The organism is Streptomyces sp. NPDC051243, assembly GCF_044455405.1.
Taxonomy (GTDB): Bacteria; Actinomycetota; Actinomycetes; order Streptomycetales; family Streptomycetaceae; genus Streptomyces.
This window is the reverse complement of sequence record NZ_JBITES010000011.1, coordinates 55,936-105,228: the sequence shown is the minus strand read 5'-3', so window position 1 is coordinate 105,228 and position 49,293 is coordinate 55,936. Positions and strand designations below refer to the sequence as shown.

56 protein-coding genes and 2 pseudogenes (1 of these 58 only partly in view) are annotated in these 49,293 nt (G+C 70.4%); 12 read left to right on the top strand and 46 right to left on the bottom strand.

The annotated features are described in order from the left end of the window. Positions 1–34: 34 nt before the first annotated feature. Positions 35–322 (top strand): annotated as a pseudogene (locus ACIBAG_RS27665) (transporter); the annotation flags it as partial. Between the two features lie 38 nt (positions 323–360). Here the strand turns inward: ACIBAG_RS27665 and ACIBAG_RS27660 are convergent. Both ACIBAG_RS27660 and ACIBAG_RS27655 read right to left on the bottom strand, forming a co-directional pair. Further along, on the bottom strand, positions 361–2,844 hold the full coding sequence (locus tag ACIBAG_RS27660) for a tyrosine-type recombinase/integrase (RefSeq protein WP_399108510.1): 2,484 nt from the start codon (positions 2,842–2,844) through the stop codon (positions 361–363). Continuing rightward, positions 2,841–4,052, bottom strand: a complete 1,212-nt coding sequence (locus ACIBAG_RS27655) for a tyrosine-type recombinase/integrase (RefSeq protein ID WP_399108509.1) — start codon at positions 4,050–4,052, stop codon at positions 2,841–2,843. Before ACIBAG_RS27655 ends, ACIBAG_RS27660 begins: the two co-directional genes overlap by 4 nt. A 71-nt stretch (positions 4,053–4,123) precedes the next feature. Between ACIBAG_RS27655 and ACIBAG_RS27650 the strand changes: the two are divergent. Continuing rightward, positions 4,124–4,768, top strand: a pseudogene (locus ACIBAG_RS27650) (DUF5655 domain-containing protein); the annotation flags it as partial. 179 nt (positions 4,769–4,947) lie between these two features. Here ACIBAG_RS27650 and ACIBAG_RS27645 read toward each other — a convergent pair. From ACIBAG_RS27645 to ACIBAG_RS27630, 4 genes are all read right to left on the bottom strand, one after another. Beyond that, the gene (locus tag ACIBAG_RS27645) at positions 4,948–6,312 is read right to left on the bottom strand and encodes a DUF317 domain-containing protein (RefSeq protein ID WP_399108507.1); all 1,365 of its coding nucleotides are present in this window, start codon (positions 6,310–6,312) and stop codon (positions 4,948–4,950) included. A 64-nt stretch (positions 6,313–6,376) separates the two neighbouring features. Continuing rightward, positions 6,377–7,507: a DnaB-like helicase N-terminal domain-containing protein gene (locus ACIBAG_RS27640; RefSeq protein ID WP_399108505.1), complete on the bottom strand. Its 1,131-nt coding sequence runs from the start codon at positions 7,505–7,507 to the stop codon at positions 6,377–6,379. Next, positions 7,508–8,761 carry a DNA cytosine methyltransferase gene (locus tag ACIBAG_RS27635; protein WP_399108503.1) on the bottom strand — a complete coding sequence of 418 codons (1,254 nt, stop codon included), beginning with the start codon at positions 8,759–8,761 and terminating at the stop codon, positions 7,508–7,510. Next, positions 8,758–9,090 carry a hypothetical protein gene (locus ACIBAG_RS27630; RefSeq protein WP_399108502.1) on the bottom strand — a complete coding sequence of 111 codons (333 nt, stop codon included), beginning with the start codon at positions 9,088–9,090 and terminating at the stop codon, positions 8,758–8,760. Before ACIBAG_RS27630 ends, ACIBAG_RS27635 begins: the two co-directional genes overlap by 4 nt. Positions 9,091–9,495: 405 nt before the next feature. Here ACIBAG_RS27630 and ACIBAG_RS27625 point away from each other — a divergent pair, with 405 nt between their 5' ends. Then, complete coding sequence (locus tag ACIBAG_RS27625) at positions 9,496–9,705, top strand: hypothetical protein (protein WP_399108500.1); 210 nt, start codon at positions 9,496–9,498, stop codon at positions 9,703–9,705. Positions 9,706–9,837: 132 nt separating this feature from the next. Here ACIBAG_RS27625 and ACIBAG_RS27620 read toward each other — a convergent pair whose 3' ends face one another. From ACIBAG_RS27620 to ACIBAG_RS27575, 10 genes are all read right to left on the bottom strand, one after another. Beyond that, entirely contained in the window at positions 9,838–11,631 is a 1,794-nt protein-coding gene (locus ACIBAG_RS27620) for a type IV secretory system conjugative DNA transfer family protein (protein WP_399108498.1), read from the bottom strand. Positions 11,632–11,672: 41 nt separating this feature from the next. After that, positions 11,673–12,428: a DUF317 domain-containing protein gene (locus ACIBAG_RS27615; RefSeq protein ID WP_399108497.1), complete on the bottom strand. Its 756-nt coding sequence runs from the start codon at positions 12,426–12,428 to the stop codon at positions 11,673–11,675. Between the two features lie 5 nt (positions 12,429–12,433). Further along, positions 12,434–13,036 (bottom strand): hypothetical protein, encoded by a 603-nt coding sequence (locus ACIBAG_RS27610; protein ID WP_399108495.1) that lies wholly within the window; start codon positions 13,034–13,036, stop codon positions 12,434–12,436. Positions 13,037–13,111: 75 nt separating this feature from the next. After that, complete coding sequence (locus tag ACIBAG_RS27605) at positions 13,112–13,945, bottom strand: DUF317 domain-containing protein (RefSeq protein WP_399108493.1); 834 nt, start codon at positions 13,943–13,945, stop codon at positions 13,112–13,114. Next, positions 13,942–14,415 carry a hypothetical protein gene (locus ACIBAG_RS27600; RefSeq protein WP_399108491.1) on the bottom strand — a complete coding sequence of 158 codons (474 nt, stop codon included), beginning with the start codon at positions 14,413–14,415 and terminating at the stop codon, positions 13,942–13,944. The genes ACIBAG_RS27605 and ACIBAG_RS27600 overlap by 4 nt, the downstream gene beginning before the upstream one ends. 297 nt (positions 14,416–14,712) lie before the next feature. After that, positions 14,713–15,519, bottom strand: coding sequence for a DUF317 domain-containing protein (locus ACIBAG_RS27595; protein WP_399108490.1), 807 nt, complete (start codon positions 15,517–15,519; stop codon positions 14,713–14,715). Beyond that, a complete protein-coding gene (locus ACIBAG_RS27590) occupies positions 15,516–15,905 on the bottom strand; it encodes a hypothetical protein (RefSeq protein WP_399108488.1) in 390 nt (129 codons plus the stop codon). The genes ACIBAG_RS27595 and ACIBAG_RS27590 overlap by 4 nt, the downstream gene beginning before the upstream one ends. Positions 15,906–16,151: 246 nt before the next feature. After that, positions 16,152–16,916 carry a DUF317 domain-containing protein gene (locus tag ACIBAG_RS27585; RefSeq protein ID WP_399108487.1) on the bottom strand — a complete coding sequence of 255 codons (765 nt, stop codon included), beginning with the start codon at positions 16,914–16,916 and terminating at the stop codon, positions 16,152–16,154. Between the two features lie 37 nt (positions 16,917–16,953). Next, positions 16,954–17,367 carry a hypothetical protein gene (locus tag ACIBAG_RS27580; RefSeq protein WP_399108485.1) on the bottom strand — a complete coding sequence of 138 codons (414 nt, stop codon included), beginning with the start codon at positions 17,365–17,367 and terminating at the stop codon, positions 16,954–16,956. 675 nt (positions 17,368–18,042) lie between these two features. Continuing rightward, complete coding sequence (locus ACIBAG_RS27575; RefSeq protein ID WP_399108484.1) at positions 18,043–18,795, bottom strand: hypothetical protein; 753 nt, start codon at positions 18,793–18,795, stop codon at positions 18,043–18,045. A 172-nt stretch (positions 18,796–18,967) separates the two neighbouring features. On the opposite strand from ACIBAG_RS27575, the gene ACIBAG_RS27570 reads away from it, so the two are divergent. Further along, positions 18,968–19,585 carry a hypothetical protein gene (locus ACIBAG_RS27570; RefSeq protein WP_399108483.1) on the top strand — a complete coding sequence of 206 codons (618 nt, stop codon included), beginning with the start codon at positions 18,968–18,970 and terminating at the stop codon, positions 19,583–19,585. Here ACIBAG_RS27570 and ACIBAG_RS27565 read toward each other — a convergent pair. The 30 genes from ACIBAG_RS27565 to ACIBAG_RS27420 all read right to left on the bottom strand — a co-directional run bounded on the left by ACIBAG_RS27565 (position 19,545) and on the right by ACIBAG_RS27420 (position 43,739). Beyond that, complete coding sequence (locus ACIBAG_RS27565; RefSeq protein WP_399108481.1) at positions 19,545–20,459, bottom strand: hypothetical protein; 915 nt, start codon at positions 20,457–20,459, stop codon at positions 19,545–19,547. The genes ACIBAG_RS27570 and ACIBAG_RS27565 overlap by 41 nt on opposite strands. After that, on the bottom strand, positions 20,456–20,815 hold the full coding sequence (locus ACIBAG_RS27560; protein WP_399108929.1) for a hypothetical protein: 360 nt from the start codon (positions 20,813–20,815) through the stop codon (positions 20,456–20,458). The genes ACIBAG_RS27565 and ACIBAG_RS27560 overlap by 4 nt, the downstream gene beginning before the upstream one ends. A gap of 192 nt (positions 20,816–21,007) precedes the next feature. Continuing rightward, positions 21,008–21,547, bottom strand: coding sequence for a hypothetical protein (locus ACIBAG_RS27555; RefSeq protein WP_399108479.1), 540 nt, complete (start codon positions 21,545–21,547; stop codon positions 21,008–21,010). A gap of 117 nt (positions 21,548–21,664) precedes the next feature. Beyond that, a complete protein-coding gene (locus ACIBAG_RS27550; RefSeq protein WP_399108478.1) occupies positions 21,665–21,913 on the bottom strand; it encodes a hypothetical protein in 249 nt (82 codons plus the stop codon). A 138-nt stretch (positions 21,914–22,051) separates the two neighbouring features. Continuing rightward, the gene (locus ACIBAG_RS27545) at positions 22,052–23,140 is read right to left on the bottom strand and encodes a hypothetical protein (RefSeq protein ID WP_399108477.1); all 1,089 of its coding nucleotides are present in this window, start codon (positions 23,138–23,140) and stop codon (positions 22,052–22,054) included. A 119-nt stretch (positions 23,141–23,259) separates the two neighbouring features. Beyond that, positions 23,260–24,282: a hypothetical protein gene (locus ACIBAG_RS27540; protein ID WP_399108475.1), complete on the bottom strand. Its 1,023-nt coding sequence runs from the start codon at positions 24,280–24,282 to the stop codon at positions 23,260–23,262. Positions 24,283–24,302: 20 nt separating this feature from the next. Next, positions 24,303–24,653, bottom strand: coding sequence for a hypothetical protein (locus ACIBAG_RS27535; RefSeq protein ID WP_399108474.1), 351 nt, complete (start codon positions 24,651–24,653; stop codon positions 24,303–24,305). A gap of 2 nt (positions 24,654–24,655) precedes the next feature. Further along, entirely contained in the window at positions 24,656–25,036 is a 381-nt protein-coding gene (locus ACIBAG_RS27530; RefSeq protein ID WP_399108472.1) for a hypothetical protein, read from the bottom strand. A gap of 85 nt (positions 25,037–25,121) precedes the next feature. Further along, complete coding sequence (locus ACIBAG_RS27525) at positions 25,122–26,309, bottom strand: hypothetical protein (RefSeq protein ID WP_399108471.1); 1,188 nt, start codon at positions 26,307–26,309, stop codon at positions 25,122–25,124. Positions 26,310–26,327: 18 nt separating this feature from the next. Next, positions 26,328–26,864: a hypothetical protein gene (locus tag ACIBAG_RS27520; RefSeq protein ID WP_399108469.1), complete on the bottom strand. Its 537-nt coding sequence runs from the start codon at positions 26,862–26,864 to the stop codon at positions 26,328–26,330. Next, the gene (locus tag ACIBAG_RS27515) at positions 26,864–27,607 is read right to left on the bottom strand and encodes a glycosyltransferase family 2 protein (RefSeq protein WP_399108927.1); all 744 of its coding nucleotides are present in this window, start codon (positions 27,605–27,607) and stop codon (positions 26,864–26,866) included. The genes ACIBAG_RS27520 and ACIBAG_RS27515 overlap by 1 nt, the downstream gene beginning before the upstream one ends. A 66-nt stretch (positions 27,608–27,673) precedes the next feature. Next, complete coding sequence (locus tag ACIBAG_RS27510) at positions 27,674–28,180, bottom strand: hypothetical protein (RefSeq protein WP_399108467.1); 507 nt, start codon at positions 28,178–28,180, stop codon at positions 27,674–27,676. 166 nt (positions 28,181–28,346) lie between these two features. Then, complete coding sequence (locus ACIBAG_RS27505; protein ID WP_399108465.1) at positions 28,347–28,769, bottom strand: hypothetical protein; 423 nt, start codon at positions 28,767–28,769, stop codon at positions 28,347–28,349. Between the two features lie 125 nt (positions 28,770–28,894). Further along, complete coding sequence (locus ACIBAG_RS27500; protein WP_399108464.1) at positions 28,895–29,905, bottom strand: hypothetical protein; 1,011 nt, start codon at positions 29,903–29,905, stop codon at positions 28,895–28,897. 216 nt (positions 29,906–30,121) lie between these two features. Further along, positions 30,122–30,730, bottom strand: a complete 609-nt coding sequence (locus ACIBAG_RS27495) for a hypothetical protein (RefSeq protein ID WP_399108462.1) — start codon at positions 30,728–30,730, stop codon at positions 30,122–30,124. 517 nt (positions 30,731–31,247) lie between these two features. Continuing rightward, positions 31,248–32,036, bottom strand: a complete 789-nt coding sequence (locus ACIBAG_RS27490) for a hypothetical protein (RefSeq protein ID WP_399108460.1) — start codon at positions 32,034–32,036, stop codon at positions 31,248–31,250. Positions 32,037–32,053: 17 nt separating this feature from the next. Continuing rightward, on the bottom strand, positions 32,054–32,497 hold the full coding sequence (locus tag ACIBAG_RS27485) for a hypothetical protein (RefSeq protein ID WP_399108458.1): 444 nt from the start codon (positions 32,495–32,497) through the stop codon (positions 32,054–32,056). Positions 32,498–32,607: 110 nt separating this feature from the next. Continuing rightward, on the bottom strand, positions 32,608–33,108 hold the full coding sequence (locus tag ACIBAG_RS27480) for a hypothetical protein (RefSeq protein WP_399108456.1): 501 nt from the start codon (positions 33,106–33,108) through the stop codon (positions 32,608–32,610). 156 nt (positions 33,109–33,264) lie between these two features. After that, positions 33,265–34,041: a hypothetical protein gene (locus ACIBAG_RS27475; protein WP_399108454.1), complete on the bottom strand. Its 777-nt coding sequence runs from the start codon at positions 34,039–34,041 to the stop codon at positions 33,265–33,267. Between the two features lie 144 nt (positions 34,042–34,185). Then, a complete protein-coding gene (locus ACIBAG_RS27470; RefSeq protein WP_399108452.1) occupies positions 34,186–34,326 on the bottom strand; it encodes a hypothetical protein in 141 nt (46 codons plus the stop codon). 343 nt (positions 34,327–34,669) lie between these two features. Further along, positions 34,670–34,843, bottom strand: coding sequence for a hypothetical protein (locus ACIBAG_RS27465; protein WP_399108450.1), 174 nt, complete (start codon positions 34,841–34,843; stop codon positions 34,670–34,672). A gap of 423 nt (positions 34,844–35,266) precedes the next feature. Continuing rightward, on the bottom strand, positions 35,267–35,773 hold the full coding sequence (locus ACIBAG_RS27460) for a hypothetical protein (RefSeq protein WP_399108448.1): 507 nt from the start codon (positions 35,771–35,773) through the stop codon (positions 35,267–35,269). Between the two features lie 63 nt (positions 35,774–35,836). Beyond that, positions 35,837–37,351, bottom strand: coding sequence for an ATP-binding protein (locus tag ACIBAG_RS27455; RefSeq protein ID WP_399108447.1), 1,515 nt, complete (start codon positions 37,349–37,351; stop codon positions 35,837–35,839). 46 nt (positions 37,352–37,397) lie between these two features. After that, positions 37,398–37,937 (bottom strand): hypothetical protein, encoded by a 540-nt coding sequence (locus ACIBAG_RS27450; protein WP_399108446.1) that lies wholly within the window; start codon positions 37,935–37,937, stop codon positions 37,398–37,400. A gap of 24 nt (positions 37,938–37,961) precedes the next feature. Continuing rightward, a complete protein-coding gene (locus tag ACIBAG_RS27445; RefSeq protein ID WP_399108445.1) occupies positions 37,962–38,432 on the bottom strand; it encodes a DUF6238 family protein in 471 nt (156 codons plus the stop codon). 57 nt (positions 38,433–38,489) lie between these two features. Further along, the gene (locus tag ACIBAG_RS27440) at positions 38,490–39,965 is read right to left on the bottom strand and encodes an SCO6880 family protein (protein ID WP_399108443.1); all 1,476 of its coding nucleotides are present in this window, start codon (positions 39,963–39,965) and stop codon (positions 38,490–38,492) included. 87 nt (positions 39,966–40,052) lie between these two features. Further along, the gene (locus ACIBAG_RS27435) at positions 40,053–41,435 is read right to left on the bottom strand and encodes an ATP-binding protein (protein WP_399108441.1); all 1,383 of its coding nucleotides are present in this window, start codon (positions 41,433–41,435) and stop codon (positions 40,053–40,055) included. Positions 41,436–41,470: 35 nt separating this feature from the next. Continuing rightward, positions 41,471–42,163: a hypothetical protein gene (locus tag ACIBAG_RS27430; RefSeq protein WP_399108925.1), complete on the bottom strand. Its 693-nt coding sequence runs from the start codon at positions 42,161–42,163 to the stop codon at positions 41,471–41,473. After that, the gene (locus tag ACIBAG_RS27425) at positions 42,160–42,474 is read right to left on the bottom strand and encodes a DUF6112 family protein (protein WP_399108439.1); all 315 of its coding nucleotides are present in this window, start codon (positions 42,472–42,474) and stop codon (positions 42,160–42,162) included. The genes ACIBAG_RS27430 and ACIBAG_RS27425 overlap by 4 nt, the downstream gene beginning before the upstream one ends. A 134-nt stretch (positions 42,475–42,608) precedes the next feature. After that, positions 42,609–43,739 (bottom strand): C40 family peptidase, encoded by a 1,131-nt coding sequence (locus ACIBAG_RS27420; protein WP_399108437.1) that lies wholly within the window; start codon positions 43,737–43,739, stop codon positions 42,609–42,611. 515 nt (positions 43,740–44,254) lie between these two features. Here ACIBAG_RS27420 and ACIBAG_RS27415 point away from each other — a divergent pair. From ACIBAG_RS27415 to ACIBAG_RS27380, 8 genes are all read left to right on the top strand, one after another. Continuing rightward, a complete protein-coding gene (locus tag ACIBAG_RS27415) occupies positions 44,255–45,010 on the top strand; it encodes a DNA-methyltransferase (protein ID WP_399108436.1) in 756 nt (251 codons plus the stop codon). A 204-nt stretch (positions 45,011–45,214) separates the two neighbouring features. After that, positions 45,215–45,838, top strand: coding sequence for a DUF4913 domain-containing protein (locus tag ACIBAG_RS27410; protein ID WP_399108923.1), 624 nt, complete (start codon positions 45,215–45,217; stop codon positions 45,836–45,838). Continuing rightward, the gene (locus ACIBAG_RS27405) at positions 45,838–46,326 is read left to right on the top strand and encodes a hypothetical protein (protein WP_399108434.1); all 489 of its coding nucleotides are present in this window, start codon (positions 45,838–45,840) and stop codon (positions 46,324–46,326) included. The genes ACIBAG_RS27410 and ACIBAG_RS27405 overlap by 1 nt, the downstream gene beginning before the upstream one ends. Continuing rightward, positions 46,323–46,943, top strand: coding sequence for a DUF3631 domain-containing protein (locus tag ACIBAG_RS27400; protein WP_399108432.1), 621 nt, complete (start codon positions 46,323–46,325; stop codon positions 46,941–46,943). Before ACIBAG_RS27405 ends, ACIBAG_RS27400 begins: the two co-directional genes overlap by 4 nt. After that, complete coding sequence (locus tag ACIBAG_RS27395; protein WP_399108430.1) at positions 46,940–47,428, top strand: GNAT family N-acetyltransferase; 489 nt, start codon at positions 46,940–46,942, stop codon at positions 47,426–47,428. The genes ACIBAG_RS27400 and ACIBAG_RS27395 overlap by 4 nt, the downstream gene beginning before the upstream one ends. Positions 47,429–47,447: 19 nt before the next feature. After that, the gene (locus ACIBAG_RS27390; RefSeq protein ID WP_399108429.1) at positions 47,448–48,137 is read left to right on the top strand and encodes a hypothetical protein; all 690 of its coding nucleotides are present in this window, start codon (positions 47,448–47,450) and stop codon (positions 48,135–48,137) included. A gap of 42 nt (positions 48,138–48,179) precedes the next feature. Continuing rightward, on the top strand, positions 48,180–48,893 hold the full coding sequence (locus ACIBAG_RS27385) for a hypothetical protein (protein ID WP_399108427.1): 714 nt from the start codon (positions 48,180–48,182) through the stop codon (positions 48,891–48,893). 204 nt (positions 48,894–49,097) lie between these two features. Then, positions 49,098–49,293 carry the 5' portion of an SH3 domain-containing protein gene (locus ACIBAG_RS27380; RefSeq protein ID WP_399108426.1) on the top strand. The gene runs 164 nt beyond the window's last position, so 196 of the gene's 360 nt are visible here — the first part of the coding sequence; its start codon is at positions 49,098–49,100; its stop codon lies off the right edge, out of view.

Sequence of the window (49,293 nt, the reverse complement as noted above, 5' to 3'; positions counted from 1 at the left end):
TTTGTCAAAACAAACCGCCGCCCGCTGTGGGTTTTTGCGCGGGGGTGGGAGCGGGGGGGGGGGGGGCTTTACGGGGTCCCGTACGCAAACAACCCCCCGGGGCGCCCCCCCCCCCCCCCCGCGTCTTGCTGAGGTCGAGGCGGATGTGCAGGGCCTCGTCGAGGCGCATATGGAGACGCTGCTGGGTGTTCGGTTCCTGGCCAGCGAATACGGCACCGGGCCGGTCCACGGGGGCCGGATCGATTCGCTCGGGCTGGACGAGAACGGATCACCCGTCATTGTCGAGTACAAGCGCGGTGTCGATGCCGGCGTCTTCTCTGAACTTGCGGTCGGTGTCCGGGTATTGGCGTGAAGCCGTGACTACCTTCGTCCCTCTGGCTTGTGTTGGTGTGGGACGGCGGGGGCGGTGATCGTGGGAATGCCGAGGTCGACGATGCTCCGGTTGGCGGGGCGCTGGTCGAGTTGGGCGAGTTTTCCCTCCGCTCCGGTAAGGCTCACCTGGAGCCCTTCCACCTCGCCGAGCCATCCTTCGCGTTCGGCCTCGGCGATGCGGGCGAGGAGGTTGTCTCGGATTTCGACGAGCCGGTCACGTTGGGCGGGGTCGGGCCAGAGCATCGGGCAGCGGACGCAGGCGTGTTCGTGGATGCAGGGGGTGCCAAACGCGCGACCGCAGGCGCCGATGGAGACTTTGCGCCGCTCGAAGTGGCCGAGGAATTCTTGCCATTCATCATCGGTGGGGACGCGGTATTCCTCGCTGGGACGGAGAGATCGGCGGCGGGCGAGGAAGGCCATGTGCGCCTGAATGGCCTCTTCGGGATAGACGGCCTTGTAGCCGAGGGTGACGTTGATGTCCTGGTGGCCTGCAATGACCTGGGCGATGTGTGGCGGCAGTCCGTTGAGGATGGCGTCGGTGATGAACAGCCGGCGGAAGTCGTGCGGTGTGTAGCGCAGTGGCTCGCCGGTGGCATCGGTCAGACCCGTCGCGATGAGGGCCTGGTCCAGCATCGTGCGGACGGTTTCGTCGGTGAATGCGCGGTCCTCGCCGGAGATGCGTCGTTGGAACAGCAACGGGGCTGGTGCCTGCCACTCGCATTCGCGGCGGTCCCAAGAACGGACCAGGGGAACGGCGCCGGTGGTGTCCCGGGCTCGGCAGATAATCGCGCTCAGGACGTCGGCGAGCTCGGGGCTGACCAGCAGCAGCCGCTCGGTATCGGTCTTGGACGGGACGATCTGCAGGAGGGGGACGAGTTCACCGGTGGTGGGCAGCCGGTATTGGACCAGGCTGTGATGGCTCAGTTCCAGTAGTTCTTCGATGCGGATGCCGGTGGCTCGCAGGACTTCGACGGCGGCCCAGGTCCAGAAGGCCCGCTCGTCCTCAAGCCCCAGATCGCGGCGTTTGCCGGTCTCCGGATCCTCGGCCCAGATCCGGCCGGCCGTTCCGTGCGGAACCACCGCGCGTACGAGTTGTTGACCGGCTGCGGTGAACACCTCGCCAGGGCGGGTGTGTCGGGCGGCTTCCAGTACCGCGGCCGCGTCCCTGCGACGCTGGTCGACCGAGCGGACGAGGATGGGCAGGACCGGAAGACGCTCGCGGGTGCGGGCGTCCATCCTCGCCTTGCGTCGTCGTTGGTGCTTGCGGTTCTCCAGCTCGTCAGCCCGCACGGGGCTCGGTGCCACCCACGGGCCCCACCGACCGGGGTCTTCCAGTGCCCTCTGGGCGATATCGAGGTAGAAGGCCCGCACCTGGGTGAGCGTGTCGCGGTGATTGAGCCTCTCGACCTTGGTGCTCGTGCGCCGGCCGTCCGGGGTGGTGACGGTCTTGTCCTTGGTGCGATTCCTCTGCTTCCACTGCGCGATGACGTCCGGGGCGAGGCGGAGGCTGTCAGCGCCGGGATGGTGGTCCTCGATGTCCTGCCAGAAACACTTGCCGAGGTGGTAGGAGAGGGACTTCAGGCTGCTGTAGTCCAGCGCGGGCTGGCGTTCCCGCAGGTAGTCCACCAGCAGATCCCTGACGGGGCGGCAGATCAGTCCGTAGCGGTCGATCAGCTCCTCCGGGGTGCGCTGTCCCAGGTTGCGGACGGCGCGCAGATTCGGCGGGGCGTCTTCTCCGAAGGCTCCGAACTGGTGCAGTAGGCGGTAGAACACCTCGGTCCCCGCCATCGCCCGCTTGAGCACCACGGCTTGGGTATCGAGGAGTTCCAGCACGTCGCCGATGGTGATGTCGGCCAGCGTGCCGCCCTTCGCCGCGAGGATGAGGGCGCTGCGGCAGAGCGTCGTGCTGACGGCGCCCGGCCGCACTCCCTGAGCTTGAGAGCCCAGCTCCCGCAGGCGCTCGAATCCGCGGGGATCACGGCTGTGTGCCATGGAGCGGACCAGCACTCCTTGACGGCTGGCCCCGGCCGCCAGCCAGTCCACCGACGGCCGCAGCAGCTCAGCACTGATCACCGTGGTCAGGGCCCGGCCCACCACCGGCATGCGCCAGGCCGCCTTCAAGCCGCGCTCGTGAAGCCACTGCTTGATCACCGGCCGCCAGGCGGCGCCGGCCTGTTCGATGCCGCTGGCCTGCCACCGTTCCTGCCAGGTCTGTCCGGGCTGGTCCTCCAGCCAGTCCAGCACCATGACGAGGCCGTGCTTGTGGTGCAGTTCGCTGCCGGCGTTCTTCAGCGTGTAGGGCGGACGGGCCAGCAATCGGGCCGCCTCGACGCGCGAGCGCTCGGTGCCCGGCCAGCTCTCGGGAACGATCCGGGCGGGGAAGCTCTGCTGGGCGGCCAGTGCGCGGTTGCGCCCAGGGGTGACTCCGGGTGCCGGTGCGTGGTCGGCGCGTGCCGACAAAGTGGTGGTCATCGGGCACCGGCTCCGAACAGCACCTCGAGGCTCTCCGGCCGGTAGTCGGCTGCGGGAGGCGGTGCGACGCGGGCGGCTGCCTGCCGCGTCTGTTCGGCGTGGTGGGCCAGCAATCGCCGGATCACCACCTCCTTGCGGGGCGTGAGATAGAGCTGTGTCGTGGTCAACAGGGCGTGACCGAGGACGAATTGGACATCGATGAGGGGCAGGCTGGGATCCTCGGCCATGCGGTAGGCGGCGGTGTGCCGGAGCGCATGCAACGTCGCAGAGGTCCCCGCCTTGGCGTTCGCCCGCTCGAACATGCGGTGAACCGCGTGATAGGTCAGCGGTCTCGACGGTGAGCGCAGGGTCCACCACAGTGGGAGGCGCCGCCCGCGCGGGATCGCATCGTCCATCTCCACCTGGTAGAGCCGCAGCCAGACGAACGCGTCGGTCGAGGCCGGGAGTTCCTGGACTTCCCGGGTGCCCTTGCGGACCACCGAGATCAGCTGACGCCCCGGATCCACGCCGGCCTGCCAGGTGCTGAGCAGCTCGCTGGCCCGGGCGCCAGTGGAGATGTAGAAGGCGACCAGGGCCCGGTCCCGGTGCGACGGGAGCCGGGCGAAGATCTCGTTGAACTCCTCATCAGGGACACTGCGGGGCACTCGCGTGGGCACTCTCGGACGGTAGAGCCCACTACGTTCGTTGCGGGGCGGGTCCATCGGATTGCGATGGGCGTGCGCTCGTCGGCCATGACGTGATCGGTCCAGTGGGAACGGGTTGAGGACCGGACCGGTGCCGTTGTCGCGGTGGAAGTCGTAAAAGGTGCGCAGCACTGTCTCGCTGTGCGCTCGCACCGACGGTGCGTACGGCTTCCCGCCCGCAGCCCATCGGCCAGCCTCGCTCGGGCGCCGCCAGTGCGGACGCCTCGGCTGGCCGGCGATCTGAAGCCAGCGGGAGAAGTCCCTCGCCTCGATCCGACTTGCCCGGTCCCACGACACCTCGACAGCCCACAAGAAGCGGAACCAGCGCAGCAGATCCATCCCGTAGGAACGGGCCGTCGCCGCCGAACGACCAGCTCCCTGCAGATCCCGCAAGAAGGCGCCAGCTCCCTCGACCGGTTCCCCGGCTGGGTTGATCAGCAGGTAGGGATCCCACGGATCATCCATGGCCACCAGCTCCCCGACCAGGGGTACGGACAGGGCTGACAGGTCTCTCGATGCCTCCATGGCCGACTCAACGAAGCCCCCACCACAAGGTCACTGACCTGCGGAAACACCGCCAGTAGTTCAGTCAACAGGTCATCAACCAGGGCTTGTTCTACCTGGCGTGGCTGATGGACCATCGCGCCGAGTTCGAGCACCTGGTCCGCGACCGGCTCGGGGTGACGGCCGCGTCCCAGGTCCTGTGGAGCGGCCCTCGACTGATCTGTATCGCCGGCGACTTCACACGCTACGACGTGCATGCCGTGCGTGAGCACCGGCGGTCGATCGACCTGGTCCGCTACCGACTCTTCGGCAGCGACCTGCTCGGGCTTGAGACCGTGGCGTCCGTGAGCGGCGGCATGCAGGTGGCACACCGGGCGCGCCGCCAGGCAGTTGCTCGGACGGCAGCCGACGCCGAGGGTGCGTCGATGGTGGAGCTGGCGGGCGCGGTCGATGAGGCGCTGCTCGGGCTCGGGGACGGTGTGAACCGTGTCGAGCGCAAACAGTACCGGGCGTATCAGCGGTTGCGGAACTTCGCCTGCCTCTGCCCGCCGCAGCGCAGCAAGCTGCTGGTCTACCTGAAGGTCGATCCGAAGGAGGTCGACCTCGTTCCGGGCTTCACCCGGGACGTGTCCGGGCTCGGTCACCACGGGACAGGTGACCTGGAGGTGCAGCTCCGTACGCCGAGGGACGTGGAGCGGGCGCAGGATCTGTTTCGGGCGAGCTACGCGGCGGCGTGATCGGGTGCCGCTGCCTGTCACCCTGGCGGGCTGCGCTTCGTGCTGTGTCTGCGGTCGTGGGCGGGGGCCTTTCGACGTCCGGGCAGGGGGTGGCGGTGGACTATCTATGGTCCGCGGGATCGCCGGTTTGGCCAACCGGCGATCCCGCGCTATGTCGCCCCGCTCGCGTGGGCCGATGATCAGCGCGAACGGCTGGCGGGTCGGCTGGCCGTGACCGCCCGAGCCGCCGGCGCACTGGCGGCGAGTCGGGTCCTGTGCTCGCGGCCCGGCTGCGCCTGGCGCGTGCCGGTCTTGTGGGCGAGGGTCTCGGCGAGGCCCGTCAGCAGTGAACTCGGGGTGTGCGGGGACGCGGTGATGGCCCAGGTGGGCCGGTCCGGACCGGGACCGGCCCAGATGGTCCAGGTGGCCAGGTTCTGAATCGGGTGCTGTGCGGCGAAGGCATCGAACTGGACGCCCGCGTCCCCGTCGGGGGACGTCCAGCGGATCCGCCCGTCCACGGTGTGCTTCCATCCGGCGTCGGAGAGCGGCTGGGTGGCTGCAGTGACCGTCTTCTCGTCCACCGGGGCACCGATGGCCGTGTCCCAGCCGTCGCCGTCGGCGAGGTGGATGAGCAGATCCTGCAGCACCGGCCCTGGGGTGGCGCCGGTCGCGTTGAGGACCCACATGCGGTCGGAGACGGGTGTCTCGTAGGCGGCTACGGTCCATGCGGTCTCGTGAGCGGGGGTTTCGTGGACGCGCTCGATACGTAGGGTCTGCGACTCGTGGATGGCGTGCGTCGTCTCATCCGACCAGGTCCGCCACTTCTCGAACTCGCCGTGCGCGTCGAGGAAGGTGTCGAGAAGCGCGTCGTGGTCGCCGGCGTCGGCCAGGTAGACGGGGACGGTCTCCCGCTCCGGGCGGGAGGGTTCGGACTTGGTCGTGGTGACGTCGAAGACTGAGCGCGCTTCGACGGCGGCGCGTTCGGTGTCGGTCAGGGGGGCCGGGCCGGGGCGCATCTCGGCCGAGTGGACCTTCTCGAAGGCGAGCAGGGCCTGCGCGGGTGAGTCGAAGGTGTCGGCGACCTGGCGAAGGTGGTCCTCGCCGTGCAGGTAGACGGACTTGCCGCCCCGGTGGAGGTATGTGCCGACGGCGACGGTGGTGTGGCCGTCGTGGGCGTGGGCGTGGATGAGGAGCTGGCCGTGGCGAATGTCGTCGTGGATCTTCTGCGCTTGGTTGGAGACCTCGCGGATTTCGCTGCGCGTGCACCACGGCATCGGATAGTTCGCCCAGGTCCATTCCTCGTCTATCGCCTCTTGGAGCCGAGGGGTGATCTCGACGGTGATGCCTTGGGCGATCAGGTGCTTGGCTGCGACGTCGGCCCAGTAGGGCTCCTCGTGATCGATGCGGGCCAGGACCAGGACGTTGGTGGCGGCGACGCTCCAGTTGGCAGCCTCCAAAGCCATGAGGGCGACGCGGGCCTGCGTGCCGGTCAGGACGGCCTGCACGGCGCTCGGGTGAGTGGGGTGGGTGTCGAGGCGGACGTGGGCGTCGATGGTGGGAGTCACGTGGGGTCTCGTCTGTTCTGCCGGTGGCCGGGCCTTCGGGTCCGGCCACCGGCGTACGTGGGGGCTATCGGGTTGCTCGTGTGGACCGGGCGGCGTGCGCGACCGTGGTGGTCGGCGGTCCGGCGCGGGTGGTGGGCGCGGGCAGCCGCTGCTGTGGCGGAGTGGCTCCGGTGGCGTGCTGCCAGCGGGTGCGGACGGCGGCGATGTCGGCGAGGGAGCGGCGGGCGCCGACGACGAGTTGGAACGGGGTGTTCGCCGGGTCGCCGGCGTACGCCTCGATGAGCCGCCCGGTGTATTCGGCGGTAGCCAGGAGGGAACGCCGCAGGGCGCGCTCGCCCCAGTGCTCCACGGAACCAGCCGGTTCCGCCAGCATGCGGAGCACCTCGCCCGGTTCACTGCCGTCGTCCAGCAGGCCGCGCTGTTGGGCTTCCCACAGGACGGTGACCGGGTCGACGGGATCGCGGCGGCGGGCCAGGGCGGTCAGGCACTGCCACAAGCCGGCGTGCAAGGGCAGGGTGAAGTCGGCGGGGAGCAGCCACGGGACGGACTCGATGTCCGCGGGGTGGGCGGTGGCGGTCGCGAGCAGCAGTTGCTCCTCCTGGACCGCCTCGGTGTAGTCGGGCGCGATCACTGGCGGCGTTGCCGCGGTGCGGGGCAGTATTCCGGCGCGTGGCGGGAAGCGGCTCGCGATGTCGTCCACCACCGCGGCGAGGGCGTCGGCTGCGGCGAGCACCGTCTGGACGGGGTGAGGGAGGGACGTGTCGTGGACGGTCAGGCCGAGGCGTTCGGCGGCACTCTGCAGACGGCGGCGGGCGTGTTCGGCCTCGACCATCCGTGCGTAGGCCGGTGCGTGGCGGGGCCAGGGGCAGACCTGGATGAGCGTGTGCAGGTAGGAGGCGGTCAGCCCGCGCGCCTGCTCGCGTCCCGTGGCCAGCACCTGGTTGAGCCAGTCGGTGTTCTTCGCGTGCTCCGCAGGGTCGGGCGGCGGCAGGGTGCTGATCGAGGCGAACAGGGCGGCATGTGCGGCGGTGGAGAACGAGTCGGCGGCGATGCCGCTCACGTCGCCGAGGCGGTGCGGATCGAGGAGGAGGGCACCGAGGAGGGCTTGCTCGGCGTAGCGCACGGGTTGCGGCGGATGGGTGTCGGGCAGGTCGTCGAGGTCGTCATCCTCGTACGGGTCGGTGGGGTGGGGCATTTAGGCGGCCAGGGTGAAGTCGTCGGGGGTGAGGGTCTTGCCCAGGTGCGGGGCCAGCAGGTGGGCGGCGAGCCGGGGCGGGACGGCATTGCCGATCTGGCTGAAGATCTGGCCTTTGTTGCCTTGCCACGGGTAGTCGGCGGGAAAGGACTGCAGGAGGCTGGCTTCCTGGGCGGTGATCCGGATCGGGTCCGGTGCCGGTGCGTTGCCGTCCGGGTCGCGTGTGGGTTCGGCGACCCAGGTGCACTCGTTCGCGCGGTGTCCGAAGAACAAGGTGCCGGCGGGCTCGTTCACGCTGCGGATGGTGGCGTTGGACTGGTTGTTGCTGCGCAGCGACCAGGACCAGCGGTGCTCCGCGGAGGTGGGCGCCCGTGCCGGGCGGTTCGCCCGGGGAGCATGCTGGTGTGCTCGGCCAGTACCGTCTCGATGGCGTTGCGGGACGTTCTCCGGGCCGGGCTGTGGTGTCCAGGTGCCGCGATTGCGGGCGTCGATGAGGGTTTTGCGTGAGCCGGATGGGAACGGCTCGGGCCCTCCTCCCGGGCCGCCGCCGGCGCACACCGTCGGCACCGGTCGGTCGGTGGCGCCCCAGCCGAGGGCCTCGGCCATGGACACCCACCGGGCGCGGCCGGGCCCGAACAGGCTCTCCGGCTCCGCGGTCTTGGCGTGCGTCGGCGGGGGAGGTTCGGCGGTACGGGTGCGTGACGCGAGCAGGATCGCCCGCCTTCTCGTCTGTGGGACGCCGTAGTCGGCGGCGTTGAGGATCCCAGCCCATACCGAGTAGCCCCAGGTGCGCAGGATCGCGGCGTACTGCTTCCAAAGGGGCAGGACGTCCGGCACTTCCTCCATCGCGACCCAGTCGGGCTCGCCGACCGTGCTGAGGGCGTGGAGGTAGCGCATCGGCTCTGCTGCGAGCAGGGAGCGCTCGTCACGGCACGCGGCGAGGAGGCGCTCGCGGGTGTCGCGTCCGGCGGCCAGGTCCTCGACCGCGGTGTGCACCAGCGGCTGGTCCACCAGGCCGAGGCGTTTGCCGGCCATGCTCCACGCCTGGCACGGCGGGGAAGCGATCAGCCCGCGCGTGCGGCCGATGAAGGGCCATGTCGGATACATCGCCACGTCGGTCCGGACGGTCAACTGCCCGGCAGCGGCACGGGTTTTGCAGGCCCACGTGTCCCATTCCAGACCGACGTCGCGCACGCCGAGGACGCCCAGTGCTCTGCTCCAGCCGCCCGGCCCCGCGAAGAGGTCGAGTATCACGTGGCAAGCCCGAAGTCGTCCTGCGTCAGTGCATCCGCATCTCCGCGGCATGCCCAGGGCGAGCAGCCGTCCTCGACGCTGTTCTCCTGCGCGTCGGCCTCGTCCGCGTCGATACGCAGAGCGGCTCGTTCCACGGCGGTGACGTGGTCGATCGGCGCCTGGCTCAGCGGGACGTGAGAGCGGTGCAGGAAAGCCTCGCCGAGCAGTCGGCTGCCCGCCGCGTTGGCGCGGGCATTGCCTTGTCGGATGGCCGCGTCGAAATCAACGACGTCTGCCCACTCGGACGGCGATGTGTCCCTGACATGCCTCCACTGCGGATTGCCGTGCAACGGACAGGCTATTGAGAATCGAGACAGGGTGGAGTCCTCTGAGTGTCGTCTGTGAGGGATGCAGGCGCGTGGGTGATCGCTTGATCTGGGACGCGGCTTCGTGGGGGTGTGCTGTCTGGTGACGGAAGCGGCGGGAGAGCAGACAGCGGGTGGAAACTGCGGCTAGAGTCCGGAGGGCACGGCCAGCTGGACTGGCTGCGACGGGAATGGGTCCGACGTCCCTTTCGGGCGTGGTTGCCACGGAACTTGGCGCTGCGTCAATCGCGACAACTTCACACGCGGCCTGTACGTCGGCAGGGCCTCAGTTGATCACCGTCTTGAGGGTGGTCGACCTGAGACACCTGCCACTCTGCATGCGGTTTGCACTCAGCTCGACCATCCTCCGTCCGCGGGAGGGACCCGAGCGTGGAGCAGCAGATTGTCCTGGCAGTTCTAGGAGCTGCTGGTGTTGTATCGGCCTTTTTGTTCGCCTTGAAGGGCTTGCTCGACCAGATTCCCGATGTGATCCGTTCATGGCGCCGCGTCGTTGATGAAGCCCGCCGCTCCCACTCTGATCACGGTCTGGCGCCGGAGGATCACCGCCCGTCGTCCTCAAGCAGCGATGGATCGCGGTGACCGATTCGTTGTCCGGGGAAGAGCTCAGGGCGGCTCCTGCACGCGTTTGTCGCAGTCCAGTTCGAGGCGGAGCCATAGTGCTCCGGATGATCAGGGGTCGGTGAGCGCGGTCGGGGGTGTGGAGCAGCCCGATCAGGCGGCGGTGCCGTAATCGATCTGCTGGGGTGCGGGCTTGGCGACGGCGCGGGCGGTGATGGCCTTCGACGCACGTGCAGAGGCGGCGGACAGCTCGTCGGCGCCCGGCTCCAGGTACCAGGGGCGCAAGTCGAGCATGGCCGCGCGCATGCCGGTGGCGAAGCACAACGCGGTGCCCTTGGGCAGAGCGCGGATCGCGTCGGCGGGCAGGATCCGCTCCTGCCGCATCGACACCGAGGTCGACGTGCCGGACTCAGACATTGAGGTGGAAGTGGTCTCGACGTCATGGTCGCCGATAAGCCGGGAGAGCTTGTCGGCGAAGTCCGGGTCGTCGATGCCGCTGCCGATCACCTTAACGGTGGAGGCGGACCACATCGCGTCCATGCCCGCGTCGCCCCAGACTTTCTGGCCCTGGCGGTAGGACTGCAGGATCGTGATCGGGATGATCCCGCGCGAGCCGAGGTGGGAGTACAAGTCCGGCAAGTCGCTGATCTTGCACACGTTCGCGGCCTCGTCGAGGATCGCCAGCATCGGCGGGTCGAGCCGTCCGCCAGCACGTTCGGCCTGCGCGGTGGCGGCCCGCATCACGGAGTCCGCGCACGCGGCGATCAACGCCGATGCTCCGCCTCCGCCGTCCTTCGACAGCAGGTAGAGGGTGTCGGCGGAGCGGACGAACTCACTCGGCCGGAACTCAGGTACGTCTTCCTGTGGGGTGACCCATGCAGCGATCTCCGAGTTGAGCAGCGCGGCGGCGTACTGGCGGGCGGTCTCATAGATGCCGTCCCTCGTTTCCGGCGGGCCTTCCACCGTGCCCTTGAGCTGAGCGGCGACGGCGGTGAAACCGTGGTCGCGGAGGATGTCGAGCGGGGTCCGGTCGGCGGGGAAGGCCAGCCACTGCATGACGTCCGTGATCGGGCGGTCGTCGAGCGCGGCGGCGAGGAAGAGCTGGGACAGGATGTTCGATCCGGCCTTGGACCAGAAGTCGCCCTGCTGGCTCGCGTCTACGGAGGCGGCGAGGAAGTGGCCGGCCAGGCGGCCGGCGCCGTCCAGGGTCTTGGCGTCGGCGAGGGGGTTCCACCACATGGCGCGGTCGGCGTGGGCGATCTGCTGCGGGTCCATCGACCACACCCGCCCCACCGCTGCTCGTGCGTCGATGGTCGCTGTGTAGGCGTCGCCGGCCGCCTTGTTCGAGGTCAGCAGGACCGGTCCGGGCGCGTTGAGGATGGAGGGGATGGCCAGCGACGTGGTCTTGCCGGAGCGGGGTGCCATGATCGCGACGGCGACGTCCTCGTACCCCATGCGGACCTCGTGACGGGTGCCCTGCAAGTTGCCGAGAAGGATGCCGGTGTCGCGGGCGTCGATGTGCTTGGCGTCCTTCAGGCTCGGGCGAAGGGATCTCGCCTTGGCGGTGATGGCCTTGGCCATCAGGGGCTCGATGTCCTTCTGTTTGGCCATGCCGTCGAAGCGCTTCTTGCGTGTGCTGCTGCCGCCTTTGTGCCGCGTGTAGAGCACGGCGGCGGTGATACCGAGAGCGAGCAGCGCGGTGCCGGGCAGGATGCGCGTGCCGATGAGGAGGGAGGTTTCTCCCAGGTCGGGCCAGAGCTGGTCGGGGTGCAGGAGGGCTTGAACGGGCTGGTAGGGGGCGCCGGGCCCGGAGTCGGTGGCCCAGGTGGTGAGGTTGCCGCCGAGCCAGGCAAGGTTGGACAGGGGGACGGCGACGGCGAGGACCCCGAGCAGGATCTTGAAGGCTATGTCGTAGCCGTCGGTGGAGTTGGAGGAGGACTGGGGCAAGGGGGCAGTTCCAAAGGGGGGAGTCGGGCGGCGCGGGCCGGTCAGCGGGCTCGGCGCGGCTTTGGCACCGGTGGCCGGGCCGGTGGCGTCGCTGTTGACGGGGCGCGACGCTGGGCGAGGGCGGTCGTGCGGTGCTCCAGCGCGAAGGCGACCGTGTCGACGGGCAGTTGCTCGGTGCGAAGGAGTGGGTGCCGGCGGACGCGGGGCGGGAGGCGGAGGGGGTCGCGGTTCACCGGGGATGGGTCGGCGAGGGCCCGGGTGAAGGCGGTGATCAGGTAGGTGGGGGTGGTGCCGTCGAAGCGTGCCTGCCAGAGCTGGTTCTCCGGGTCATTGCTGAGGGCGGCTGTGATGAACCAGCTGCTGCTGTGATCGGTGAAGTGCTCGATCTCGGCGATGCCGTCGGGCGAGATACAGGCGCCCGGTGACCAGGCCCATCCGGCTTGCCGGGCAGGCTCCCAGGGGTCGGAGGAGTCCGGCTTCGGCGTGACGGGGTCGGTGAGCGCATCAAGGACGGCGGCGATGAGTTCCACCGGGGTGCGCGCCCCGAAACTCGCATACCAGGCCGGATGGTCGGCGGTGTCAGCGTGATGCAGGCGCCACCACGGGAGATCCGGAGCGGGGTCGAGGCGCAGTTCGGCCTGCCGGTCGGGGCTGGTCAGCAGGACGCGGGGCATCAGCGGCTCCTGGGCGGTGGTCCAGCCGCAGGCGCGGCGGAGCGGGACGGTGATCCAGGCCGGGTCGCCGGGGCCGGCGAGGTAGCGGGGTGCGACCAGCGCCACGTCGATGTCGTTCGCCATGCCCGTCACCTCCGGGCCGCAGGCGCCGCGCCGGGTGCCGCTGGGCGTGGATGGGCCTGGACGGCGGTGGCCAGGGCCGCTGCGCGCGGCGGAAGGTCGTGGGCGGTGGCCTGGATTTCGAGGATTGCCTTGCCGTGGCTGACCCAGGCGTCGAGGTAGGACCAGGCTTCGGCGTTGCGTTCGGCGAGGGCGTCGTCGTACGCGGGGGTGCCCGGGCGGGCGGTGGGCGGCAGCGCGTCGCGCGTGTCGAGCCACTCCTGCTGTAGCGCATCGAGTTGCTTCAGGGCGGAGTCGAGGGTGGCGAGCTGCCAGGGCCAGCGGGACTGGAGGTGCGCGGCGTTGAGCTGCTGTACCTGGACTTCGGCGGTGGCGAGCAGGTCCTTGGCGAAGGACCGGACGCGGTTGAAGGAGCGCCAGGTGTCGGCGTCACGCTGTGCAGCCCGCCGGCCGTAGGCGACGTCGTCGAGGGGCCAGCCGTCGAGGTCGGTGTGCTCCTCGGAGTAGGCGTCCCAGTCGGCGAGGATCTGCTCGCTCTCGCGCAGGAAGACGGCGAGCTGGTGGAGGCGTTGGCGATGGATCTCATCGGGGGTAGGGGCAGTTGGGGACAAGAGCGCTCTCAGCGGAAGTGCGGAGGAAGGGGTGGGGCGCGGTGAGCCGGGCGGGTGAGGTCCGCCCGACTCCGTTCAGCGGGTCCGGCCGATGGCGGGTACGGCGGGGGCGGTAACGGGCGCGGGTGGGTGCGTGGTGAGCGCGGCCTTGCGGCGGGTCTTGCGGGTGGCGGCGCGGATAGCCTTGAGCCGGGCCTCTTGCGCGGCGGCGAGCTGCTCTGCCTGCGGGCCGCGCTGTTCCTGGGTGACCAGGTAGGTGTGCGGCACGTCGCAGTGTGCGCGTTGGACGGGCTTGTCGCTGGCCAGGGCGCCTGTGAACGCGGCGATCAGGTGGGGCGGCATCTGCTCGTCGAGGTAGGCGTGCCAGATGCGCTCAAAGCCACCGAGACCGGTGGGCAGGGCGGCCAGGGCCCGCCAGTGGAAGTCCTCGCCCGGTTCGACGGCCCACCGTTCCAGGCTGAGGATGCCGTCGGGGTGGTGGGCGATCTCGTTGTCGTGTTCGTCGCGCTGGTACGACCAGCCCGCAGCGGTGAGCGGCGACCAGATCGGTGGCGTCTGCTTGGGGGCGGGCTCGAGCAGGGCGTCGGTGAGGGCGGCGATGATCTCGACGGGGGTGTGCGCGCCGAACTCGGTGTACCAGCGCCGCCCGTCCTGGTCCTGGCCGCGGATGCGCCACCATGCCCCGTAGGACCCCGGGTCGGGCTCCAGCACCACGCTGTGCTGCTGGTCGGGGCTGACCAGCAGGACGTGGGGGAAGTCCGGGTGGGAGCGGTTCTTCCAGCCTGCTGCGCGCAGGGCCTGGGTGATGTGCCGGGGGTCGCCGCGTCCGGCCAGGTGGCGGGGCTGGGTCTGGAACCAGAGGGTGTCGTGCGGAGCGTTGGCGCGGGTGGGGATGTAGGGGCTGGTCATCGCCCCGAGGCATCGGCGCCGTGGGCGTCGGCCTGCGTGACCAGCCGCTGTACGTCCCAGTGCAGGACGTGCCAGTCGGTGGCCTCCTGGGCCGCGGCCCGGAATGCTTCGACTGCCTGGCGCACGGCGTCGATTCGGGGGTGGTCGAAGTGCTGGTTCACGATGTGTGTGCTGGCGCGCAGGATGTCGCCGAGCAGGATCGGGATGCCCTCGTCCTCGTCGAGCAGACAGCTGAGCAAGGGCAGGGCCTGGTCGAGCGAGGGATGCGTGCGGAAGTAGTTCTTGAGTTCCGCGAGGGTGTCGATGGCCTGCCGGATCCGCAAGGGGCTGGGGGCACCGGGCGCGTCGGGGGACACCGAGTCCTGGGCGCCGGGGGACGGGCGGCGGCCCGAGGGGGTGTGGGTGACGTCCGGGGAGAAGGTGCGGAACTTCTCGTCGAGACCGTTGACCTGGTTCAGCAGGTTCCTCAAGGAATCGAAGGCTTCGTCGGCCTCAGCCTGCAGGTCGTCGGCGTAGCGGTCCTGGAGGACGAAGTCGTTGCAGATGTCGCCGATCGCTTCGAAGATCTGCGTGAGCCGGCGAAGGGCTCCGTCGTGGCGGTCGACGATCGGGGTCAGGACCGCGGCGATGTCCGCAGGGCATTCGGCCCGGTCGATGCTGGCTCAGGCGGAGCAGTCCGGTGGTGATGGCCTTGATGTCGGCGGGGAGGAGGTCGTCGTGCTGGGGCAAGGGGTGGGGCTTTCGGTCGGGTACGGGTGAGGGAGTGGTCAGCGGCGGGCCCTGCGGCCTGCGGTGGCGTACGGGCCGGTGGAGCTGGGGCGGCGGGGCCGGTTGGTGGCCCAGGAGTTGCGGGCCCAGGTGGCGGCGCGGGCGGCGGTGACGCGGGCCTGCTGCCAGGCGGCCAGTTGGTCGGGGAGCACCGAGACGGAGGTGGTGCGGATGCGGGTGGACGGCGGCACGTGTCCGCGCGGGCGCATGACCTGCTGCGGGTCGGCCAGCGCGGCGCCGAACGCCTGGATGAGGTGCATCGGCGTGGAGGCGGTGAAGCTGGCGTCCCAGATCCGCCCGTGCTCGTTGCGGGCCCCGGCCCACCACAGCGCATCGCCGGGCTGGGACTGATGAAACTGCAGCCAGGCGCCGCCGTCAGGGCTCATGGCGGTGAAGTGCTGGCCTTGCTCGGTCTGCCAGTGCTGTTCCTGCAGCGGCGCCCACACGTTGGGCGCGTGCGCGGAGCGGGGCCGGGTGAGCGCGTCGGTGAACCCGGCGACGATCTCCACGGGCACCTGGCGGGTGAACGTCGCGTGCCACGCTTCCTGGCCGGTGGTTGCTTTCCCGGAGATGGTCCAGCCGCCGGGCTGGACGTGTGGGTCGTAGCCGACGCGGACGGATTTGTCCGGGCTGTCGAAGACCAGCGGTCCGCCGGTGGTGGATTTGTCGCTCCAGCCGGAGGCGCGCAGGAACTCGCTGACGTAGCGGATGTCGCCGCCGCCGGCGAGGTAGCGGGGCTCCACCAGGTAGTGCTGCTCGGCTTGTGGGGTGCCGGGGCCCCAGCCGGTCCACTGCTGCTTCTTCACCGGCTTCTCCTGACGACCATGGCGGAGGCGACAGGCTTGGGCGGTGCAGTGGTGGTCGTGGCGGGCGGTGTCCCGAGCTGCTTGAGCGTGTCGGCGTGCTCGTCAAGGTCCACGCCGACGCGGTGCAGTTCGTTGGCGGCCCGGCCCATGGCGAGCCACACCTCGGGCGGGAGTGCGCCGCGGTGGGCCTGGCTCTGGGCGATGCGGGACCCGGTGCCGACCAGGTCGGTCACCCGGGTCAGGATGCCGACGTCGGCGTCGAGGACCTTGCCGAGGATCTCAGCCGCTTGACGCGTGCTGGCCCGGGCGAGGTGGTCGTGCAGGGTCTTGATCAGGCTGGCGATGTCCTCGGCGAGGCGTACGGGGTGGGTGGGCGGCTCGGTCACGGGCCTCCTGGATGGGAACGCTGCGGGGAGAGGGGGAGTTAGCTGTGGTGGCCGAGGTGGCGGGATTCGTCCAGGGCGGTTTCGGGGCGGCCGGTGGTCGGCGGGTGGGCCCTGCCGCGGGGGCTTGGGATGAAGGCGCGCAGGTAGCGGCGGAAGCGGAACACGGCCAGGCGGGGCGGACGTTCAGCCGTGATCGGCGGGGGTGTGCGTGGGGCGAGAGGTACGGAAAGCTCCTGAAGAGTGCGGTCAGCGGGTGCGGGTGAGACGTGTTCGGCTGGCGGCAGGCGTCGGTGCGGCGGCCGGTGACCCGGGGAGGTGGTGGCCACGGGCGTCGGCGATCCGTGCTTCGAGCAGCGCCTGTTCGTCGTCGTAGCCGAAGGAGGTCTGGCTGAGACGGGTGTAGCGCTCACATCCGTAAAGCGGTGTGCCGATGGCCATGCGCGGCAGCGGGTCGTCGGAGGCGAGGCTTTGGGTGAACGCCGCGACGAGGCCGGGCGGGGTGTGGGTGCTGAAGACGGCTGTCCACCAGCGGTACCTGTCGACCATGCAGGCGGCGTGCCACGGCCCGCGCGTGGGGCTGAGTGCGGTCTCCTCCGTGAAGCGGACCAGGCCGTCCGGTGACACGGCCGTGGGCGCGGGGGCCGCGGCGTCCGCGTTCCAGCCTGCCGTGTGCAGCGGGCCGAGGACATCGGGGCGGTGGCGGGAGGCGGGCCGCAGCATGGTGTCCACGAGCGTGGTGACGTACTCGACGGGAAGGTGAGCGCCGAGCAGCGCTGCCCATTCCCGCCCAGCGGGGGTGGTGGCGCGCAGGGTCCAGGTCCAGGCCGCCCGGCGGTCGAGGGCGACTTGGAGTCGGCCGTCGGGGCTGGCCAGGGCGGTGTGCTGGTCGATCGTGGACACGTCCTGCCAGCCGTGGCCGCGCAGCAGCCACTCGGTCAGGTGTTCCCAGTCGCCGCCGCCGGCGAGGTAGCCGGGCGCCGCCAGGACGTAGGGGACGGTGGGGTGGGGCATGGGGTTCCTGCAGATCGGACGGAGGGCCTGGACGAAGTCAGCCGGCGCGACGGGAGCCTCGGGCCCGGGAGGGCGTCCCGGTGGCGGGCGCGGGTGCGGCGGGTGCGGCACGCTGTGCGCTGATCTGGGCGGCGGCGCTGCGATAGGCGACCGGGTCGAAGAGGTAGTCAGGGATATGGACGACGTATCCGGCCATCAGCAGCGCGGGAACGGCGCGGGAGGCGAGCTGCTTCTTCTCCTCCTCGCCGAGGTGGGCGGGCGCCTCGTGCCAGACGTAGGTCGGGCCCGAAGAGCCCGCGGGCCGGACGGTGTTGCGTTCGAAGCCGAGCTGGTCGAGCAGCGCGAGGAGCTGCTCGGGGGCACCGGTGGGGGTGTCGGCGTGGACCGTGTCGGTCAGGGGTTTGCGGTAGATCTCGACGTCGGTGCCTTCGTCGTCGGCTCTGCTTCCCACGGGCGGGGCTTCTCCCTTCTCGCGGAGGACTATCGCCGCACGGCAGACGGTTTGACAGGGGTGTGGCTGTGGCCAGTGCGGGCGCGGTGGCGGTGCGGGCGGCCTGGTCACGGATCAGCTCGATCTGCCGGGCATGGTCGGACAGGCGGCCGGTGGTCGTCATCAGCCGCTGTGCCGGCTCGGATTCGTGCCCGGCGTTCCTCAGACGCTGGGTCCAGGGGGCCCAGGTGGAGACCAAGGTCTGCACCAGGCGCGGCAGGAGCCCGTCGTAGGGCGCGGCGATCTCGGTGAGAACCTTGGCGACCTCCTGGTCGTCGGCGGCGCTTTCGGCCCGGTCGGCGAGCTGCTTCAGGTAGCGGTGGGTGGCCTGCCGGTCGTCGTCGGCGGTGGCCAGGATGTTGAGCGTGGGATCCAGGTGGACGCTGAATCCGGCCAGCAGCAGCGCGTGGGCGGCTGCGGTGGCGCCGTGACGCTGCTGCTCGACGGGCATGGTGGGCGGCTGGTACTGGTAGGGACCGCGAGGCCCGGGGGCGGAGACGAAGCCCCCGGCGGTCTGCAGAATCCCCTCAGCGCGTTCGTCCCCGCCGATCGCCACGACCAGTTGCGTCTTCGCATCGCGTGTGATGGTGACGTAGTCGCCGGCGACGAACGTCGGCTCGCTGTCCTTCGGACCGTTCACCGGGACCGGGCCGTGGACGGTGCGGCGGGGGCGGGGGCGGCGACCGCGGCGGTGTCCAGGGCGGGCTTGGCCTGCGGGAGCCGCACGCTGACACCGATACCGAGCCGGTCCAGCTGCGCGGCTGCATTTTGGATGGCCTGTGCCTGTGCGGCGGTGTCCTCGCCGGACAGCACGAAGACGTCCTTGTCCTTGTCGTAGACGCAGCCGTTGTCGGTGAGGATCTGGACGGCATCGGCCCGCTCGGGTTTGGTGACACGGCAGTCCCGGCCGCTCAATGTGATCACCACGAGTTCCGGTGCAGGTGTCGGGGAGAGGCGGGCGGCGTTGTCGCGGACCTGGGCGAGGGCCTTGTCGTAGCGGGGCAGCAGGTCGGTGGCGATGTCCTCGGCGGCCTGGACCGGGTCATCGGGAACGGCGATGCCGTCGGGCTCGCGCACATTTCGGAAGGCTTCGGGGTCGATGCCCTCCGGGGCGATGGCGCCGACGAGGAACTCCTCGCCGCTGCGAGGCCGTGCGATGACGTACAGGCGGGTGCCGTCGTCGCGGGTGAGGACGGCGTCCTGGCCTAGGACGTGCTGGGCGATGGCGTGGGCGATCAGGTCCAAGTCCCACACGTGCTCGGCGCGGGCGAACTGGTCGAGGTACTGCTCGTGCGTGTGGTGCTCGCTGGTCCAGTGGCCGGGGAGTTCCTCGGCGAGGGCGATGGCGAACGACGCGAGATCGGGAGTGTCGGGGGTGGGGTGGTGCATGGGTTCCTCGGGGGTGGGGGTCAGCGCCGCCGTCCGGCGGGGGCCGGGAGCGTGGGCGGCGGGCTGGGCGTGGTGTGGTCCGTGGCGGGGGTGGGCAGCCGCAGACGGCGGAGGCTTCCCGCTCGCCCGGGCCGACTTCGGCGGTGCACCGGCTGCGCTGCGGGTGGGCCTCGTGCCGGTCGGCGAGTTCGGCGCGCACATGGGCCAGGTCGGAGCGGATGACGTCCAGGCGGCTTTCGGCGAGGTAGCGCAGCCGGCCGGCGGTGGCCGCGTCGGCTGCTTTGCCGAGGCCCTGGTAGAACTCGGCGGTTGCCGTGAGGACGTCGTCGAGGGCGGCCAGGATGCCGTCGTGGGAGGCGGTGAACTCGGTCAGAGCGTCCGCCACTTCCTCGGTGGTGGTCGCCTGGCGGATGCGTTCGGCTTGGTGAGCGACCGAGGCGCCGAGCGGGAGATGGTGCGCTTCGCGCTGGCCGGTGTCGAACGCCTCGTCGCAGTCGACGCCGTACTTGACGGCGCGCAGTCGTGCCACGGCCCGGACAGCCAGACGTTCCTCCTCGGCCTCATCGAGGCCGGTGGGCAGCCGGTGGTAGTGCTCGTGCACGCGGACGACGGGGACGAAGCCGGTGCGCTGAAGGATGCTGTATGCTTCCGGGTCGCCTCCGCGGGCGAGGACTTCGCCAGAGTGCACGTCGCGTTGCAGGATCAGGTAGCGGTCGGCAAGGGCCAAGGGCAGTGCCTTCTCGGGGAGTTCAGCGGAATCGGCGTGCGGGAGCTGGAAGCGGCGCGGTAGGTGCAGGGGTGGCCCCGGCGGCTCGTTGGCCGGCTCCGGGCAGGTCGGCGGCGACCGGTTCGAGGTCCTGCTGGATGCCGTACAGGCGCCGGGCGATCCATCCCAGGCGCTGTGCCGCCTCGGGCCCGTAGGAGTGGGGCAACTCCTCCAGCCGGTGGGCGGCCTGCTCGATCAGGGATCGCACGCCGGCGACGGGCCCGGTGGTCTCGTCGGCGAGCTGGCACATCAGGGTGGCGAGTTGCGCTGCCACGCTCGGCGGCGACTGCGGCGCAGTGGGGCCCGGCAGCTGAGGGAGCTGGAAGGGCTGTTCGGCGCCGTTCGCGCGCGGGACCCTGGTGCGAGTCGGCACCCGGGTCAGGCGTAGGTCGGACTCGATGCGCCGGCATTCCGCCTCCAGGGCCCGGCGCAGGGCGGCGGGGTGGTGCCGTGTCCTGGAGCCGTCGGAGCGGATGAGGTTGGCGATCACGTCGAGACGGCCGGGGCGGGCCTGCAACGCGACCCAGTGGCAGGCCGGTTCACCGTCGGCGGCCGGGTTGATGCCGGCGGCGTGGCCGAGCCGGTGCGCGATCTGTGACCACTCTGGTAGTGACCGATCGCGGTCGTTGGGGTGCAGCCGGACCGCGAGGTGGAAGAGCGAGCTCGCGGCATCGGTGTGGTCCTCGGCGTACGGGTGCAGGTCACCCGGTTCGAGGAGGTAGTCCTCCCAGTCGGCGAACATCCACTCGCGGGTCGCGCCCTCGAAGGCGGCCTCGCTGAGTGGGGAGTGGGCGACGACGAGGTCACCCAGTACGTCCTGTTCGGCGATGGGGCGGCCGAGTGCGCCTGCGAGGGCCTCGCCGGGGAAAAGTGGCGCGCGGTGGATGTGGCAGATCACCGGCCGCCCCGGGCGTCGGCGATGTGCACGAGCTGGTTCAGCGCGGTGACCGAATACCAGCCGCAGTCGACTTCGGCGCCTGCACCCGCGAGCTTCGGGATCAGGTAGTCCTCCAGCGCGCGCAGGTGGATGAGGCAGTCGGGGCACCGCCTGGAGAGGTGGACCAGGTAGCGGGGGTGGGCGGTGATGAAGGTCTGCTGCCCGCCGTTGGGGTCGCGCAGCCGCCACCCGTCCTCGTCGGTGGGCGTGTGCCAGGACGGGGTCACCACCGTCATGGCGTCGCCCCACAGCTCCCCGTCGGCCACGCCCTTGAGGATGACGACCTGGTCGCCGGGCCGGAAGTGGCCATGGGGCATGTCCCTTTCGGGCGTGAGGATGTCGGCGGGAACGTACGGCGGGCGGGAGGCTGGGGCCACGGCGGGGTCCTTCCACGAACGGCACGGGGTGGCGGTGGAAGGACAATGGTCCGGACGATCCCCGGTTTCGCTAACCGGGGATCGTCGGGTATAAGGCATCCCCGTGCCCACCCCGCCGTGGGCCTCGGGGCACTAGCGGAACGGGTTCTCCGTGCCGCGATCGGCTTCGGTGGCGGCGTCGAGAAGCTCGGGAAGATCGGTGCCTTCGGCGTCCCTCTGATCGATCCACCACCCGGCCCGGGTGATCGTGCGGATCTTCTCCTCCAGGACGGCCCAGTCCGCCTCGTCCCAGGTGCCTTCGGTGACCAGCGCGGTGTAGGCGGCGGTGACCAGCTGATGGCGGGAGCGCTCGCCCCAGTCCAGGGCCTTCTGCGGGCCTTCGAGCGCAGGCATCTCGAACTGCGTGGCCCAGGCGGCGGCGGCCTGCTGTTCGGCGGCGCGGCGGGCGGCGAGCCACTCCTCCTTGCTGGCGCTGTCCCCGTCGCGGGCGGCCTTCCAGCAGTCGGTGCAGTCCTTGGAGGCGAGCCAGCGGGCGAAGGAGGCCCGCTTGTCGGCGGGCCGGTCGGACAGGTTGTGCGTCGCGGTGTGTCCACAGGAGTGGACAACTTCCCACGAAGTGCGGACGGCGATAGTGAAACTCCTTGCAGATAGCGGGTGTTCAGTGGGCGGCATGAGCCGGTGTGCGGCGCTGACGGCCCCGGCGGCGGGCAGGACCGGGCCAGAGGGCGTGCTCGGCGAGGGCGCCGGACACAGGGGTCCCGGCGGACGGGCAGGTGCCGGTGGCGGCGATTAGCTGGGAGTACGCCTCGGTGGTGGTGCCGGGCGGGCGAGAGCGCCCACGGTGAGGAACGCCGGGGTCATCACGGCGGCCAGCAGCAGACACGGCACCGCGGTCAGCGCGATCGCCGAGGCGGCGTCCGGGATCGCCATTGGCGGGCAGCCACCCGGCCCGGCGGGCGCGACGAGCCCTGTGGCCATGCCGGGCCGGGCGGCGGCGACCACGGACAGCACCAGCAGACAGGCCGTGGTGACCATCACCGCCGTGCGGTAACCAGGGTCTGTCCGCGCCCGTCGACCATCCGGCCCGGGACCGGCTGCCTGACAGAGGAAGCCAGCCACGCTGGTGGTGGAGGTCAACATGTGCGTGCCGTGGGTGGGGCACCCAGTGCGGGGGCGCTAACGGTGGCGTGCGGAACCGGTGATGGAGGGCGCGGGCGGTCCGGCAGGCAGTGCCGTTGTCAGTGCCGGGGTTGCGGGAACGGTGTGGAACATGGGGCGCGGAGTGCGGTGCGGTGGCAGAACGCCGACCCCGAGGTCCTGGGCGGCGGACTCGATTTCCTCTCTCAGCACGCCCAGCTGTCGGGAGAGGACGGAGAGCCGGGCGGCGGCACGCTGGCCCTGCTTTGTCTCCAACGCGTCGGCGAACTTCGCCGCTTGGTCGATGAGTTCGGTCAGACGGGGCAGCGGGCCGCGGGAGACGCCGGGGCCGTCCACGGCATCGAGCAAGGCCATGGAGACGTCGGCGGTGTGCCGTGCCTCCTCGACCTTCCGGATCAGCGCCGCGACCGTGGTCTCCGGTGCCGTCGGCTGATGCTTGAAGGGGGCGTAGTCCGGGCGCAGGACGCCCGCGGGTACGGGAGGAGGTGACGCCCGTTCGGCCTCGTACTCGCTGTCGTAGTGGCCGAGTACCTGCATCTGCTCGCTGCCGAGTTCGCCGACGAGGACGACGACCGTCTCCTCGTCGTGTTCGACGAGATGGGCCAGGGTGATCAGCTCGTTGTCGGCGCTGTACCAGGCGTCGGAGGCATCCAAGTTCCCGCGCTGCCAGGCGGCTTGCGCACGCTCGGTCCAGAGCCGCTGTTCCTCGCGCGGCAGCGGCGGACCTTGGGGGCGGTGTTGTCCGGCGAGGTCGCTGACGATGAAGGAGCGCTCGGCCCAGACCAGGATGTAGGGCCACAGCTGGAGGTGGCGGGCAATGGCAGCCTTGGGTTCGGGCTGGCTGGCCGGCGTGGACAGGATGCGGTGGATCTGGCCCGCGGCATGGGCCAGGTCGTCGAGCAGCAGCCGCCAGGCGTCGTGGTGCCGGGCCGGCGGCATGGCGTCCACCGCGCTGCGCGCGGCGGCCAGCAGCCTGTCGGTATGCGGCAGTACGTGGCGTTGGAACGCCTCGGCGCCCTCCCGGCGCCGCCCGCGCGCGATGTTTGCAGGCGAGCCGCCGATGCCGGGAGGACTCGGCAGGGCACGCTCGTAGCGCGTATGGATCAAGGCGAACTGTCCGCGGAAGGTGCGCAGTGCGTCGAGGGCGGTGCCGAGGTCGTCGGTGAGGCTGTCGGTGATGAGGTGCTCCGGAACAGGGATGCGGCAGGGGGTGACTGTTGTGGGGTTCAGCGGTGCGGACCGGTGGCGCTTGCGACCACCGCACTCGGGGGCAGCACGGCTGTCGCCGGCGCCCGGTCCTTAGCCGCGGTGACGGGCGGGGGTGTGGCGGCGCGAGCCATCTCGATCAGCTCTTCGCCGTGGATGAGCCATACCGCCTGCGCATCGGCGAGCGCCTCGGAATCCAGCTCGTGCGGTTCGTCGAGCGTGAGGCCCAGTCCGTCTTCCACGCGATCGAGGAAGACGGACTGTTCGGCCGTGAGAGGCTCACCGTCACGCAGGGTGGCGATGAACGCGGCGGCCTGGGTGCGGAACCGGTCGAGCGCCGCATCCAGGGCCGCGGCGTAGTACGCGCCGGGTTCGTGCGCCTCCTGCGCCCAGCGCAGGTCCTGTTCCGCTTCACCCAGCCGCGAGAGATGGACGGCCCGCTCGTAGTCGGGCAGCAGGCGGGTGCGGATGAGCGCGGCAGCGGTGTGAGCGTGGGACGCGATGACGCTGCGCGGAGGCGGGGCTGTCGCATTGAGGTGATCAGCACTCGGGGTCAGGGCGCCGACCACGTACGAGCCGTCCGAGGGGCGCTCGACCAGCAGCAACTCGGTGCCGCCACCGTCACGGAGGAACGCTGCGAAGCCCAGGCGCTCCTTCTCCAGCAGCTCGTAGAGGGCGCTGGTCTCCCACAGGTAGTCCCGCAGGTGGTGCTGGTCCTGCTGCTCTCGCAGGCCCAAGACGGTGGCTGCCCAGGAGCCGGGCAGCGCCGCCACGATCGCCTCGGCGATGTCGCCGAGGTAGGGGCGCGGGTGGGTGGCGACCCTCACCTGGCAGTCGCGGGCGGCCTGGTGGAGATGGGTGAGCGCTTGGCGTGCCCTGGCCGGGTAGTCCAGGGGCAGGGTGTGGAGCAGATCGTCGTCCTCGGTGAAGCCGGCCAGCGCCAGGGCGGTCTCGGCCCACCTGCGTCCGGTCCCGCTCGCCAGGGCGACGATCTTGTTTCGGGCGCTGAGGTACAGCGTGATGGTGGCGGATGGGGTGTGCATAGTGCCTTGTGTCGTGGGGTTCAGCGTCGGGGCCGCTGCGTGGAGTTGGGGGCGGGCTGCGAGGTCATCGCGGCTTCGGTGCGCGGCGGCCACCCGTTCACGGGGGAGCGGTTGCCGGCGGCCGGGAGCAGGTTCGGGTCGAGGTCGACCGCGTAACCTGCGGCGCTGAGCATCTGGGCGGCGTAGGTGGCCTTCTGGTTTTCGCGTTCCTGGCCGGTGTCGAAGTGCAACCGGATCCACACACCGCGCAGGGTCGGCTCGAAGATGAACCCGGCGCGGTCGAGGATCCGTGCGGCGAACTCGTCGATGGGGCCCTCGACTTCGACCTCACCGCCCAGTTTGCGGGCGATGCGGATGGGTTCGGTGCTCATGCTCATCGCCTCAGTCCCGGACCTGGGCGGCTCTGTGCGTGTCCGGCGGGGATCGCAGCCTTGTGTGCCGGGGGCTGTGTCGGGGTGGTGGTCAGGGCGGGGGCGTGCTGGGGCGAGGTTGCCGCGGCGGCCTGGGCGATGCGCCGGCGGCGCTCTGGCAGCCCGTCGCGCCCATACGGGCGGTCGGGCTCGGGGGTGAGCGCGTGGTCGAGGGAGTAGTCGGCCTGTACCTGGAAGCCGAGTCGGCGCAGATCCCCTACGGCCTGCCGGGCGCGGCGCTGGCCGTCCTGTTCCGGCTGGGCGAGCCGGTACAGGCCGGGATTGCCGGGGACGGGCTCGAACTGTTCGCGGGTGAGGAACCATTCGGCCAGGTGCGCGGTCACCGCGGCGGTGGGGGCGGCGACGAAGCCGTGCTCGGGGTGGACGGCGAAGTGGAAGTGGTCGGACAGAGGCGGATTGTCTCGTGGGTCAGCGGTGCGCCGCGGTGGTCCGGGGCGTGGCGGGCTGGGCCGGGCGGGCGGTGAGCAGGCGCGGGGTTGGTGCGGACAGCGCCACCGGTCCTCCGGGGACGGCCGCGCGGGCCTGGCGTTCGAAGGCTTCGCTGTCGGCGAGCCATGTTTCGATCGCGGGCAGGACGGCGGCGCCGAGCCGGGATCTGATCTGGCTCCACTCGTGGGCCGGCAGAGTCCGGGGGATGGAGTACAGGTTGGTGCGGAAGTCGTTGTACTCCTGCCAGGTCTCCTGGCTGTCGGCGAGCGCGTCGCGCAGGCGGGCCAGGGCCGCGGAGTCCTGCGGCCACGGGGTTGCGGCGGGGCGGCACCGCGGCAGCAGGATCGGCGCGTGGTCGAGGACCTCGCGGAAGGAGAGCCAGGCGTGGTCGGCGAAGGCCCGCTCGATTTCCGACACGAGCCGCGATGTGGCCAGGGGCACATCGTCGCTGAAGCGGCCGGAGGCCCTGATGGTCTTGAGGGTCTGGTGCTCTGCGCGGATTCGGTCCAGGGCCCTGAGGACAGTGTCGAGATGCCGGTTGTGCAGGGCGCGGCGGTACTCGGGCAGGAATGTGGTGGTGACGGCGCGTGCGGCGAGGTCCGGTTCGGCGGGCAGGACGATGCTGCGCGGCGCGTTCGGTTCTTCCCAGTTGTCGTCGTACTCCTCGGTGGAGAAGGCGCCCAGGAGGTAACCGCTGCTGTGTCCGGGGCGTTCGATCAGCAGTAGCTCGGTGCCCGCCCCGTTCTTGAGGACAACCGCGCTCGGAACGTGGGCGTGGATCATGGCCTGGATGAGGTCTCCGCTGTCCCACAGCGGATTGATGAAGTCCTCCTGCACTCGCGGGTGGTAGAGGAGTTCCGTCTTTGCACTCCAGGTGCCGGGCAGCCGGGCGGCGAGGTCCTCGCCGAAGTCCGCGAGATAGGGGCGGGGGCTGGTGGTGATGGTCGCGCCGTGCTCGTGGGCGCGGTGCACCAGAGCACTGGCCGTCTGCCGGGCGGTCGCTGTGTCGGACAGTGGGGCGGCGAAGGCGCCGCCGGGGATGCGGTGGAATCCGGCCTCTTCCAGGGCGCGGGAGGCTCGGAGGTGCTCCTCACCGTAGGGGACGGCAGTGAGCCCATGGGCGCGACTGGCGCTGAGGATGATCTGCGTGGGTGGTTCGGGCGACATGGGGTCCTGGTGGTCAACTCAGGTTTCGCACCACGGGGGCGGCGAGTGGAGCGTGCTGGGCGGACGGCTGGGCCGCCGGGGGCAGGGTCGGCCGCGGGCGAGGTGCTGTTGGAGTGGTCTCGGCATGAAGCGTTGCGGCGGTGGCGGTGAGCCGAGTGCGGGCTTCGCTGCACTTCTCGGCCGCGATGATCCGCAGCGTCTTGGGGTCGTTGTGCAGGTGGGAGGTCTCCACCCCGGGGGTGGCCTGCCGGTGAAGCCGGTGGACACACAGTGCAGAGCCTCGGTGAGGTGGCCCATGGCGCCGGTGACCGCGCTCATCGCCTCGGCGAGCCGTATGAGGGTGTGGCGCTCGGGGAGGTAGACCGTCTCGGGGGCGGCGAAGCGTTCCTGCGCGCGTTCGCTGGTGTACGTGAGGTGGTGGGCGAGCAGGGCGATGTCGTCGGTGAGCGCCGCCGGGTCTACTTCTGCGTGGGTGGTGGGCAGCTGTGCGGCGACCTCGTTGAGTCGCCGGGCGAGGTAGTCCAAGGTCGCCTGGGTGGTGATGCCGGACGCCATCAGACCGACAACTCCAGCCCGTCAGTGCGTGAACGGTTCAGCGCGGTGCGCAGTGCCCGGCCGTGCCGGAACGCGAACTTGCGGGAGGGGCCCTCCAGTTCACGGAACGCGTTGCCGCCGGCGGTCATCTGGGCGGGGTGCTGCCGGTAGTAGTAGACGACGTGCGGCAGCAGCTCGCCCGGCGCGAGGTTGGTGACGCCGTTGACCATGACGAAGTCCTCGCCCTGGGGCAGTCCCCCGTGCCCACCGGCGGCAACGACGAGTTCGGTACGGGCCACGAGCATGGTCTGGCCGAGCGGGATCTGTGCCTCGGGACTGGCCCAGTACCCCGTCACGTCACCGGGCTGGTGCACGCCGGGCGGCGTGGGGCAGCGCCAGATCGTGGTGGTGCCGTCCGGGTGCAGGTCCGCGCTCCAGCCCGCGACCCAGCCCAGTCCGGTTTCGGTGATCCGCTGGTGGCGCACAGCGAGGCTGTCGGCAGGCAGGAGATCGTCGTCATCGCTGTAACAGACGAAGGGGGTGCGGACGGTGCGCAGCCCGAGGTTGCGGGCGGCAGCGGCGCCCACCGGGCGCGGGAGTTCGATCACGCGGATGCGGTGGTCGGCGGCGAGTGGTGCGGGCAGGAGCGTGCGGTCGGCGCCGTCGAGGACGAGGACGGCCTCCCACGGCACGGTCTGCCGGGTGAGGCTGGCGTGCAGTTCGGCGAGGTAGCCCAGGCGTTCGGGCCGCAGCTGGGTGGCGATGACGACCGTGATGTCGGGGCGGGCGTGCGGGGACAGGGCGGTCTCCAGAGGCGAAAGGGGGAAAGATCAGCGGCGGGCGGGAGGACGGGCTGCCGCCGTGGCGGGCGTGGCAGGGTGTGGCAGGGCGCGGGGCGGACGTGTGACGGGCACCGGCCGGTTGGAAGCCCACAGGAACTGGTGGTCGCTGAAGCGGCTTCGTGGATTGGTGTCCCAGGGCACGACGGGTCCGATGTCTTCCTCGCGTAGCGGGATGACTTCGATGCCCCGGTCGGGGTGGAGGACGTAGCCCCGGTCCAGGCCGTCGGTGGCTGCATCGGTGACCCGTAGGAGCGGAGCACCTGGGGCGCGGTTGTCGTCGTACTGCCGTCCCGGCAACGTGCGAGCGGTGGGGAGTTCGTCGAGCAGGGTTGCCGGGACACCGTCGAGAAGGTCGGCCCCTAGCGACGACCAGCCGATGGGCACCCGGTCGATCAGGTACTCGGTCAGGGCCTCGACGTCCCCTGCGAAGCGATGCTGGTAGGCGGCCAGGAGCAGCGGGAGACGGCCGCTGGGATAAACCGTCGTGATGGACATAAACGCCGGTGTAGCCGCTCCCGATGGGGCGGGCGATGAAAGAGCGCGTGGACAAAGAACCTCGAAAGGGAGGCGGTCAGCAGGCTGGCCGAGGAGAGCGGGAGGGTGAGCGCGTGCCCGATGCCTGCAGGCGGCTGTCGTGCAATGGGGCGTTCTCGAGCGGGGGTTACCGGGCCCTCGGACGGGAAGCCGGGGGCGGGGCCGGCGGCACACCGCCGTGGCCGGCGCGGCCGAGGGGCGTGCGGCGTGTCTGCTGGTGGGTCCGGGCCAGGTAGGCGGCGTTGGAGTCGGCCAGCTGGCGGCCGACTCCCGCGAGCCGCATCGCGCCGTGGCGGTAGTGGTCGGCGAGGTCTTTCTCCTGGTGCCGGTCGCACCAGCGGGCAGCGGCGTCGAGGAAGGCGATCAGTTCGTCGAGCCCGCTATGACCGTCGCCCAGGACGGCTTCCGTGACGGTCTGGAACTCCGCTGGCGTGCTGGCCTGTTGGAGGGCTCGGGTCCAGGGGGTGACGCTCTGCCCCGGACTCGCCGAGACCGAGGCCGTCAGTGAACTGCTGCGAGTCGTTGGCGGCCCAGCGGTGCAGGTCGTCACGGGTCGGCGTGCTCGTGTTGGAGGCGTGGATCTGCTCGGTGGTGGGGCCGACGGTGTCGTACTGCTCAAGGTCGAGGTGAGGGAACACAGGTCTCCTTGCGGCGCGAGGGCGCGGCAGGGCCCGGTCAGGAGGAGGTGGCGGGCGGGCCGGAGGCGTCGGTGCGGGCGCAGGTGTAGCCCAGGAGCTTGGACGGGGCGGCCGTCGCGGGGACGGTGGCGGCGTCGTTGCAGACGAACGTGTACTGGATCGAGCGGCGGGGGATGTCATGCAGCCAGGCCCGGTCGTCCTTGCCGGGGTTGAGCTGCAGCCCGGAGCGGGCGACCGCGTCGGTCTGGGTATGCGTGTGGGAGAAGAGGGCCAGCGCGCCGCCGTCGGTCAGCTTGAGCGCGTACGCGTCGCGGTAGCGGCTGACGGCACCGGCGAACGTGCTGGTGCCCTGGCTGCCGTACCGGGTGACGGTCTCGGCGTGGACCTTGATCTGCTGGCTGCGCGCCTTGCTTGGGGCGAAGATCTTCTTCCCGGTGTTCTGGCCGCCGGTGGCGAAGTTGTCCAGGATGCCGCTCCTGAGCAGGTCGGCTCCCATGGCGAGGTCCTTGTTGCCGTTGGCCGCGACGGCGGTGGCGTATCCGTCGGCGTCCAGGGTGACCTTGGGCAGCTGAGTGCCGTAGAGGTCGGCGACGGAGACCATCTCCCACCGCTTGTGCTGCGGCTGCTCGGCGAAGACGGCCAGCCGGTTGGGGGCCTTGCCCTTGGTGGCGGAGAGCGCGGCGGCGAACCAGCGGGGCTGGCCGGGGGCGATCCGCGGAATGTACAGCTTGGCGCTGGCAGTGTCGTACGCCCATGGCTTGTACGCCTTGCGCTCGGACTCGGTGAGCCCTTCGGTCTCCTTGTAGTCGGAGACGGACATGGTATACAGCGGTCCGTCTTCGACGGTGTCGAGCAGGGCGCGGTCGCGGTGGGCATTGGCCTTGTTGTTGGCCGTCGCGTACCGGTCGATCTTGGCGAGGGCTTGCTGCTTGGTCAGCGCGGGCGGCAGCTCCCGCTGCTGGTTGGTGCTCGCCGATGGAGCGGCGTTCTTGGCCGTCGGGCTGTCGCTGCCGCTGCCGCTGTTGCAGGCAGTCACGGCCAGGGACACGCAGACGGTGGTGGTGATTGCCAGGGTGAAACGGTGGAGGGGGCGGCGGTTGGGGTGCTCCTGAGGGACGGGCGTGGTGGGTGATCTGCCTCTAGAGTCCGGGCAATCCCCGGTTTCGCTAACCGGGGATTGCCCGCTATGTTTCCGCCTTCTTCCCACGCGGTGCGCGGGCGTGAAGCTGGCCCGAGCCGGGCCGTCGCGCGGTATCCGTACAGGTCAGCGGCGGGCTCTAGGCGCGGTCGGTGATATGGGTGGGGGAGCGGGCAGCGCGGCGGGCCGGTGTGGTCCAGCGGTTGGGGGAGCCGGTGCCCGTCGGGGGCTGGGCACTGGCGCGATGAGTAGGTCTGCGTCCTGGTGCAGGTTGCGGGCTGCGTCGGTCAGGTGGCGGTGGGCGCTGGCGAGCCGGTCGTCGAGGGCCGCGCGTGCGGTGTGGATGGCCTGTGCCCGTTCGGGTGTCCGAGGGGCAGCGTTGATCTCGTGGAGGCGGCCGATCTGGACGACGGCTTCGCCCAGCTTGGCAAGGGCCCATCCGAGCGGGTCGGCCGCGCGCGTCATCAGGCCGATCTTGCGGTGGGCCAGGGAGTCGGCCGGGCCGGGATGCCGCCTGGCTGCCCTGCTGTGGAAGGCGGCTTCGCCCGCCAGCACGGTGAAAAGACCTGCGATGACCCGGACTTGATCCTCGACTTCCTCGCTGATGCTGGCGAGCGAGTGCGTGGGTTCCGGCGCGGGCAGGTCATCGGCGGCATGGTGGATGCGTTCGGCCAGGGCGTGCAGGTGCGCCGCCTGTTCCAGACCGGCGAGCGAGGCGGGTTCCCCGGAGTTCACCGGGTGCGACCAGGCGTGGGGCGCGCCGCCGTCGGCAGCCGGGGCGTGGCCCCGCGGAGATGGCCGCGCTGGTGGTCTGGTGTGCCGGGGCACGGGGAGCCAGCGCGCGCATGCGGTCGACGGCGGTGTGCAGGTCCTCGCCGAGACCGCGCAGGGTGGCCGCGGCGTCCTGCAGGTCGTAGTGGAGATCGAATCCGTCGTCGTGGTCGGCTTCTTTGACCTTCTCGGCTGCCGTTTCGAAGAACTCAGCGAGCCTCTCCAGCAGACCGTCGGTCGGTTCCAGGACCTGGTCGGTGAGGGCAGCGGCGTGCGCGTAGGAAGCGGCGCCGTTGAGCTGGTCGGTGAGTGCGAGGACCTGGAGGCCGTAGGCGTAATGGCCGGCGGGATCGGTGGGGGTGGTGATGTCCGCGGGCGCAGGGGCGGGGACCCTGGGATCGGTGGAGGCTGTGGACAGCGGGGGTCTCCTGGAGGCGTGGGTCGGGCAGCGATGCCCGACGCGGGACTTGGTGGTGGGCGTCTACCGCCGTGCCGAGGACGGCGTGCCGGTCGTCGGCTGGGTGCCGAGCGCCGCTGTCGGCGGGCGGGACGGCGGGCCCGCGGAGGCGGGGGCGGCGTGGCGGAAGTTGACGCCGATGCCCTGGGCGGTGAGCCGCCGGACGGCGGTCTGGATCAGCAGGGCGCGGTCGCTGGTGCTGTAGGAGGCGGGCAGCACGAACGCCGACTCGTGCGGGCTGTACTGGAAGTAGCAGCCGTAGAGCACTGTGCGGGCGTCTTCGGGCACCGACTTATACGGTGCGCCCACGACTCCGTCTGGGTACCAGATCAGCGTGAGTGTCTGGGCGACCTCCGGTGCCGCCGGCCGGTGCGGGGGCTCGGGCTGGGTGAGGGCGTTGTGGCGGACGGCGTCCAGGGCCTGGCAGTAGCGGGGCAGCACGCGGCGGGTGACCGCGGCGGCAGCTCGGACGGGGTCGTTGGGGACGGCGATGCCGTTCGGCTCGTCCACCCTGCGGAAGTGGTGTGGCTTAAAGCCCTCGGGCTCCAGCGGGGCCACTACGAACTGATGGCGGTACAGGGGCCGGTCGGTGACGTACAGCTGCTGTTCGTGGGGGCCGTGGAGGACGGCGTTGTGGCCGAGGACGTACTGGCTGACGATGTAGTCGACGTGGCCGGTGTCCCAGAGCCGTTCGATGGTGGGGAACTGATTCTCGTAGGCGGCGTGGCGGTGATACTCGCTGGCCCAGGTGCCGGGCAGACGTGCGGCGAGGGCGATGGCGAATGCGGACAGGTCGGTGCGAGTTGCGGGCAAGGGGATCCTGATGCGGGTCAGCGGGTACGGCCGGAGGGCGGTTGGGAGGGCGGGGGTGCCGGTGCCGGTGCCGGTGCCGGATGGCTGGGCGCGCTGTGGGCGGTGGCGTAGTAGTCGGCCACTGCTTCCTGCCAGCTCCGGCGCTGCGGGGCGGCGAGGGCCTGCATGCGTTCGACGGCGACGTGCAGGTCTTCGCCGAGTCGGCGCAGTGTGAGCGCGTCCGTCTGGAGGTCGTGGTAGAGGTCGAAGCCGTCTTGGCGTTCGGATGCTTTGGCCGTCTTGGCTGCCGTTTCGAAGAAGTCTTCGAGGCCGTGGGGGAGTCCTTCGGCTGGCTCCAGGACTTGGTCGAGGAGCTGGGAGGCTTCGCCGTACGAGCGGGCGGCGTTCAGTCTGGCGGTGAGGTCCCGTACGGCCTGGGCCGCGGCATTCGGGGCGGCAGGGGTGTTGGACTGCGATGGCACGTTGGACGAAGAGGGAACGGGCAGCAGCTGCAGCAGTGGCGAGTGCGGTGGCGAAGGCGGCGAGGTCGGCTCGGGATGCAGCTATGGGCTCCCAGGGCGTGAGGGCAGGGTCACCGTCCGTGCGCCGCGCGGACGGGCGGGGCGTCGGCTGCGGACGCGCGGATCGGGGTGGTGCCTGGGCGGTGTGTCGAGTGTGCGGTGGCGTCGTGGGGTGCCGCCACCTGCCGGTAGGCGTGGATGACCTCCCTGAGGTGGTCGACCGCGTCGGCGCGGCGTGCGGCCAGGATGTCGATTTGAGTGGCGCTGTTCTGCAGGACGCCGAGGGAGTTGATCTGTGTCTTCCCGGCGGCGACGCGCGTCAGGGTGGAGGCCGCGGTCTGTGCGGAGTTGGCGAGTTGTGCGTGCAGGTGGTCGAGGCGGTGGGCGGCCGTGACCACGAGCTGGGCGAGGATGTCCGCGGGGCTGCTGGCGGTGTGGCGCTGGTAGAGGCGCCGTGGCGAGGTGCTGAGTGCCTCGCTCACCATCTGGGAGCCGACGGCGGAAGGGAGCACTGGGTCTTCGATCTTTGCCTCCGTGGTGTCGTGCGCGGGACTGGTGTCAACGTCGTCCACGGCGCCGTAGGTGATGTGGGTCAGTGGGGTCGGTCGGCGGGTGGCGGCGTTGCAGGAGGTCGGGGACGTGGCCCGGTGCTGTCGAGCAGCTCAAAGTGCTCGCAGGCGTGGCGCAGTTCGAGGGACAACTGCTGCAACCGGTGCGGCATGGACTGTTCAGCGGGTTCGGGCACGGGGACCTCGTGATGTCGGGACTGGGGGAGCGTTTGCCCCCGAAGGCGGGGGCGTCTGCGCTGCCATGGCAGCCGCTTTACCTGGCAGCGGCCTTGATCGGCGGTCTCCGCGCGGTGGTGGGGTCCTTGACGGTGCGTCGGGAGTGCCGCCGAAGGGGCGTGTGCCGCCGACGAGAGAGGGGCGGCCGTCGAGTTCGTCGAGCCAATTGAGGAGCTTGGGCAGGTTCTTGTCGGGCCCGAACGCCAAGTAAGTGCCGTCGGCGCTGTCGCAGCCGAACCACTCGGCTATCCCCAGCCGCGTACGGGAGTTGACGCGGCCCATGTGCACGCCCTTGCCGCGGGCCTCCGCCTCGCGGGCCAGCCGCTCCGCGACCGGGCCGAGCTTCCACTCGGTCGATCCGGCCAGGAACAGGACATCGAAGCTGTCCCACGGCAGCAGCCCGGGTGCATCGCAGCCGTCCTGCGCCGCGTAAGCCGCGGGGATGCCCAGTTCGCGGATGCGGGCCAGCCACGGCAGGGACTCGGTGAGGGTGCCGGCGGCGTCGAACGGCTGGTCCGGGGCGAGCGCCCACAGGCATCGGTCCGGCCCGTACCGCTCGACGGTCCGCTCCAGCCAGGCGAACCACGCCTCGGCGCCGGGCCAGTAGCGGCCTTTGCCGTCGCTGCCGAATTTCGAGTTGTCGCAGGCGTACAGGGCTCCGTCGGGGATGCGGCTGCCTTGTGCGGGGGTGGTCATGCAGCCGATACGTCCGGCGCTCATCGCGGCCCGTATCTCAGGCCCCGAGGGAGTGCCGAGGTACAGCAGCGGGCACCTCCCGGGCACGCGGAAGGCGAGTTCGTCGGCGTATAAGGACTCCGCGGCGCGGGACGGAGGACGGGCTCCTTGGGCCTGTGTGGGCTCGGATCACCGGCTGCGTGGACGGGCCGGTCCGGGGCGCATGACGGCCGCGTCGGTCAGTTGCCTGACTTCGGACGCCGTGACGTGCGGGGAGGCGGGCAGGTCTTCGAGCTCTGGCAGGGCGCGGTCGTCCTGGGTGAAGTGCATCTCTCCGTACTGTGCGTGCAGGTCGTCCTCGGGATCGGTGCGCCGGAAGACGCAGAGGGTCTCCCGCCAGGCGCCGTCGGGGCCGTGGCAGGTGCTGTGGATGCGCAGAGACCAGGGGTCTCGGGCCCGGGACAGTCCTTGCCACGAGGGTGGTCCGGCAGGTGGGTGTGAGCGAGCAGGGCTTCGAAGAAGGCCAGGTCGTCAGGGGTGAGCGTGCGGTGCTCAACGTAGGAGAAGGACATGGGCCGTTGGATCGATTCGTCGGTCGGTGAGGGCGTCAGGCTCCGTGAACCTGACGCTGCTTCCTTGCGGTGTGATGCCGACGCGGAGGCTTCGGCGCGGGTTAGCGGTGGTGTGCGCTCGGCCTGGGCGGCGCAGGCGCGGGGGCCTGCCGTTGGGAAGGCGTGGGGAAGAAGCGGTGGAAGTCGAGGTGGGCGTTGAGTTCCTTGGCCGCGTCACGGAGCGATTCCGAGGTGCGCCGCAGATAGGCGCGCGCAGTGGCGTGGTCGATGACCATGCGGTTTTCCCGTGCGTCCGATCGGTCGGGCCAGAGGACCGGGACAGGGATAGGGCGGTCTCCGCGGTCTGGGCGAAGTGCGGTGCGGCGTGGCTCGACAGGGTGGCCGCTGTCGCGAGGTGGGCGAGTACGGCGCTGCCGGCCCGGTTGGTGCTGTGAGCAGTCCGGGCGAAGTCGGCAGCCAGCTGGACGATGTCGCGGGAGAGAGCCTGCGCGTTGGCGGCATGCTGGAGCAGTTCCGCGTAGGACGGTGCGGCCGGCACCCGGCCGGTGTCGTCCAGCAACTGCCACTGCTCGGCGGCGTCGAGGAGTTTCGCCTTCATCGCGTCGAGCGAGTCGATGAGGTGGAGGGTGTTGTTGCGGGGGATCAGTTCGCGCTGGACATCGGGATTCATAAGCCTTCTGCGTTCGTCTGTATTGCCGTCAGTTCCGCGTGGGTGCGTCGGCGATGGGGCGGCTGCCTAGCAGCGAAGCGTTGATCTTGAACTGGTTTGCGGTGGCGTAGATCGCGGCGCGAGCGTGATCGATGTCCTGCTTCAACAACAGGAGCAGACCTTCCGGGGCTTCGATCTGCGCATCCGCGGAGGGCGCAAAGAAGTGGTGGTGGGAGCTGATGTGGTCCATGGCCTTGGCCAGGTAGTGGTGGGCGAGACCCAGAGGCGCTGCACACTGGCGAATAGCCGTCGCGTGCATGGCGCGGTCGCTGCCCTTGCCGTTGAAACTGGTGACCAGGTCATCGGCGAGGCAGTTCAATTCCCAGGTGATCTGCACGAGCGCCGCATCGATCGCGTCGCTAATGGCCTCGCCCTGTCCTCCTGCGACGGACTGCGGGAGTTGGTCTGCGCACCTTTCGAGGCTCCGCGCCGATGCCCGGAGGCAGTCGGGGTTGGTTCTACGGATGTCATGGGGGTAGGCGGAGGTGTCGTACATCCCTGTCCTGTGTGTATCCCTGAGCCGGTCGGGATCGTCTATTTTTGCGTAAATTGTCATGTTTTAATGCATGCGGGCGTCCGTATCGAAGAGCGCCCGTTCGTGGGGGTGCAGGAGGTGCTGCACGATGAAGCTGCGACCCGCGACCTTCCACAAGCCTCTGCCGCGGTTGAGGTGGGAGATCGCGTCGGTCTCCACCGAGGTCAGGCCCAACAGCGCTGCAGCAGCGTGGAGTTGGTCGGTCTCCTGCCGGTAGATGATGCGGGTGGAGCAGTCGGCGAGCAGACCCTCGGCCAGGGCCCGGCCGCGGGATCCGGCGTCGCCCGCGGTGAGCAGGTCAGACAGCCGGTGGATCACCATCAGGTTCGCGATGCCCAGGCCGCGACTCAGCTTCCACTGGGACTGCATGCGCTGGAGCAGGCCGGGGTGGCGCATCAGGCGCCATGCTTCGTCGTAGACGATCCAGCGCCTCCCGCCGTTCGGGTCGGACAGCGCGGACTCCATCCACGCCGAGGCGCAGGTCATGGCGAGGACGAGGGCGGTGTCGTCGCCGGATCCGCCCAGGCGGGACAGGTCGATGGTGAGCATCGGCGAGTTGGGGTCGAACGTGACGGTGCTCGGGGCGTCGAACATCCCGGCCAGGTCGCCGTGGACCAACCTGCGGATGGCGTGGGCCAGGTCGCGGGAGGCGTCGCCGAGGCGGCCGGACATGATGCCGCCGGCGGCGTCGAGTTCGTCGGGGTTGTTGAGGGTGGCGGCGATGTCGCCGAGCAGCGGGGTGCGTCCGGTCGCGGTGGCGCGGGTGACGACGGCGTCCAGGGCGACGTCGAGACCGGTGTGCTCCATCGGCAGCAGCTCCCGCCCGAGCACGGTGCGGGCCAGCGAGCCGAGCAGCAGCAGGCGCCTTTTGCGGATCTCGCCCGCCCAGTCAGCCTCGGACACGCTGTTGGGACGCGGCGCCGCATCCAGAGGGTTCAGCTTTCCGGGCAGGCCCGGCCCGAGCGCGATCGAGGTGCCGCCCAGCGCCTGTGCCACGGGCGTCCACTCGCCCTTCGGGTCACAGGGGACGTAGACCCGGTATCCGAAGGCGATCGACCGCAGCGCGAAGCTCTTGGCCAACGCGCTCTTGCCCTGCCCGATCACCCCGGCAAGAAGCACGTTGGGGTTGGTGAACCCCTCGACCTTGCCGTACAGCGCGAACGGATCGAAACAGAACGACGCCTCCGCGTGCACGTCGCGGCCGATGTAGATGCCCTCGGCGCCGAGCCCGCCTTCGGCGAGAAACGGGTACGCCCCAGAGGCGGTGGCGGTGGTCATACGGTGCGCGGGCAGCCTGATCCTGTTGTTGCGTGAGGACGCGGGGCCAGGACGCCCGGCGGGCGGGAAGAGGGGCGGCGGCATCTCCCGCTCCTCCGCGCCGGCGCCGCTGGTGTGAGCGGCGGCTTCGACGCGGGCCTTCGCGGCGGCCTCGGCGAGCTGCCGACGGGCGGCCTTGCGGGAGGCACGGTCGATGCCGTGCGGGGTAAACAGAGGGCTGGCGCTGGCGCGGCGGGCACGGCGCGCGGGCCGGTGACTCATGACGGGGCGGCTTTCACGAAGGCGGCGGTCTGGACGCGGCGTGGGGTCAGACGACCGGTGAGGCGGTGAACAGAACCGGGCTGCGGTAGTCCTTGCCGTCGCCCGACCAGTCCAGCTGGATGTAGCCGTCGGCGAGGTAACGGCCGGAATCCGCCGGGTACTTGAGGGTTCCGGTCGAATAAGAGCCGTTGCCGTGCATGCTGCTGTGCTCGAGCGCGTACTCCAGGCCGGTGTAGGCGGCGGACTTCACGACCGGGTCCGTGCCGCTGACGCTCTTCTTGGTCTGGAGCTGGAACTTGGCCTTGTTGAAGGTATAGGTGTTGCGGTTCTTGGCCGTGTACGGGCCGTCCCAGTACACGGTGGCGTTGGTGTAGATGTTGCCGCCGGAGCGCATGGCGCAGAGCGTCACGTCGAAGTCCCAGTTGTCGGAGTCGGGGCCGTTGTACGACGGGTCGTCGACGCTGTAGCTGCTGGTCTTGCAGTGGTAGCTGGCGGCGGATGCCGGGGTGGTGGTGCACAGGGCGGTCGTGCCGGCGAGTGCGGCGAGTATGACGGCAGCGGAGGTGGAGCGCTTCAGCTTGCGCATTGAGGTCCTTTCGGTGGTGCGGGGTTACTGGCTGCAGTGGGGGGTGTGGCCGTGCAGCGGGGTGTTGAGGTCGCTCGGGGTGGTCTTGCGGCGCACGACGTGACCTGCGGCGAGGTGCCGCTGGCAGATGGTCAGGACGGGTGGTCCTTCGGGCAGCCGCTCGGGGTGGCATTCCGTCTCAGTCAGGGCCTCGTCCGCGACGGGCACGAGGTGGAAGGCGTCGTGTACGGCCGCGGCGGCCTGGAACAGCCGGGTGTGCGCGGTGGCGAGGTGTCGGCCGGAGGCGGGGTGCGGGGCCCGGGTGGAATCGGCGAGGCGGTTGAGCAGCTGGTGCAGCGCGGTCAGATGGGCGTGCAGCACGTCGAGGTGCGGGCGGTCCGCGGGCGTGGCAGTGGATTGGGCGTGTGCGGTGAGGGTGCGGGTGTGGTGGCGGATGCCGGCGCTGGCAGCCCGTAGATACGGGTACGCGTCACCGACGGGGAGGGCAGAGGTCAAAGGGGAAGAGTTCCTTCCTGCCCTAGCGGCAGGACGTCGGCTGGCGCCGGGCGGGGGCTACAGGGCCGTGCGGGCGAGCGGGAGGGCGCCGAGGGTAAAGGCGTCGGGCTGTTGGAAGTTCAAGCGCCGCAGGTCGACCTGTGCGGTGACGGCGGCGGTCTCGATCTGCGCGCATGCGGCATCCAGCAGCGCGTCGGTCTCGGCGGACACGGTGAGCAGGCCGGTCAGTGCGACGTCGGCGTGCCCGGCGATCAGCTGGCGTTCGCGGGTTTTGACGTCGGCGTATTCGACGGAGTCGGCTTCGGAGTCGACCTGTCCGCGGCGGGCACGCTCGTTGGCGTCGGCGATGATCGCGGCCTTCTTGCGCTGGACGTCGCGCATCGCGGACTCGAGTCCCTGCGGCACGTAGATAAGGGAGAGGGTGCGGCGGACTCCGGCGGTGAACATCAGGCCGTGCAAGAAGCCCGCCGAGGTTTCGGTTCGGGGCCAGTCCTCGACCCAGTAGGTGGCGTGCCGTGCGCTGTCGGTGGCGAGCCGGTCGTACTCCTCGACCTGGACCACGGGGCCGGCGGCGGCCGGGTCGGCTTCGGCCCGGCCGGAGTGGGAAGACCACTGCTGCAATGCGGACAGGGCTCCCGGGTCGTAGGCGGTGCGGATGACGGCGGCGATCTCGCGGGCGGTGAGCCATCCGGTCACCATCAGTCCGGCGCTGCGGGCGGCCTGGGCGATGGCGGACGTGGTCTGCTCCATCACGGTGAAGGCGCCGGGCAGTCCTCCGCCGGCCTGGCTGATGAGGCGCTTGGCGGCCTTGAGGTCGAGGCAGATCGCCAGGTATGCCTCGTGCGGGGCGGCGGCCGGTCCTGCGGAGGCGACCAGCTCGCTGTAGACCTGCCCGGCGACCGGGGTGTCGGGGCGTCCCTGCTGTGCCCAGTGGCGGGCGAGGGTGTCCCCGCTGTCGGGCACAGTGCGCTCCAGGACCTGCACGGAGGCGACGTGCCCGGTGCGGGCGATGCTGGCCAACGTCCGTCCCCAGCCGGACACGTTGTGGTTCTGGGTGGCGGGATCGAGCAGGGCGAAGGCGCGGGAGGAAACACGGGCGACGGCGGTCAGGGTCTGGCCGTGCGGGTCGTGCACGGCGGCGGCCTGGTTGGAGGAGTCGCCGGGCGTGACGACGCGCAGGGAGGCGGAGGTGCCGGGCAGGTGCAGGGTGCCGTCCTGGCGGGGCCGGGTGACGGGCCGGGCCAGCCACAGGGTCTGGCCGGTGCTCCGCCGCCGCGCGAAACGCAGGACGATCGGCGCCCAGTCGATCAGGGACCGGCCGTGACGGCGGACGGCGACCAGGGCGGCGACCGCGGCCCACAGCGGGGCGAGCACGATCGCGCCGAGCAGTCCGGTGCTGACGACCGTGACCAGCAGCAGCGCCAACGCCGAGGAGACCAAGACCAGTTGCGGGAGGGTGAGGCCGAGCAGGATGCCGCGCTTGGACCTATGGGGGAATTTGACCGTGAGGGGAGTGATCGAAAGTTCAGACAAGGGCCGTTCCGGTGGTGCGCGGGCGGGGGCCTGGAGCGGCACGCAGCACACGGGTGGTGCGTGCCGCTCCAGCAGGAGAGGGCGGGGTCAGATGCCGGCGGGCGGAGGCGGCGGGGGAGGCGCTCCGGCGCCGCTGGCACTGCCTGAGGAAGCGGAGTTCGGGGCCGGGAGAGCGCCCTGCGGCGGAGGCGTGGAGGAGCCTGCCGGGCTGGACATGAACCCGCCGCCGGACGGGGCTCCCGATCCGGGTCCGCCCTGGCCGGGACCGCCGCCGAACTGGCCGCTGGTGTCATCCGTAGGCCTCGTGGCCGGAGGCTGGACGGCCTTCTCCAGCCCGTCCTTCATGCCCTGGCCACCTGAGGCACCGCCAGAGCCCCCGGATTCCTTACCGCTGCCGCCGGCGGGGTTGGCGGCGATGTCACCGGGGAAGCCGCCACCAGGCACCGCGTCGGGTCCTTGCGGGGCGGCGCCCGCTCCGGCTGCCGCACCGCCGGTTCCAGCGGTGGCCGCCATGGCGGCGGCCTTACGGCCTGCGCGCTCGGTGTGCTGCCTGGCGAGCTGGGCACCTGCACCACCAGCACGGTGGAGGGATTCGCCGTCGGAGCCTTCAGCGGCCCAGTGCACGAACTTGAAGGTCGCGTACGGGCACAACAAGACCAAGATCATGATCACGATGCCGGACATGACATCGGCGAGCGCACCGATGCCGTCCTCGGCCTCGGTCTTGCCCATCGCAGCGATCCCGAGCACGAAGATCACAGTCATCAGGAGCTTGCTGACGACGAGGGTCGCGGTGGCTTCGATCCAGCCGCGCCGCCAGCGGCGGGCGACTTCCCAGCCGCCGCCGGCTCCGGCGAACACGGCCAGGGTGACCATGACGAGGATGCCGACCTTGCGGACCATCATCACGCACCAGTACAGGAACGCTCCGATGGCGGCGCCGAGGGCGGCGAAGACGGCGACGAGCCAGCCCAGCCCGGCCAGTGCGGGGATCTGGGAGACCTTCACGATGCGCCGCACGGCCGATTCGATCGACAGGTGCGACGCCTTGAACAGGCCGTCGCTCAGAGCATCGACGACTTCGATGGCGACGGTGGTCAGGGCGATGGCGCTGAAGGCGAAGAGCACGCCGGAGGCTGTGCCGGTGAATGCCTGGGTCAGGGCCTGGCCGTCGCGTCGGATAGCGGCCCGTACGAGCTGGGCGCAGAAGGTGGCGACGAGGATGATCAGGCCGATCGGCAGCAGCATCTCGTAGTTGTCGCGGAACCAGGTGGCGTTCAGGTCGACCTTGGTCGTCGCGTTGACGGCCTTGGCAGCCAGATCGGCTGCGGCGGCGGCGAGTTCGCCGGCCGATTTGGCCATCCAGTCGCCGATGACCTTGCCCGGATCGCTGGCGAAGTCGACCGCGCCGCTGGCGGCGTCGCCGATGGCGCACATCTTGTCGGCGAGGGGGAGATCACAGAAACCCACGGGGAGTTGTCCTCCTTTCTTGTGTCAGGCGCGGGTTACTGCGTGACGTTCGGGGCGATGGCGGCCAGCGAGCAGTCGTGGCCGGGGCGGCACTGGACGGCCAGGGTCACGGCGCGCTCCTCGGCTCCGCCGCCGCCCTTCTTCCAGCTGATCTCCTGCTTGCCGTTGACGGTGACCACGTAGACGTACGCGGTTGTGATCGCGGAGGGGTCCTCGGCAAGGGCCGCCTTGAACGCGGAGGGGAAGTGGCCTTCGGTGACCGTCGCGGTGGCGTACTGGGCGTTGTCGGCCATCCGCGACCACAGGACCGGGTCCGGCACCTGGGCGGCCACGGAGTTGAAGTCGGCGTACCGGGTCTCCTTCGACATCCACGCGCGCATGCCGGTCAGCTGCTGGTCACGGCTGGTGTCACGGGTGTCGTACGACCACAGCATCGTGGCCGCGGCCTTGGCGTAGGCGACCGGCTCGGCGACCTGCGGCGGCTTGGGGACGGACCCGGTCTCCGTCCCCGGCTTCGGCACCTGTTCGGAGGGCGAGGTGCTGCCGGCGGCGGACGGCGAACCAGACTCGGAGTGCTGGCCGTTGTTGACGCGTCCGGTGAAGAAGGCGACGGCGGCAGCCAGCGCCAGCAGAGCTGTGAGGGCGATCGCGACGACGGCGATGCGACGCTTGGCCGACCAGCCGACGCCGTAGGACGACAGCGAAAGTGAGGGGAAGCGTGTCATCAGCGAACCTGCGACCCCAGGGCCGAGAAGAACGCGACGATCCCATTCGCCGCCCCGAGGCCAAGCGCGGCGCCTGCGGCGACGGTTGCGCCCTTCTTGCCGTTGGCCTCGGCCTGGTGGCCGCCGGTGTGGTGACCCCAGGCCCATACGGCGAGCGATACGGCGAGCGCGCCGACGACGGCTACGATGCCGAACAGGTTGATCGAGTTGACGACGTTCTTTAGGACGGCCAGGCCCGGCAGGCCGCCGCCCTTGGGGGAGATGCCCGGGTCGTAGGCGAGCTGGATGACACGGTCTGCGAGCGGTATGGGCATGGGTGTGGCGGGACTCCTTGCATGCGCAGGCCGGATGCGGCCCAGCGACAGGGGGGCGGAAGAGAGGGAGGGGGAGGGCGCGAGCGGCGCCGAGAAGGCCGATCCCAGGCGGCGCGGGCCGCGGGGCGGCGGCGTCAGAGGACGCGGCGGACGGCGAGAATCGCCCAGTCCTTCAGGGGCGTGATGCGTACCGGTTTGCCGGTCTTGGGGGCCTCGATGACGAGCCCCTGGCCCATGAACATGCCGACGTGTTCCGGGCGTTGTGCCGTGCCGCGGCTGAAGATCAGATCACCCGGCTGGAGCTTGCTGCGCGAGACGGCCTTGCCCTCGTTGACCTGGGTGTACGTGGTGCGGGTGAGCTTGACGCTGGCGTGGGCGTACGCCTGCTGCACCAGCGAGCTGCAGTCGCAGCGGCCCATCGGGTCAGGGCCGTGCGCGGCGGTGCAGGTGCCGCCCCACTGGTACATCGTGCCGAGCTGGTGCATGGCCCAGGCGATGGCCGCGCGGGCCTTGGGGTCGGCGTCCTTGGGGATCGTGTAGCCCTTGGGCACGCTGCCCTCGGGGATGCGCCCGTAGGAAGAGCCGTCTTCGCTCGGACCGCAGCCGGATGCGGGGATCTCGGTGTTCTTGCTCTGGTCGCCGTCCTTGGCGGACTTGTCCTTCTCGCCGCCGGGGAACGTGGCGGCGATGGCCTTCTGCAGCGCGGTGGCCAGTGGTTCCCACTGTGCGTACGCGTCCGGGTAGCCGGACTTCTGCACGGCTTGGGCGGCCTGGGTGACGGTCATCTGCTGCCAGCCGGAGACCTTCAGCAGTTCCTGGTAGAACCGCTCGCTCGCGTAGACGGGGTCGCGGATCTGCTGGGCTGTGCCCCAGCCCTGCGAGGGGCGTTGCTGGAACAGGCCCAGCGAGTCGCGGTCCCCGGAGCCCAGGTTGCGCAGCCGTGATTCCTGCATCGCGGTGGCGAGCGCGACGATCTGGCCGCGCTTGGGCACCTCCAGCGACAGGCCGGTGGCGACGATGGTCTGGGCGTTGGGGACCTGCTCCTCGGGCAGGGTCAGCCCCTCGACCTTCACGTCCTTGCCGGACGCTCCGTCGAGGATCCGGGTCACCTGCTTGGCGACGGCATCGGTGTCGATGTCGCCGATGCAGGCGTGGAAGGAAGTGGTGGTCTGGGCTTGGCTGGTGGTGGCCATCATCATGGCCGTCCCCGCGAGCAGCAGGGGGGAGAGGACGACGACGCCGATGCTGGCGGCTATCGCCTTCAATCCGGCACGCCTCCAGGCGGCGGGGCTTCAGGCAGGGGAGGGCAGGGAGTTGTCACAAGGGCGTCCTTGAGGGGTGAAGTGCCGGCCGAGCGGGCGTGTGGGTGGAAGTGCCGCGGCGGCCGGTGGCGGGTGAGTCGGGGCCCTGGCGTACGCGGCGAGTTGCACCTCGCCTCGGCGTGCGCCGGTCGGGTTCAGATGTGTCGGGGAAAAGGGGATACCTCGGTGAGGGCACGGGCGGGGGAGTCGGCCAACGGCGGTGTCGGCCGGGCAGCTCCAAAACAGTAAACCCAGATCCCCGGTTGCCGAAATCATTCGTGATCAAGGCTTGATTTCGGGGGTTTTGGCGGCGACACCGCTCCACCGGGAATCGTGCCCTACAGTTTTGGCTCCTCCCCCTCGCTCCTGGCAAGGCAGGCCCCGGGCATTGTCATGCCCGCAGCCGGTCTGCCGGGTTCTGTGAGCGAGCCGGAGCTGTTCAACCCATCCTCACCCAAACCGAATTGGGGTATCCCGTTTTGCCTTTTTCCCTGCATCAGGGCGATGCGCTGAGTGTGCTTGCGGCGCTGCCGGATGACTGTGTCGACTCCGTCATCACCGACCCGCCGTACAACTCCGGCGGGCGGACGGCCAAGGAGCGCACGTCCCGCAGTGCCCGGCAGAAGTACACCTCGGCCGATGCGAAGCACGTACTGCCGGACTTCACCGGCGAGAACATGGACCAGAGGTCGTACGGGTTCTGGTTGACGCAGATCATGACCGAGGCGCACCGGCTGACCAAGGCCGGGGGCACCGCGCTTTTGTTCACCGACTGGCGGCAGATGCCGACGACGACGGACGCCCTGCAGGCCGCCGGCTGGCTGTGGCGGGGCGTGCTGGCCTGGCACAAGCCCCAGGCCAGGCCCCAGAAGGGCCGTTTCACCCAGAACTGCGAGTTCGTCATCTGGGGTTCGAAGGGCGCCATCGACGGCTCCCGGAACCCGGTCTACCTGCCCGGTCTTTACTCCGCGTCGCAGCCCTCGGGCAAGAACCGCCAGCACATTACGCAGAAGCCGGTGGAGGTGATGCGGGAGCTGGTGAAGATCTGCCCGGAGCAGGGCACCGTCTTGGACTTCACCGCCGGATCTGGCTCCACCGGCGTCGCAGCCCTGCTGGAGGGGCGCTCGTTCATCGGGGTGGAGAAGACCCGCGAGTACGCGGAGATCGCCTCCGATCGGCTGACCGCGGCAGTGCAACAGACCCTTTCCCAGGACGACTTCGTGCTGTCCGCCTAAAGCGGCCTGCCGCCCGGCGCGGGGTGAAAGAAGACTTCGGCTTGTCCTTCCTCCGTGCCGTGCGATGCGTTATAGCACCGGATCCCCGGTTAGCGAAACCGGGGATTGTCTGGATCGTTGATACGTAATCCCATCCACCGGCCGCGGCTTCAAGGAGGCCCATTTTCCGTGCCTGAATCCATAGACCTCCCGGACGACGGGGAAATGGAACCCGTCCGGCTGCCGGACTCGAATCTGGAGAGCATCGAGGCCAGTGTCCGCAAGCTCATGGAACAGACCGCCGAGCAGGCCCGCCAGCTCGACAGCCTCTCCGCAACCCCGGACCCCTCGCCCTTCGCCGCGTTCGGCATGCCCAGCCTTCCGGGGGTGCCCGGAGCACCGGCCCCAACACCGCCGGAACCGTGCCCGATCCTGGAACTGGACGGCGAGGAGTACGAGGACGAGATTGACGCCCTGACGGACTGGGTCGACGGCTTCCTCATGGACACCTACGGCGCCGAGGTCACCACCGCGGCCCCGTGGTGCAAGCAGTGGCAGGAGCACGACGACGTTGTCGCCTGGCTCCATGCCCTGTGGATGGCCTACCAGCAGCACAAGGACCCCGAGGCCGGGCCCAGCGGCATGTTCGTGTGGCACCGCGACTTCCTCGCCCATTGCCTGGCCCATGTGCGTGCCCCGGGCGGGCCGCTCTCGGCGTGCATGACCGATCCGGACCGGCCCGCGCACCGCCTGCTGCCCGGCCCCGCCCCCTCCACGCGCTCCGCAAACCCCGGTCCCCAGGCTCCCCAGGATCCTGATGGCAAGGGCGAGTTCGCTCTGGCCGCCTGATGAGCGGGCCCGAGCACCGGCCCGCCTTCGGCCTCTCCTTCCACCCGCTCGCTTTGACCGACCTCCTCCAGGCCCCCGGCGACATCCGCGACCTGGTCCTGGCCCAGCTCCAGAAGGTCGTCAACGCCCAGCTGTTCGGTACGAAGCTGAGCGCCGAACTCGCCGACTACCGCAAGTTGTACGTCGATCACCGCAATGCCTGGCGCGTCGTATACGCCCAGCGCCCGGGTCCGCCGGATGCGGCGCACCGCACGGAGATCTACGTGGTGGCCGTACGCCAGCGCGAGGGCCACGACGTGTACAACGTCGCCCGCAAACGCCTGGGCCTCACCCGCCGCCCCACGAGTGCGCTCGCCCACGCCGCCGGCTCACGCTCACCGCAGCTGGCCACCCGCGGCCCCATCCCCAAGCCGAGCCCGCCGCCGTACTCGGTGCCCGGTCTTCCCCGCCCCGCTCTGTCCCCGAACCCGAAGGACCGTACTCTGTGACGATCCCCTTCCCTGCCGGCCTCGATGACCTCACGGCCGCCATCGCCGGACTTGAGATCCCGCAGGCGAACCCCCCACCACCGGGCGATCCTGGAGACTACCGCAGGGTTCAGCAGCTCGACGAGCAGGTCCTCGCGGTGACCCGAGGCGAGTCGGCCAGCTGCTTGGCCGACACCCACGAGCAGTTGGAGCGGCTCACCGACCTCCTCGGCGTGCGCATGCTGGCCGGCGCCCAGCTGTCGCGCCTGCTGAGCACGGAGTGCTGCTGCCGCGCCGCCGACGATGGCGAAGAGGAGAACGCCGAGGACGCTGAGGGCGCCCCGGATGGCCGGTCCTGCCCGGCCACCGTGCACACGATCGTCCACGCCTGCCTCGACGTCTTCGCCGCCGACGGAGATCCGGACGCCATGTCCTCGGCCGACCTCACCCACCGCCTGCGCCAGCTGCCCGGCATGGCCGAGGACCGCTGGTCCTATGCCGAACTCACTCCGCAGCGCCTGAGCCAGCTCCTGGCCCGGTACGGCGTGCGACCACGCAATGTCCGCTTCGGCAGCCGCCAGCTCAAGGGATACCTGCGCAGCTCCCTGCAGGCCGCGCTGCCCGACTGCTCCTGTTGAGGCACCCCGCCCTCGCTGCCCTTCGCTGGGTCACGGCGGAGGACTTCCCGCTCGTCGACGCCTTCCACCAGCGCTGTGGTCCGACAAGTCTGCTGCGTCGCTGGGGCTGTAGGCACCTGCCGCACCGCACCCTCGTCCGCCTGCTGTCCCACACCGAGCGCTGGCTCGGACTCGGCACCGACAACGAGCCGGTCACCCTTGTCTGCACCGGTCCCGTCAGCCGGGAGCCGGGTGTGTTCGACCTTGGGCTCCAGGTTGCCGATGACCATCAGCTCCGCGGCATCGGCACCGCCCTCGTCCGGCACGCAGCCGAGCACGCCCACATCCGGGGCGCACACACGCTGAGCGCCTACACCGAGGCGTCCAACCAGCCGATGCTTCGCCTCCTGCACCGCCTCGGCTCCGTCCGTCACACGCGGCACGGATCACACCTCGACGTGCGCCTGCACCTCGCCGCGAGCGGCCTCACGCACCGGCCCCCGTGACACCCCAAGGAAGTTCCCCATGCCCCGCAGTGCTCCGGCGCGGAAGGCTCTAACCGAGCTTGATCATCGCATCGAGGCGGCCGTGGGCCACAGCATCGACCGGCTGTGGCAGCACCGCGACCGCGACCTGCTCGACGAGCAGCACACCCATCTGGTCGACGCCCACCGTGCCCTCGTCCAGGCCGAGCACGCCGTGACGTTCTACCGGGTCCAGCTCAACAGCCTTTCCTCCGGTGGGTACCCGGTCGATGGCGCGCTGTTCGAGCGCATGGAGCGAACCATCGGCTTGCTGGAGGACGCGGCCCGCACCCGGGACCAGCGGCAGGTCCAGACCCTTGACGCGCTCAAACCCATAGAGGCCGCCGCCCGAGACAAGGCTCCCCCCGAGGTACCGAACCTGCCCGCACCCGACGCCGCCGCGCTGCTCGCCATCACCCGAGGCGCCAAACTCCACCAGAACCTGCTGACGCAGCAGCTGTATGTCGTCACCGCCTCCGGTACCCGCATCCCCTACAGCCGGCTGCAACGCCTCGAAGAGGCCCGCCTGGTGGTACGCGACATCTCCCATCCGGTCACGGCAGGCCAGCCCGTCACGTTGACCGACACCGGCCGCGCTGCACTGACCGCCCCGCGCTCGGCCCAGGCGCCCGACGTGGCCCCCGTGCCCCGGCCCGGCGTGTGGCCTTCTGCCTCCTCTGCCCGCCGCTGAACACCTACCGCACCGCGGGCGCCCGCACTCCTGAAAGCCCTGATGCCCTCATCGCCGGACTTCTGCCTCGACGGATACGAAGCCGTCAACGACCGTGTTGCCGAACGCTTCTGGCAGCACATCGACATCGAATCCACCGAACTCACCGTGCTCGCCGAGCACCACAGCGACGACCGGCGGCACAGTTACTACGTCTTGCACAACGGCGCGGTGACCTGGGGCATCCCCGGAGAGCCGCAGCTTGTGGCTCTCCACCTCCAGCGTGACGTGGAAGAGCGCACCTTCCGCCTCCAGCACGAGCGACTGCCCCTGCCGGCCATGGTGCAGAGCTGGCTGATCGCCCGCGGCTGCCCGAAGGAGGCCATCGGCCTGCGCCCGGACGTGAGCACCGACGCGGCCGACGAGGCCACCAAGGCGCTGGAAGACCGCCTCGCCTCCGACGGCAACCGCTTCGCCCTCGTCACCAGCTATACCGACGACGACCCCGACCGCGAGCAGACCACGGTGCTCCTGGCCGCCATCGACGAGAGGGCTCCCCTCCGCTTCCGGGTGCTGCTGGAAGAAGTCGATACGGACACCTGGACGCACACCCTGCGCGAAGGCCGCTTCGCCACCTTTCAAGAGGCCACCGCCTGGTGGGAGGCCCACTGGTCGGGCGAGGACGTCCCCTTGCCGACCGCTCCGCCGGCGACCCGGCAGATCGCACCGGCTGCGATACCCAGCGTTTCCACGCCCCGCAGTGGTCCAACTCGCTGACAACGGAGCCCAATTCACGCATGTGGCGGCGCTCGTTCGGGACCAATCCGCGAGGCGCCCGAATCCAGAGAAGTGCGAAACATAGCAGCACATCCCCGGTTAGCGAAACCGGGAATTCTCAGCACTCTTGAACACGACCCGCCCGGCGTCAGCCCGGTGTGTTTCTTCGTCGCTGTCTCCCTTTCTTATGGAGGTCAATTCCTCATGCGCTCCACCCGAATAGCAGTCTCCGCTGCCCTGCTTGGCGCCCTCGCCCTGCCACTGGTCTCCGCGAACACCGCCACCACCGTGCCCGCCGCGAGTGCCATGCCCACCCAGGCACCTGCCTCGATGAATGACCCGTCCTGCACCCAGGGATCGTGGGTGGTCGGCACGAAGGCGGTCACGATCCGCTCCAAGG

Excerpts from the sequence above, each read along its gene's own strand:
- ACIBAG_RS27660 (WP_399108510.1), bottom strand. The coding sequence starts at position 2,844 with ATGACCACCACTTTGTCGGCACGCGCCGACCACGCACCGGCACCCGGA.
- ACIBAG_RS27655 (WP_399108509.1), bottom strand. The coding sequence starts at position 4,052 with ATGGAGGCATCGAGAGACCTGTCAGCCCTGTCCGTACCCCTGGTCGGG.
- ACIBAG_RS27640 (WP_399108505.1), bottom strand. The coding sequence starts at position 7,507 with ATGCCCCACCCCACCGACCCGTACGAGGATGACGACCTCGACGACCTG.
- ACIBAG_RS27615 (WP_399108497.1), bottom strand. The coding sequence starts at position 12,428 with ATGGCGAACGACATCGACGTGGCGCTGGTCGCACCCCGCTACCTCGCC.
- ACIBAG_RS27605 (WP_399108493.1), bottom strand. The coding sequence starts at position 13,945 with ATGACCAGCCCCTACATCCCCACCCGCGCCAACGCTCCGCACGACACC.
- ACIBAG_RS27585 (WP_399108487.1), bottom strand. The coding sequence starts at position 16,916 with ATGCCCCACCCCACCGTCCCCTACGTCCTGGCGGCGCCCGGCTACCTC.
- ACIBAG_RS27575 (WP_399108484.1), bottom strand. The coding sequence starts at position 18,795 with ATGCACCACCCCACCCCCGACACTCCCGATCTCGCGTCGTTCGCCATC.
- ACIBAG_RS27560 (WP_399108929.1), bottom strand. The coding sequence starts at position 20,815 with ATGCCCCATGGCCACTTCCGGCCCGGCGACCAGGTCGTCATCCTCAAG.
- ACIBAG_RS27555 (WP_399108479.1), bottom strand. The coding sequence starts at position 21,547 with ATGCCGCCCACTGAACACCCGCTATCTGCAAGGAGTTTCACTATCGCC.
- ACIBAG_RS27540 (WP_399108475.1), bottom strand. The coding sequence starts at position 24,282 with ATGCACACCCCATCCGCCACCATCACGCTGTACCTCAGCGCCCGAAAC.
- ACIBAG_RS27535 (WP_399108474.1), bottom strand. The coding sequence starts at position 24,653 with ATGAGCACCGAACCCATCCGCATCGCCCGCAAACTGGGCGGTGAGGTC.
- ACIBAG_RS27525 (WP_399108471.1), bottom strand. The coding sequence starts at position 26,309 with ATGTCGCCCGAACCACCCACGCAGATCATCCTCAGCGCCAGTCGCGCC.
- ACIBAG_RS27520 (WP_399108469.1), bottom strand. The coding sequence starts at position 26,864 with ATGGCGTCCGGCATCACCACCCAGGCGACCTTGGACTACCTCGCCCGG.
- ACIBAG_RS27510 (WP_399108467.1), bottom strand. The coding sequence starts at position 28,180 with ATGTCCATCACGACGGTTTATCCCAGCGGCCGTCTCCCGCTGCTCCTG.
- ACIBAG_RS27475 (WP_399108454.1), bottom strand. The coding sequence starts at position 34,041 with ATGAGCGCCGGACGTATCGGCTGCATGACCACCCCCGCACAAGGCAGC.
- ACIBAG_RS27470 (WP_399108452.1), bottom strand. The coding sequence starts at position 34,326 with ATGCACTTCACCCAGGACGACCGCGCCCTGCCAGAGCTCGAAGACCTG.
- ACIBAG_RS27465 (WP_399108450.1), bottom strand. The coding sequence starts at position 34,843 with ATGGTCATCGACCACGCCACTGCGCGCGCCTATCTGCGGCGCACCTCG.
- ACIBAG_RS27460 (WP_399108448.1), bottom strand. The coding sequence starts at position 35,773 with ATGTACGACACCTCCGCCTACCCCCATGACATCCGTAGAACCAACCCC.
- ACIBAG_RS27455 (WP_399108447.1), bottom strand. The coding sequence starts at position 37,351 with ATGAGTCACCGGCCCGCGCGCCGTGCCCGCCGCGCCAGCGCCAGCCCT.
- ACIBAG_RS27450 (WP_399108446.1), bottom strand. The coding sequence starts at position 37,937 with ATGCGCAAGCTGAAGCGCTCCACCTCCGCTGCCGTCATACTCGCCGCA.
- ACIBAG_RS27425 (WP_399108439.1), bottom strand. The coding sequence starts at position 42,474 with ATGCCCATACCGCTCGCAGACCGTGTCATCCAGCTCGCCTACGACCCG.
- ACIBAG_RS27410 (WP_399108923.1), top strand. The coding sequence starts at position 45,215 with ATGGAACCCGTCCGGCTGCCGGACTCGAATCTGGAGAGCATCGAGGCC.
- ACIBAG_RS27405 (WP_399108434.1), top strand. The coding sequence starts at position 45,838 with ATGAGCGGGCCCGAGCACCGGCCCGCCTTCGGCCTCTCCTTCCACCCG.
- ACIBAG_RS27390 (WP_399108429.1), top strand. The coding sequence starts at position 47,448 with ATGCCCCGCAGTGCTCCGGCGCGGAAGGCTCTAACCGAGCTTGATCAT.
- ACIBAG_RS27385 (WP_399108427.1), top strand. The coding sequence starts at position 48,180 with ATGCCCTCATCGCCGGACTTCTGCCTCGACGGATACGAAGCCGTCAAC.